Raw genomic sequence first — 57,671 nt, forward strand, 5'->3', positions numbered from 1 at the left:
GTACCGCTTCGTGTACTTGCTTCCCACCTGGTGCTACTTCCTCTGGAACCTCAGGTTCCAGTCTCCAGGTGTCCACGATCAAGGGGAAGCTTCAGTCTCCCAAACCCCGGGCTCGAAGCCCGGAACCAGCTCCGGAGATGAAGACACAGCGAGCACGAACAATGGCCCGTCCAAGACGAGCGAGATCATCAGTTTCAAGGTAGTGAGTTCCGGCGCGGGGGAACTGCCGGAACCTGCCGCAGGTGGGGAGACGGAGCCGCCTGGGAACAGCGATGAAGAACCGGGCCCTTCGCAGAATCCCAGCCAGCCTTCGGGGCCTTCCTGGCCGGCCTCGCCGGGGACGAGCCCGAGCGATCCGGGGACGGCCCCCAGCGATCCGGGGCAAATAACGCCTGCTTCTCTCAGCGTCGGGAAGGTGGGCCTCGCTGACACGGACAAGCGATGGTGCGAGGACGTGACCGTGGAGTTCCGCAACACCGGCGGCTCACCGGCGCTGTCCGGCACGGTCACCTTCGGGACGCACATCCTCGATCTGTTCGGCACCAATTGGCACACGGTCACGCAGGCCCGCAGCCTACCCGCGCCAATCCAAGCCGGCGGCGAGGCCGAGCACACCTGGACGCTCTGCGTGGACGACTGGCGGGTGCCGGCCAGCTGGCACATCGACACCCTCGACGTCACCGCCACGCTGAACTGACTGGGCCCAACTTCGAGTGGCCCGCCCTTTCGGGATCCGCCGCGCAGGAGCCCGACGGCAGAACCTCGCCACGCCCGGCCCGAACGCTGACCCGCGAGATCGACAACCCGGGCAACGGGAACGGCACCGAGCGCCACAGCAACAAGCGCCCTGAGCGGCACGCAGCCCGAAACGACAAAGGCCCCGTCACCGGGGCCTTTTTCCTGTCCGCCGACCGCCGGGGGCGATCTTGCGCTTCGAGCGAGCAGCAGGCGAGCAGGTGATCTCGGGCGCGTCAGCGCTGCCCGCTCGGACGGAGGAGCAGAATGCAGGTCAAAACTGTTCTGCGCCATCCTGCTGAGGTGGGGCGGGTGACACGAACTGGCGGACATGCCGGTCATGGAGGCGGAGCAGACCGTGGGGCCCTTCGTAGGAGACGGTCTCGGCGGCGGCCGAAATAGCTGAGACGTCCAGCGTGCGGGCCCGCTCAATGACCGAGGCAAGCAGCAGCACCCCCTCGTAATAGGACTCGCCGAGGCTGCCGGGAGCCAGGGGGCCTCGAATCCCAAGTGGTGGGCATACTGGCCGTGGAAGTCCAAGGTCTTCTGGTTGGCCAGCCAGGCGAAGAAACGTGCCTTGCTGAACAGGTCACCGGTCGCCTCCGGCAGCTGGCCATCAGCACGGCCAGTTGCTGCAGGCGGTCCGCGAGGAGAGCGGTTCACCTCCGCTCGAGCGGAGGTGAACCGCCAACCTGAAGAAGATCGTGCCCGTCCGGGAACTGCTGGACCTCTTCACAAGTGGAGTTTCCGACGGGTTCCCAGAGCGGCCCTTGGCTGATGCCGTTGCATCTCAGCAGCTAGACCCGGACTTCGCGGGTCACCGTTTCAGGTCTTGTGGCCGGGGCGGACCAGCTACGGGGCTGCCTCGCGAAGGAGGGCCAGGAGAGCGTGCGCCTGCGGGGCGGCTGCGTCGAAAAACTGCGTGGACAGTGCGGGTGGCACGGCGGTTCCATGCATGCGGACTTCATGGCAGCTGAAGCAGAACGCCACCTCGAACAGCACCAGGTCGAGAGTGTCCGCGTACGCCCGGACGCTCCAGCCCGGCGAGAAGCCGCAACGGTGCTGCTCGCTGGCGGGCAAACTCTCGATCAAGGCCAGGGCTTCGGCTGCCTCGCTCCCTATCCAGTGGGCGCCCGCCCTGCCGGGACACGGGGCGCTCCGCGTTGTCGGGAGTTCGGAGATTCTTACGACCTCCAGCAACACAGCGGCGGCTACGGCGTCGGCGGGGAGCTGCATGTACGTAGTCTGCCCGCACCCAGTACCGGGGCGGTGCACCTGCCGGAAGCCGTGCTCAATAGACGGCTGCCTCACAGGCCGGCTGAAGCGCTCAAGTACGTCAGAGCAGCCCACCCACACCGATTCGGGCCAGAGCCCACCCAAGCCTGATCGGCGGTCCCCGGCCCGACGACCTCCTTGCCTTGCCCGCCTTTCACCACTCCACTTCGACCACAGCAACTTCCTCGGCCGCTACGCGTCCTTCCGCCCTCAGGAGGCCGGCCGCAGGCCGCTGCGCGAACCCTCGACCCACGAGGAGGACAACGGCCAGCGGTAGAAGCGCCGATCACGCGACGGAAGGGCTACGCGCGCGGGTGGCCGCCCTTGCGAAGGCCACATCCGGGCGGGTACGGCGTTTTCCGGCGGGCCCTGGTTGGACCGCGCACCACGCGGTCCAACGCTTCACTGGATGAACTTCACCTCTGGGAAAGCCGGGCTCGGGCCGTCGAGGAGGTGCCCTCTGCGGCGCCGCAGGTGCTGGTCGAAGAACGCGAGCGGGTAGGCCTGTTGGATCCGTACCGCCCGAGCCGGATCGAGGGTGCCGATCATGTCCTGGATCTGCTGGTCGGTCATGCCGAGGATCTTGCCCGCTTGCGGGATCAGCGTCGCGTCGTCGCCGTACGACTTGTGGACGGCCCCGTCGGCCTGGACGTTCAGCCGCCAACCGCGCAGATGCATCCAGAACTTGGCGACGTCCGGCATACCGGCCCGGGTGAAGTGGGCGGTCATCATCATGAACGGCCGGTCCAGATCGGCGGTGATGGTCGGCTGCATCGGGCCGTCGATGCTGAGTCCGGCGCGCACGCGCTGGTCGGCGAGCATGGTGAGCGCGGTCGCGGTGGCGCCCTTCGACCAGCCGAACGCGCCGATGCGCTGCGGGTCGAGGGCACCGAGCAGGCCCTGGGGCAGGGTCTTGCCGTCGACGTCGGGGCTGCGCCCGGCGGCGAGCTGCTCCACGCAGTCGAGCAGGAACCGGAGGTCCGCGGCGAAGTCCCTCGGGAACATCGGGGGGAAGTCTGCTGGGATGAGCACCCGGCCGTCGGGGAACTTGGTGAACGTGTCGTAGGTGTGGTCGACGGTGACCACGGCGTAGCCGTGGCTGGCGAGTTCCTGGACCATGGTGGTGTGGTCGCCGCGGTGGCTGCCCGCGCCGTGCGAGTACACGATGACGGGCAGACGGTGGCTCGTACGGTGCACGGGCGCGCCGACGTGCCCGGCGGTGAGCGGGCCGAGGGCGGGGTCGAGGGGGAAGCCGACGTCCGTCAGGAACGCCCGCAGTGCGCCGTCCGTCATCCAGGGAGCCCGCGGCAGGTTCTCCGTCTTGCAAGCGGGGTACCAGACGCCGGCCATCAGCTCGCGGTGGTGCCCTGGACCGGCCGCGGGGTCCGGACGTGAGGTGTCGATGAGGTGGAGTGGCACCGTGCCCACCGGGTACGGTCCGGTGGGCGCAGGCAGGGTGAGTCGTGCCGGGTCGGAGGCGGTAGGAGCCGCCCACGCGCGGGATGCGGCGCCGAGCGGCACGGTAGCCCCGAGGCCGGTGATGAGCGCTGCCGCGAGTATGCGACGGCGCGTCATGTCCGTTCGGGTGGTCACCGATGTCGTGGTCACAGGTCTTCCCCAGTCTCTTGGATGGTGTTGGGCATGCTGCACGCGTGCGCCGCGACCAGCGCGAGCCGGTGGCGGCGCACGGAGGAGCCCCGGGCGATGTCGGCTAGGGCTGTGGGTCTGAGCTGCCCTGTTCGATCTGTTGGATGAGCCGCTTGAGTTGGATGACTTCGTCGCGGAGAGCCTGGGCGCCTGCGGGGGTGAGGGAGAGCCAGGTGCGGGCGCGTTTGCCCTCGTAGCCCTTCTCGATGTCGATCAGTCCGGCCTTCTCCAGGGTGGCCAGGTGCTGGCTGAGGTTTCCGGCGGTGAGGCCGAGCGTTGTCCGCAGGAAGCCGAACTCCACACGGCGGGCCTGGTGGGCGACGGTGAGAATGCCGAGGCGGACGCGCTGGTGGACAACGTCGTCCAGGCCGTTGACGGGGTGCTGGTCGGTCTGTTCGCTCATGAGCGGGCGCGCTTAGCGGGCAGCTCGGCCAGGCCGAAGCCGAGGGCGCCGAGCAGGAGGAGGACGCCTTGGACGCCGTAGTGGGGCAGGGATGACCAGGGCGAGGTGAAGGGGATCCCGGCCCAGCCGTCGGTGAGCGGCACCAGATTGATGGCCAGGTACACGGCGGTGAGCAGCAGCAGGGCGCGGCTGCGTTCCACCCAGCACAGCACCAGCAGCGGTAGCCCGATGGTTGTGGCGTTCCCGATGAGACGGTGGAGGAGCACCGCCGCCCTTGAGGCGGGGTCGAGGTGCAGGCCCCAGAGGTCGAGCGGCTGGCCGGGCTTCGGCATCCCGTGGCGGATGGCCCAGAGCGTGGTGGCGGTCACCAGGCCGCCGAGGACGATCCCGGTGAGGATGTAGGGCCGGACCGGGGTTCCTACGCCGCGGTTGCGGGAGCGGCGGATGTAGAAGAACGCCGTCGCGGCGTAGGCCAGGGCTAGCCCGACGGGCCAGTAGACCGGCGAGCCCTGCGTGACCGCAGTGCATCCGGTGCCTGCCGTGGGGTCGCCGGCGGGGCAGGGAACGGATTCGATCCTGAAAGTGAGACGACTCGCCACGATTGCGCCCAGCGTGAGCACGCCGAACAGCAGGAGGGGGAACCAGGCGCCGCGCTGGGCGGCACGGACCCGCCGGGTCAGGTCACCGAGGCCGGCGAGGACTTCATGAGGCGTGCCTTGCGAGGGCATCGATGCGTCTGCCACGCAGTCAGCTTTGCATTACAAACTAGTTATTGCAAGAAGCGTCCGTGCAGTCGCTTCGACCCCTGTCTGCTGACCCTGGAGGCCAACGAGGGCGCCGTCGAGGTGAGCGTGTGGGACAGCAGCAGCACCCTGCCCGCGATCGGGGCGATGGATCCCGGCCGCGTCGGGCAGCACGGCTTGGAGATCGTCTTGGCCGTATGCCAGACCTTCTGTGTCCACCGCGAACCGGCGGGCAGGCGCGTCACCGCGGCGATCGAGCTGGCCGACGACCCGGTCGGCAGCCCACCTGACCACACCCGACCGGACGAACGCTCTCCCGACGTTGGTCCCGAACCCGTCGGCTACTCCGCCAGCGCGCGCCAAGTCTCCCTCCGGTTCCCTGCGATTCCACCTCGAGAATCCGCGAACCCGTCGGCTTGCTCTCGCGACAGCCCGCACTAACCAGTGCCCGTCCGCTGGCAGGGGCAGGCTGAGTTCGTCCAAGGCTGTCTCCGGAGCCGGAACGACGAAGGCCCCGGTCACCGGGGCCTTTTTCGTGTCCGCCGACCACCGGGGGCGATCTTGCGCTTCGAGCGAGCAGCGGGCGAGCAGGTGATCTTGAGCGCCTCAGCGCGCTGCCCGCTCGAACGGAGACGACAGAGTTAATGCAGGTCAGAACGGCTTTGCTTCGCCCTGCGGTGGTGGGGCGGGTGGGACTCGAACCCACGGCCGACGGATTATGAGTCCGCTGCTCTAACCGGCTGAGCTACCGCCCCATAGCGGCGTGTCGCGTACATGCGTGCGCGCCGTCTGCCGCAGCATAGCCGCTCATACGATCTCCTGCTTCGCAGGGGCGACTTCGCATGCCCGTGAGGACTCCGCTGTGACCTGCACGGTTGCGGTCGACATGAAAAAGGACCCCATCGGGGTCCCTCTTCCTCCTGCTCTCCCGACTGGACTCGAACCAGTAACCTGCCGGTTAACAGCCGGCTGCTCTGCCAATTGAGCTACGGAAGATCGAAGCTCCCCCGACTGGACTCGAACCAGTAACCTGCCGGTTAACAGCCGGCTGCTCTGCCAATTGAGCTACGGAGGATCGCCTCGTTTGCATCGAACCTAGCTCCCTGGGTATTCGCCAGGGGGCGGGCGCTCGCTGCGACACATACATTAGCGCAAGCAGGGGGGTGCTCCGCCAATCGGTTCCCCGGACACCGAGACCGACACCGATACCGAGACCGCTGCCGACACCGATACCGACACCGACGTCGCACCGGATACCTACGCAAGGAAGGGTGGCCGCCATGCGCTACAAGCTCACGTTCGTGGTCGGACTGACTCTGGGGTACGTGCTGGGCACCCGTGCCGGGCGCGAGCGCTACGAGCAGTTGAAGAAATCCGCCCGCCAGGTCGCCCAGAACCCCGCCGTCCGCAACACCGCGGAGACCGCCGCCCAGCAGGGCCGCCAGTTCGCCGGCAAGGCGTACCACGTGGTCAGCGACAAGGTGGGCGACCGGGTGCCCGAGTCCGTGACCCAGCGGGTGCGCTCGCTCAAGGACCGCAACACGAACGGCACCGCGCAGGACGACTGGGGCACGAGCTCCACTTGAATCCGCGGTGACGCAACCCACCCCACGGGCGCGGGACCGGCGATGCCGGTCCCGCGCCCGTGCGACCGCGCGCACCATTGCGACGCTACGCCCATAGAATTTGCGCCATGGGGATAGTCGCCGGGTTGGACAGCTCGCCCGAATTCACTCGCATCGTCGTCTGCGACGCGGACACGGGCGCCGTGCTCAAACAGGGGTACGCGCCGCACCCGGTCGAGGGCCGGCCGTCCGACGTCGACCCCCAGGCCTGGCTCCTCTCCCTCGGTGAAGCCGCCGGCGGCGGTCTCCTCGAGGGCGTGCAGGCCATCGGCGTGTCGTCCCAGCAGAACGCCGTCGTGCCCCTCGACGCCCAGGGCAACACCGTGCGCCCCGCCATGGTCGGCGGCGACAAGCGCGCGCAGGTCGCCGCGGCCGACCTCGTCGACGCGCTCGGCGGACGCGAGGCGTGGGCCCAGGCGGTGGGGTGTGTGCCGCAGGCCGCCCAGCCCGTCACCAAGCTGCGCTGGCTGAACAAGACCGAACCCGACGCCGCCCTGCGCACCGCCGTTCTCCTCCAGGCGCACGACTGGCTGGTGTGGCAGCTGCTCGGCCGTCCGGTGAGACGGACCACCGACCGCGGTGGCGCCTCCAGCACCGGCTACTGGTCCGCCGCCGCCGGCGCCTACCGCTCCGACCTCGTGGAGCTCGCCCTCGGCCACCCGGCGATGCTGCCCGAGGTGATCGGCCCTTCGGACGCGGCCGGTACGACCCCGGAGGGGCTGCTGATCTCCGCCGGGACCGGGGAGACCATGGCCGCCGCCTTCGGCCTCGGGATCGGGCTCGGGGACGCCGTCGTCTCGCTGGGCGCGTCCGGGTCCGTGATGGCCGTGCACCCCGAGGCGCTCGTCGACAACACCGGGATGATCACCTCCCTGGCCGACGCGACCGGCATGCACCTGCCCGTCGTCACCACCCTGAACGCCGTACGGACCCTGCGCGGGGCCGCCGAGATGCTTGGGCTCGGCGATCTGGAGAGCCTGTCCGACCTGGCGATGAAGTCGACGCCGGGCGCCCACGGCCTCGTACTGCTGCCCTATCTGGAAGGTGAGCGGACGCCGAACCTGCCGCACACCGCGGGGACGCTGACCGGGCTCAGGCGGGAGTCGATGAAGCCGGAGCACCTGGCGCGGGCCGCGTTCGAGGGCATGCTGTGCGGGCTCGCGGACGCGCTCGACGTGCTGCGCGGCCGGGGGGTCGAGGTGCGGCGGGTGTTCCTGCTGGGGGCCGCCGCCGAGCTGTCCGCCGTACAGGCCGCCGCGCCCGCGCTGTTCGGTGCGCAGGTCGTCGTGCCGCAGCCGGCGGACTACGCGGCGATCGGTGCCGCCCGGCAGGCGGCCTGGGCGCTCGGGGTGTCGCAGGGCACGCTGGACCCGCGTACCCCGCCGATGTGGCAGGGGCCGGCCGCGCAGGTCCTGGAGCCGGGCGAGGAGCTGGCGGTGGGACAGGCGGTGCGGCAGCAGTACGTGTCGGTGCGGGAGCAGACCTACCCGGGAGCGTTCCGGTAGGCAAGCCGCGGAAGGTAAGAGTCCGGTAGGAGTGCGGGCCCGCGCATACCAGCAAAGCCGTACGAGGCACTGCTGTCGGCTTAATCGGTTGAGGTAACACGGGTGGAGTGTCCGACGATAGGGGCCAGGGGCAACCACTCGCCCCGTCGCCGACTCCGAGAGACGTAGCGTGCTCATACGACTTCTGCGGACCTATCTCAGGCCCTACAAGAAACCCATCACCATCCTGGTGCTGCTGCAGTTCCTCCAGACCTGCGCCACCCTCTACCTGCCCACGCTGAACGCGGACATCATCGACAACGGTGTCGTGAACGGAGACACCGGCTACATCCTGAGCTTCGGCGCTCTGATGATCGGCATCTCGCTGGCGCAGGTGGTGTGCAACATCGGGGCCGTGTTCTACGGCGCCCGCACCGCCGCCGCGCTCGGCCGGGACCTGCGGGCGTCGGTCTTCGACCGGGTGCAGTCGTTCTCGGCGCGCGAGGTGGGCCAGTTCGGCGCGCCCACGTTGATCACCCGTACGACCAACGACGTGCAGCAGGTCCAGATGCTGGCCCTGATGACGTTCACCCTGCTGGTGTCGGCGCCCATCATGTGCGTGGGCGGCATCGTGCTGGCGCTCGGCCTGGACGTGCCGCTGTCCGCGGTGCTGGTGGCCGTGGTGCCGACGCTGGGCATCTGCGTGACGTTGATCGTACGGCGGCTGCGGCCGCTGTTCCGGGCCATGCAGGTGCGGCTCGACACCGTGAACCGGGTGCTGCGCGAGCAGATCACCGGCAACCGGGTCATCCGGGCGTTCGTGCGGGACCAGTACGAGGAGGACCGCTTCCGGAAGGCGAACACCGACCTGACGGAGATGTCCCTCAAGACCGGCAACCTGCTCGCGCTGATGTTCCCGGTCGTGATGACGACGGTGAACCTGTCGTCGATCGCCGTGGTGTGGTTCGGCGCCCATCGCATCGACAGCGGCGGAATGCAGATCGGTGACCTGACCGCGTTCCTCGCCTATCTGATGCAGATCGTCATGTCCGTGATGATGGCCACCTTCATGTTCATGATGGTGCCGCGCGCGGAGGTGTGCGCCGAGCGCATCCAGGAGGTTCTCGACACCTCCTCCAGCGTGGTTCCGCCGGTGGCACCCGTCGTCGAACTGCGGCGGCACGGACATCTGGAGATCCGGGGCGCCGGCTTCCGCTATCCGGGGGCCGAGGAGCCGGTGCTCAGGGCGATCGACCTGGTGGCCCGGCCCGGCGAGGTGACCGCCGTGATCGGCTCGACCGGCAGCGGCAAGTCCACCCTGCTCGGGCTCGTCCCCCGGCTGTTCGACGCGACCGACGGCGAGGTGCTCGTCGACGGCACCGAGGTGTCGACCATCGATCCGAAGCTGCTGGCCAGGACCGTCGGACTGGTGCCGCAGAAGCCGTACCTCTTCGCGGGCACGGTCGCCACGAACCTTCGCTACGGCAATCCCGACGCCACGGACGAGGAGCTGTGGCACGCGCTGGAAGTGGCTCAGGCCAAGGGGTTCGTCGAGGGGCTGGAGAACGGCCTGGACTCCCCCATCGCACAGGGCGGCACCAACGTCTCCGGTGGCCAGCGGCAGCGGCTCGCCATCGCGCGCACCCTCGTGCAGCGGCCGGAGATCTACCTCTTCGACGACTCCTTCTCCGCCCTCGACTACGCGACCGACGCGGCCCTGCGCGCGGCGCTCGCCGAGGAGACCTCGGAGGCGACCGTCGTGATCGTCGCCCAGCGGGTGGCCACCATCCGTGACGCCGACCGGATCGTCGTCCTCGACGAGGGCCGGGTCGTCGGCACCGGCACGCACCACGAACTGATGGCGGACAACGAGACCTACCGGGAGATCGTGCTCTCCCAGCTCACGGAAGCGGAGGCTGCCTGATGGCCGGGCCCATGGGGCGCATGATGGCGGGCGGCGGTCCCGAGACCCGATCGATCGACTTCAAGGTGTCCGGCAGGCGGCTGCTCGCCCAGTTCAAGCCGGAGCGGCTCACCCTCTACGCGATGCTGGCCTGTGTCGTGGTGAGCGTGGGTCTCAACGTGGTCGGGCCGAAGATCCTCGGTCAGGCCACCGACCTGGTCTTCGCGGGCATCGTCGGACGGCAGATGCCCGCCGGTGCGAGCAAGGAGGAGGTCCTCGCCCGGATGCGGGAGCGCGGCGAGGGTCAGGTCGCCGACATGCTCCGCAGCACCGACTTCACGCCCGGCGAGGGCATCGACTTCACCGCCGTGGGACATGTCCTGCTGTTCGCGGTCGGGGTGTTCCTGATCGCCGGGCTGCTGATGGCGGTGGCGACCCGGCTGGTGAACCGGACCGTCAACCGCACGATGTTCCGGATGCGCGAGGACGTGCAGACGAAGATGTCGCGGCTGCCGCTGTCGTACTTCGACAAGCGCCAGCGCGGCGAGGTCCTGTCCCGCGCGACGAACGACATCGACAACATCGGCCAGACCCTCCAGCAGTCGATGGGACAGCTGATCAACTCGCTGCTCACCATCATCGGTGTGCTCGCGATGATGTTCTGGGTGTCCTGGCTGCTGGCCCTGGTCGCGCTGGTCACCGTGCCGCTGTCGTTCGTCGTCGCCACACGCGTGGGCAAGCGCTCGCAGCCGCACTTCGTGCAGCAGTGGCGCACCACCGGCAAACTCAACGCCCACATCGAGGAGATGTACACCGGGCACACCCTGGTGAAGGTGTTCGGCCGTCAGGACGAGTCGGCCGCGCAGTTCGCGGAGCAGAACGAGGCGCTGTACGAGGCCGGGTTCAAGGCACAGTTCAACAGCGGGGTCATGCAGCCGCTGATGATGTTCGTCTCGAACATCAACTACGTGCTGGTGGCGGTCGTGGGCGGCCTGCGGGTGGCGACCGGCTCGCTGTCGATCGGTGACGTGCAGGCCTTCATCCAGTACTCCCGGCAGTTCTCGATGCCGCTGACGCAGGTCGCGTCGATGGCGAACCTCGTGCAGTCGGGTGTCGCCTCGGCCGAGCGGATCTTCGAACTCCTGGACGCCGAGGAGCAGGAGGCGGACCCGGTACCGAGCGTGAGGCCGGAGGAACTGCGCGGGCGGGTCGCCCTGGAGCACGTCTCCTTCCGCTACGACCCCGAGAAGCCGCTCATCGACGACCTCTCGCTGAAGGTCGAGCCCGGACACACGGTCGCGATCGTCGGCCCGACGGGAGCCGGAAAGACCACCCTGGTCAACCTCCTCATGAGGTTCTACGACGTCTCGGGCGGCCGGATCACCCTCGACGGCGTGGACATCGCCACGATGTCCCGGGACGACCTGCGTGCCGGGATCGGCATGGTCCTCCAGGACACCTGGCTGTTCGGCGGCACGATCGCGGAGAACATCGCGTACGGCGCCTCGCGCGAGGTCACCCGGGGCGAGATCGAGGAGGCGGCACGGGCAGCCCACGCGGACCGGTTCATCCGGACCCTGCCCGACGGCTACGACACCGTGATCGACGACGAGGGCAGCGGGGTCAGCGCGGGCGAGAAGCAGCTCATCACCATCGCCCGGGCGTTCCTGTCGGACCCGGTGATCCTGGTCCTCGACGAGGCGACGTCCTCGGTGGACACCCGCACCGAGGTCCTGATTCAGAAGGCGATGGCCAAACTGGCGCACGGGCGCACGTCGTTCGTCATCGCCCACCGCCTCTCGACGATCCGCGACGCGGACACCATCCTCGTCATGGAGGACGGCTCGATCGTCGAACAGGGCACGCACACGGACCTGTTGGAGGCGAACGGGGCGTACGCACGCCTGTACAAGGCACAGTTCGCGCAGGCTGTGGCCGAGGTGGACTAGCTCGGAAGGGGCCGTCGGGAAACGGCCCCTTCTCAGTCCAGGTAACCCCGCAGCTGATCCGCGAAGGCGTGATCCCGCAGCTTGTTGAGGGTCTTCGACTCGATCTGGCGTATCCGCTCCCGGGTCACCCCGAAGATCCGCCCGATCTCCTCCAGCGTGCGCGCCCGGCCGTCGGCGAGCCCGTACCGCAGCTGCACGACCTTGCGCTCGCGCTCACCCAACGTCGACAGCACCGCTTCCAGGTGCTGCCTGAGGAGCAGGAACGCCGCCGACTCGACCGGTGAGGCCGCGTCGCCGTCCTCGATGAGGTCGCCGAGGGCGACGTCGTCCTCCTCGCCCACCGGGGCGTGCAGGGACACCGGTTCCTGGGCCAGGCGCAGGACCTCGCTGACGCGTTCCGGGGCGAGGTCGAGGTGGGCCGCGACCTCTTCCGGGGTGGGTTCGTAGCCGCGCTCCTGGAGCATGCGGCGCTGGACACGGACGACCCGGTTGATCAGCTCGACGACGTGGACCGGGACCCGGATCGTGCGGGCCTGGTCGGCGAGGGCCCGGGACATGGCCTGGCGGATCCACCAGGTGGCATAGGTCGAGAACTTGTAGCCGCGGGCGTAGTCGAACTTCTCGACTGCCCGGATCAGGCCCAGATTTCCTTCCTGCACCAGGTCGAGCATGGTCAGGCCGCGGCCGACGTACCGTTTCGCGACGGACACGACGAGCCGCAGGTTCGCCTCGATGAGGCGGCGCTTGGCCATGCGGCCCAGCACGACCAGGCGGTCCAGGTCGAGCGCCAGCTGGCTGTCCAGATCCGGGGTGTTGCTCAGTTTCTCCTCGGCGAACAGGCCGGCCTCGACCCGGCGGGCGAGGTCGACCTCCTCGGCCGCGGTGAGCAGCGGGATACGGCCGATCTCCCGCAGGTACTGGCGGAACAGGTCCGAGGACGGGCCGCCGGTGTCGACGCGGCCACGGGGCGGCTCCGGCGGTTCGGCCGGCTCGGTCTCCACGTTCTCGAGGGCTTCCGCGGGCGGGGCGTCCGGCTCCGCCTCGGGGTGGTGCGCGACACGGTTCTGCGGGGGCACCGCGACGAGAACGTCGGCCTCGGCGTCCTGCGCTGTCGTGTCGTCGGTACTGTTCTCGGTCTGTGCGAGGGTCTGGGTCTGCACGGGGGCGACCTCCAGGATGATCGCTGCCAAGGAGGGCGGCAGCGGTACTTCGGGGGCGGAGTCGGCGGCCTCGCCGCTGTCCGTCCCGTACGCGATGAGCGGAACCGCGGGGGTCTGGGACCCGCTGGGGACGGATCGGCCGCGCTCCGAGGACTCAGGCACCGGAACCCAGTGTGGAGTACGACACATCGCCGCCACGAGGGGCGTGCGGTGACTTTTTGAGTCCGGTCCGTGACCGGGTGGTTACCGGGCGGTTCACGGGGTGCCCCGCCCCACGGCCATCAGGCCGCTCAGAGCGCGGCGGCGCCCTGCTCCCGCAGTGCCTGGCCGTACTGCTGGAGGACCCACAACTCGTTCTGCACGGCGGCCAGATGGGCCGGGTCGTCGCCGGAGCCGAGGCGGATCAGGGTGCCCTGGACCTCCTGGATGCGGCGGTCGACGGCACGGCGGCGGACGGTGACGAGCTGATCGCCGGCGTAGTTCTCGTCGACCGTCTTGCGCATGATCGCCTCGACGGCCAGCTCCGTGACCATCGCGCGGACCGCGTCGTCGGGGGCGGCCTCGCGGACGCGGACGAGGTAGTCCTGGGAGTCCTGGACGCCGTACTCCGCGCCGCCCGCGTCCATGATGGCCTGGCGGACGGCGGCGTAGGGCGGGGCGGTGAACTCGTCGATGCCGTACGCGTCGAAGGCCGGGGAGACCAGGTCGGGGCGCTGGAGGGCGAGTTTGAGGAGTTCGCGCTCGGTGGCGTAGACGGGGTTGCGCAGGGTGAGGGCGGGGCCGGACACGGCGGGGCGGTGGGTTCCGTCGTACGACGGCTGCTGCTGGCCGCGTCCCGACGGGGCCGGGCCCTTGCCGCCGCGGTCCCGGGCCCAACGGGCCAGCTGCGCCACCCGCTTGACGACGAACTGGGTGTCGAGGATGCCGAGCATGCCGGCGAGCTGGACGGCCACCTCGTGCTGCGCGCCGCTGTTCTTGATGCGGGCGACGATCGGGGCGGCCTCGTCGAGGGCGGCGGCGCGGCCGGCCGGCGTGTCGAGGTCGTAGCGCACGACGATCTGGCGCAGCGCGAACTCGAAGAGCGGGGTGCGGGGTTCGACGAGGTCGGCCACCGCGTCGTCGCCCTTGGCGAGCCGCAGGTCGCAGGGGTCCATGCCGTCGGGGGCGATCGCGATGTAGGTCTCGGCGGCGAACTTCTGGTCGTCCTCGAAAGCACGCAGGGCCGCCTTCTGGCCGGCCGCGTCGCCGTCGAAGGTGAAGATCACGCGGGCCGATCCGTTGTCCATCAGCAGCCGGCGGAGGATCTTGATGTGGTCGCTGCCGAAGGCCGTGCCGCAGGTCGCGATGGCGGTCGTGACGCCGGCGAGGTGGCAGGCCATGACGTCGGTGTAACCCTCGACGACGACCGCGCGGGACGCCTTGGCGATGTCCTTCTTCGCGAGGTCGATGCCGTAGAGGACCTGGGACTTCCGGTAGATCGCCGTGTCGGGCGTGTTGAGGTACTTGGGGCCGTTGTCCGCCTCGTAGAGCTTGCGCGCGCCGAAGCCGACGACGTCTCCGCCGATGTCGCGGATGGGCCACATCAGGCGGCCGCGGAAGCGGTCGATGGGGCCGCGGCGGCCCTCCTGGGCAAGACCGGAGAGCAGGATCTCCTTGTCGCTGAAGCCCTTGCCGCGCAGGAACCGGGTGAGGTGGTCCCAGCCCTGGGGGCTGTAGCCGACGGAGAAGTGCGCGGCGGCGGCCTGGTCGAAGCCGCGCTCGGCGAGGAACTGGCGGCCGGTGTCGGCCTCCGGGCTGGTGGCCAGCTGCTCCATGTACCAGTCGGCGGCGATCTTGTGGGCCTCGACCAGGCGGATGCGCTCGCCGCGCTGGTGGGAGGGGTTGTAGCCGCCCTCCTCGTAGCGCAGGGTGATGCCGGCCTGGGCGGCGAGGCGCTCGACCGACTCGGAGAAGGTGAGGTGGTCGACCTTCATCACGAACGTGATGGTGTCGCCGCCCTCCTGGCAGCCGAAGCAGTGGAAGAGACCCTTGCTCGGACTGACCTGGAAGGACGGCGACTTCTCGTCGTGGAAGGGGCACAGGCCCTTGAGGTTGCCACCGCCCGCGTTGCGCAGCTGGAGGTACTCGGAGACGACGGCGTCGATCGGGACCGCGTCCCGTACCGCCTTCACGTCCTCGTCGTTGATCCGTCCTGCCACGCGTGAAGTCTACGGGGAGGTACTGACACCTACGGGACGAGGTTGACGAGGGGAACGTGCGGGTCCGCGAGCGCCTCGGTGTCCACCTGAGCCCTGGACCGGATCAGTTCCTGGATGGGCTCTGTGACGTCCCACACGTTGACGTTCATCCCGGCCAGCACCCGGCCCTGCTTCACCCAGAAGGCGATGAACTCCCGCTTCCCGGCGTCTCCCCGGATCACCACTTCGTCGTACGACCCGGGGGGCGCCCAGCCGCTGTACTCCATCCCCAGGTCGTACTGGTCGGAGAAGAAGTAGGGCACCCGGTCGTACGTCACCTGGCGGCCCAGCATCGCTCGCGCCGCCGCCGGGCCGCCGTTGAGCGCGTTGGCCCAGTGCTCGACCCGCAGCCGGTTGCCGAAGAGCGCGTGGTGGAAGGAGGCCACGTCGCCCGCCGCGTAGATGTCCGGGTCGGAGGTGCGCAGTTGTTCGTCCACGGCGACACCGCCGCCGTGCGCCCGGTCAGCGAGTTCGAGACCGGCCGCCTCCGCGAGCGCCACGCGCGGGGCCGCGCCGACCGCCGCGAGGACGTCGTGCGCGGGATGCTCCTCGCCGTCGTCGGTCCGGGCCGCGAGGACCATGCCGTCCTGGCCGACGATCTCCGTGAGTCTCACCCCGAAGTGGAAGCGGACGCCGTGCTCGCGGTGCAGTTCGGCGAAGATGTTGCCGAGCTCGGGGCCGAGGACCGAGTGCAGCGGGGTCGACAGCGGCTCGACGACGGTGACCTCGGCGCCGTACTCCCGGGCCGCCGCAGCGACCTCCAGGCCGATCCAGCCGGCACCGGCGATCACGAGGTGGCCGTTGTCCCTGCCCAGGGCGGACAGGACACCCTTGAGGCGCTCGGCGTGGGCGAGGCGGCGCAGGTGGTGGACGCCCGCGAGGTCGGTGCCCGGGATGTCCAGACGGCGCGGCTCCGCGCCCGTCGCCAGCAGCAGCTTGTCGTAGCGGACGGCGGTGCCGTCCTCGCCGAAGCGGACCGTCTTCGCCGTGCGGTCGATGGCGTCCACGGTCTCGCCGAGGTGCAGCTCGATGTCGTTGCGCGCGTACCAGGCGGGCTCGTGCACGAAGACGCTGTCGCGCTCCTCCTTGCCGAGGAGGTAGCCCTTGGAGAGGGGCGGGCGCTCGTAGGGGTGGTCGCGTTCGTCGCAGATCAGTATCACGCGGCCGGTGAAGCCCTCCGTCCGGAGCGTCTCGGCCGCTTTCGCGCCGGCGAGACCTCCGCCCACGATGACAAAAGTCTGATCCGCGTCGACCACTTGATTCCTCCTAGTAAGGGTGCCGCCACATGGGAGCGTCCCGCACGGAGCGTGATGGGGGAAGAGGGAGTGGCCCGATCAGGCCACGGAGGGTCACATTCGGGCACGATTCATGTCACTCCGGTCTTCTCCGCATTACTTCTGCCCCGCCAGCATCACAGGTGGCCGGTGAGACGGGCGTGAAGCGAACGGGCGGACGCGTCCGTCAGGGACCCGATCTGGTCGACGATCACCCGCTTGCGCGCGCGGTCGTCGGCCACCCGGTCGAACAGCGCGCGGAACTGGGGGTCCAGGCCGTCCGGGGCGCGGACGGTGAGCGCCTCGGCGAGTTCGGCGACCACGATCCGCTGGTCGGCCCGCAGCCGCTCCTGCTCGGCGCGCTGCATGACGTACCGGTCGGCGACGGCCTTGAGGACCGCGCACTCCAGGCGGGTCTCGTGCGGTACGACGAGTTCGGCGTCGTATCTCGTAAGTCTCCCGGTGCCGTACCGCTCGCGGGTGGCGGCCTCGGCGGACAGGCAGAAGCGGCCGATGAGCTGGCTGGTGGCGTCCTTGAGGCGGGCCTGCGCCACGGCCGAGCCGTCGTAGCCGTGCGGCCACCACTCCTGGTCCTGGAGGCGGTCGAGGGCCGCGGCGAGTTCCGCCGGGTCGGTGTCCTCGGAGACATACCTCCCGAGAGCGACCTCGAAGACCGCCCGGCGTTCCGGTTCGGCGCGCAGGCGGTCGGGGTCGATGTGGCCCGCGTGCAGGCCGTCCTCGACGTCGTGGACCGAGTAGGCCACGTCGTCGGACCAGTCCATGACCTGGGCCTCGAAGGTGGTGCGGGTGCCGGGGGCGTCCTTGCGGATCCAGTCGAAGACGGGGCGGTCGTCCTCGTAGACGCCGAACTTCTGGGAACCGGGGTCGGCCGGGTGCGCTCCGCGCGGCCAGGGGTACTTGGTGGCGGCGTCCAGGGTGGCCCTGGTGAGGTTGAGGCCCACCGAGCCCTCCTCGGTGAACCGCTTGGGTTCGATGCGGGTGAGGAGCCTCAGGGACTGGGCGTTGCCCTCGAAGCCGCCGCAGTCCTCCGCGAACTCGTTCAGGGCCTGTTCGCCGTTGTGGCCGAACGGGGGGTGCCCCAGGTCATGGGCCAGACAGGCGGCTTCCACCAGGTCGGGGTCGCAGCCGAGGGCCGCGCCGAGCTCCCGGCCCACCTGGGCGCATTCCAGGGAGTGGGTGAGCCGGGTGCGGGGGCTGGCGTCCCACATCTCGTTGCGGGTGCCTGGCGTGACGACCTGCGTTTTGCCGGCGAGCCTTCTGAGCGCGGCCGAGTGGAGGATGCGGGCGCGATCGCGTTGGAAGGCGGTGCGGCCGGGGCGCTTGTCCGGTTCCGGGGCCCAGCGTTCGGTTGACTGCGGGTCGTACGGCATGTCTTGACAGTACGGGCAGTGACTGACAATTCGCCGGTGGGACTGCCGGGATCTGTCTCATGGCGGGTGCGGCGCCATAGTGGCTTGTCGCGCAGTTCCGCGCGCCCCTGACTAGGCCGCCGTGGCCTGCGATGCCCATGCCTGGTGGTAGCGGTGGACGACCAGGTCGGCCATCGCCGGGTGGGTGCCCAAGGGTGCTGACGCGATCCACGGGGCCTTCTGCGCGCACTGCGTCGCGAACAGGCCCGGAGCCGTGAAGTAGGACGCCACCGCCACCCTGTCGCGACCTCGCGCCGCCAGTGCGCGGATCGCCGTGTCGACCGTCGGAGTCGCCGCGGAGGCGTACGCCGGGACCACCGGGACTCCCAGGCGGGCCGCGAGGAGCTGCGCCGTGCGGCGGGTGTCGAGGGCGGACTCCGGGTCGCGGGAGCCGGCCGCCGCGAGGACCACGGCGCTCGTACGGCGGGTCTCCTCGTCCGTCTCCGTGGGCCAGCCCGCCTCCACCAGACGGGCGTGCAGGGTCTCCACGAGAAGGGGGTGCGGGCCCAGCGGAGCCGCCACGCGTGTGCGTGCCGGGGAGGCCGCCGCCATCTCCGGGATGTCGCGCTTCACGTGGTAGCCGCGGGAGAGGAGGAGCGGGACCAGGACGGCCTCCGCCGTGCCCAGGGACGCCAGCGTGTCCGGCAGCAGGGGCTCGTTGAGCTCGATGTGGCCGAGGTGGACCGGCAGGTCGGGGCGCTGTTCGCGGACCTGGTCCAGGAGCCTGTGGACCGTGTTCAGGGTGCGCGGGTCGCGGCTGCCGTGGGCCACGACGACGAGCGCCGGCGCTTCGGAGTGCCGCCTGCCGTCGAGCGGTACGAGGCCGAGGTGGCTGCTGATCCGGTTCATGCACCGATGGTGACGGCCTGAGGTTGCCTCCCCGTTTCACGGCAATAACGCGTGCTTTCCAGCGGTTCACCGAGCCGGTCCCGGGGATGTGAGGAGGCGTGACCTGCGTCTTCGCGCGGGGAAGTGAGTCTGGTCACGCGCCGGCGGACGAACCGATCGGCCGGACGGCACGTCTCTGTCTGTCGAACGACCGGGGAGGGACCGTCCGATGCGACTGCCGAGGGTACGCAGACCGCGCCTGCCACGCACGCGTGCCGGGCGGCGCAGGCTCGTGCAGGCGGTGATGGCGGGGTGTGTGCTGGCGCTGCTGCCGTCGACCTGGATGTACGTGGTGACGGGCGACCGGCTGCGGACGACGGCCGACGTGCCGCGCACCGAGGTCGCCGTGGTCTTCGGGGCCGGTCTGTGGGACGGCGAGCCGTCGCCGTATCTCGCCCACCGGCTCGACGCGGCGGCCAAGCTGTACCGGGAGAACCGGATCGAGGTCGTCCTGGTCACCGGCGACAACAGCCGCAAGGACTACGACGAGCCCGATGCCATGCGCGCGTACCTGACCCGGCACGGCGTCCCGGCCACACGGATCGTCAGCGACTACGCCGGCTTCGACACCTGGGACTCCTGCGTCCGCGCGCGGAAGATCTTCGGCGTGGACAGGGCGGTGCTGATCAGCCAGGGCTTCCACATCCGGCGTGCGGTCGCCCTCTGTCAGGCGGCGGGGGTCACCTCGTACGGCATCGGCGTCGACGCCAGGCACGACGCCACCTGGTACTACGGCGGCACCCGGGAGATCTTCGCGGCGGCGAAAGCGGCCCTGGACGTGGTGCTGCGGCCGGACCCGCGGTTCCTGGGACCGAAGGAGACCGGAGTGACGGACGCGCTGGCCTCGGCCCGCTGACCGCGGGGGCGCGGCGCGTTCCTCACCGCTGCGGGGGGGTCGCGGGGGAGGTCGCCGTCTTGGGCGCGTAACACGGAGCCGTCCCCGGCGTAACACGGCCGAAGCACGCTGAAAGGCATGCAGAACTCCGCGACGCCCACGCACTGCCCGTACTGCGCCCTGCAGTGCGGCATGAACCTGACCCCCGCTCCCGACGGGACCGTCGAGGTGAGCGAGCGCGCGGACTTCCCGGTGAACCGGGGGGCGCTGTGCGGCAAGGGCCGTACGGCGCCCGCGGTGCTCTCGTCCCGGGTGCGCCTGACCTCCCCGTTGGTCCGCTCCGGGGGCACGCTGGTGCCCGCCACCTGGGACGAGGCGCTGGACCGGATCGCCGAGGGGCTGTCCCGCACGCGCACGGAGCATGGCCCGGACGCGTGCGGGGTCTTCGGCGGGGGCGGCCTGACCAACGAGAAGGCGTACACGCTCGGCAAGTTCGCGCGGGTCGTCCTCGGCACCTCGCAGATCGACTACAACGGGCGCTTCTGCATGTCGTCCGCCGCGGCGGGCGGGATGAAGGCCTTCGGCCTGGACCGCGGGCTGCCCTTCCCGCTGGAGGACGTCCCGAAGTCCGGCTGTGTCATCCTCGTCGGCTCGAACCTCGCCGAGACCATGCCGCCGTCCCTGCGGTTCTTCACCGAACTGAAGGAGAACGGCGGCACGTTGATCGTCATCGACCCGCGCCGCACCAGGACCGCCGAGCAGGCCGACCTGCATCTGATGCCTCGGCCCGGCACGGACCTCGCTCTCGCGCTCGGGCTGCTGCACCTGATCGTCGCCGACGGGCTCGTCGACGAGGAGTACGTCCGTGAGCGCACGGTCGGCTGGGAGGACGCGCGGGCCGCCGCGATGGCCCACTGGCCGGAGTACGTGGAGCGGATCACCGGGGTGCCGGTACCTCAACTCCGGGAGACCGTACGGATGTTCTGCGAGCCGGAGTCCGCGATGGTGCTCACCGCGCGCGGGCCCGAGCAGCAGTCCAAGGGCACCGACACCGTCAGCGCGTGGATCAACCTGTGCCTGGCGACCGGGCGTGCGGGGCGGCCGTTCAGCGGTTACGGCTGTCTGACCGGGCAGGGCAACGGACAGGGCGGGCGCGAACACGGCCAGAAGGCCGACCAGTTGCCCGGCTACCGCAAGCTGGACGACCCGGCGGCGCGGGCGCATGTCGCCGAGGTGTGGGGCGTGGACCCCGACTCGCTGCCCGGACCGGGGCGCAGCGCCTACGAGTTGCTGGACGCGCTCGGCACCGACATCAAGTCGCTGTTGCTGATGGGCTCCAACCCGGTGGTGTCGGCGCCGCGCGCCGCGCACATCGAGGAGCGCATCAAGTCCCTCGACTTCCTTGCCGTCTGCGACGTCGTGCTGTCGGAGACCGCCGCCCTCGCGGACGTGGTCCTGCCGGTCACGCAGTGGGCCGAGGAGACCGGCACGACGACCAACCTGGAGGGGCGGGTGCTGCTGCGCCGGCAGGCGATCACCCCGCCGGACGGCATCCGCAGCGACCTGGAGGTCATGCACGAACTCGCCGACCGACTCGGGGTGGAGAAGGGCTTCCCGACCGACCCCGAGGAGGTCTTCGAGGAGTTGCGCCGGGCGAGCGCGGGCGGCCCGGCCGACTACTCCGGGATCACCTACGGGCGGCTGAGGGAGGAGGACGGGGTGTTCTGGCCGTGTCCGACGGAGGACACGGTGGTGCACCCCGGCACCCCGCGGCTCTTCCTGGACCGCTTCGCCCACCCGGACGGCCGGGCCCGCTTCGTCCCCGTCTCGCACCGGGCGATCGCGGAGGAGCCCGACGAGGAGTACCCGGTGCTGCTGACGACCGGCCGGGTCGTGGCCCAGTACCAGTCCGGTGCGCAGACCCGCCGCGTGGACGAGCTGAACGCCGCCGCGCCCGGGCCGTTCGTGGAGCTGCACCCGCGGCTCGCGGAGCGGCTGGGGGCGGCCGAGGGCGACCCGGTGGCCGTGGTCTCGCGACGCGGGCGGGCCGTGGCACCGGCCCGCATCACACTCGGCATCCGCCCCGACACCGTCTTCATGCCCTTCCACTGGTACGGCGAGGGCCGCGCCAACACCCTCACCAACCCGGCGCTGGACCCGACGTCACGGATGCCGGAGTTCAAGGCGTGCGCGGTGCGGGTGGAGGCGGTGGAGCGATAGGGCCTGCCTGTCGTTCGGATCGGGCCGGAGGAGAGCTGCGGCGGTGTCGGCCGATCCGGGCGGGGCCATGGGAGTCCCCCGCTCGGGCGCAGCCGGGAGTGGGGGAGCGTGCGTGCGGCCGCGAGGCGGAGGCGGGAGTCGACGCGGGTGCCCTTCGCGCGAGGTCGTCCGTCGTAGGGAGTCGGCGGTCGGCGGCAACCGGGCGGGGGACGGCCCCCGCGCCTTTGACGCCTTGGCGAAGTGCGTGCCTGGCCCCTCCATGCCGGGAAGATCCGGTCGGCAGGCCCCGGCTCACCGAAGCAGCCAGTCGCCGCCCTCGATGGGCTTGCCGCCCGTGCGCAGGCGGGCGGCGACGGAGGGGGCGGGCACGGACGTGCCGTCGGCCGTGCGGATCACCTCGCGGGCGACCCGTTCGTACAGGTTGCGCGGGTCTCCTGGGCGGTACTCCTCCAACTCGTCGAGGACGGCGAGCAGTTCGGCGTAGGCGTCGGCCCGCGGGGTGACGAGTTCCCCCATGACCACTCCCCCGGCCTCCTCGACGGCGTACGGATAGCCGGGGCCGTCGTACAGCAGCGCGCCGGTGAGCCGGCCCGGCTCCTCGGAGCGGATACGGCCGCGCAGGAAGAGGTCGTGGTTGACCTCGCCGGGGCGGAGGGTGCCGTAGACGAAGATCGGGAATCTCGCTGGGGTCACAGAAACGATTCTCTCCCCACACATACCTGCACGTGACGCGGTATGGACACGGCTTGTCATGACCTCTTAAATCTTCGTCAACGTCCGCGCCACCCCCACGCGCCCCATTGGCGCCTTTCAGAGGAGACCGATGAGTCGGATACGGCCGTACGTCCGAGGTGCCCGTTCCCGTCGTCTCGCCACCGCCGGAGTGGCCGTCACCGCCGCCACCCTGCTGGCCGCCGCCCTCTCCCCCGCCGCCGGTGCGGCGGACAGACCGACCAGGGCCACCGCACTCGAGCACGCCGCCTCCGTCCTGGCCGACCGGGCCCCGGCGCTGGGGCTCACCCCCGCCCAGGGCACAAAGGTCCGGGACGTGATCGTCGACGCCGACGGCACCCAGCACGTCCGCTACGACCGCACCTACCGCCAACTGCCGGTGCTGGGCGGTGACTTCGTGCTCCACCTGGCGCCGGACGGGGCATACAGGAGCTCCTCGCGCGCCACGAAGAGCGCGATATCCCTCTCCAGCGTCACCCCGGTCCTGTCCGCCCCGAAGGCGGCCGACCTCGCAGCGAACGCCCTCAAGGCGGCCAACCTGGGCGAGACGCTGAAGAAGCTGACCGCCAAGCCGCGGCTGGTCGTCGACGCGCTGCACGGGGCGCCGAAGCTGGCCTGGCAGACCGACGCGGCGGCACAGGACTCGCTCGGCAACCCGGTCGCGCGGACGGTCCTCACGGACGCCCGCACGGGTGCGCAGATCGACGCGTGGGACAGCATCGAGCAGGCGGCCGGCGACGGCAAGTCGCTGTACAGCGGCACGGTTTCGCTGGAGACGACCCAGTCCGGGTCGACGTACCAGCTCAAGGACGCGACCCGCGGGAACACCTACACGGGCGACGCGGCCAACAAGACCGACCTGTGCTTCCTGACCATCTGCTTCAGCCGGGCGCCCGCGACGCTGTTCACCGACGCCGACAACCACTGGGGCACGGGGGCGACTGCGGACCGGGCCACGGCGGCAGTGGACGCGCAGTACGGCACCGACGTCACCTGGGACTACTACAAGAACGTCCACGGGCGGAACGGGATCGGCGGGGACGGCAAGGGCTCCTACAACCGCGTCCACTACGGCAACAACTACAACAACGCCTTCTGGGACGACAGTTGCTTCTGCATGACGTACGGCGACGGTGACGGGACGCAGCTCGGTCCGCTGGTGTCGCTCGACGTGGCCGGACACGAGATGTCGCACGGCGTGACCTCGAAGACGGCTGCGCTGACGTACTCGGGCGAGTCGGGCGGGCTCAACGAGGCGACCTCCGACATCTTCGGCACGCTGGTGGAGTTCTACGCGGGCAACTCCTCGGACACCGGCGACTATCTGATCGGCGAGAAGATCGTCCGCTCCGGCTTCGGACGGGACGCCCTGCGCTACATGGACAAGCCCTCCAAGGACGGTGCCTCCGCCGACTCCTGGAGCAGTTCGGTCGGCAACCTCGACGTCCACTACTCCTCCGGCGTCGCGAACCACTTCGCGTATCTGCTGGCGGAGGGCAGCGGTGCCAAGACCATCAACGGCGTCAGCTACAACTCCCCCACCTCCAACGGCTCCACGGTCACCGGCATCGGCCGCGACAAGCTGGGCGCCATCTGGTACCGGGCGCTGACGGTCTACATGACGTCCTCGACGAACTACGCGGGAGCGCGGACGGCCACACTGAACGCGGCGAAGGACCTGTACGGCGCGGGCAGCACGGAGTACAACGCGGTCGCGGCGGCCTGGAGCGCGGTGAACGTGAACTGACGTCCACCGACCGGACTTCGGACGTGGGAAGCGGCCGCCTCGTGGTTCCGGGGCGGCCGTACCCGTTGCAGTGGGGGCAGTGGGACGAGGACGACCCGCATGTCCACGTCGAGGTGGCGTCGTCGCCACCGGGTGCGGGCCGCGGGTGCCGTACGCCATGACCTCACCGCGTGGCCTGCCGGGAGCACGCCCGGTCCGAGCATCCGCGCTTCGCCGACGAGATCGAGCGGCTCGGCGCCCTGCCGGGCTCGTCCGTCACCCCCGCCGACGCGCGGCGGGCCGCCGAGCGGCATCGCGCGCTCGCCGAGAAGTTCTCCGGCTCAGAGGGCTGACGCGAAGTGATGGCACCCACGGTGGGGCAGAGGGCCTTCGCGTAGGGACCCGCCGCGGTCCAGGGCTGTCGGGCGCGACCAAGGTGATCATCCGCAGCGAGGCGCAGGGGCGGCCCACCTTCTGTTTTCCCGACCCCGCGTCCGGGCCACCTACCCCGCGGGCCAACGGCACGTGTCCCGCCCGGAGATACGGCTGGCGCACGGGGCCGTGCGGCCCCTGCTCGGTGGCCCGGCTGCCGGCCTCGTCGGGCGAGTGGTCCCCGGCGCGCGCTCCCCGGGGGGCGGCGACGACACCGGGGCGCCCCCAGGGCCCTAGCCGAAGTCGGGCAGGGTGATCGTGCCGTCCTCCGCCAGGGGGAAACCCGGGTTGTACGCCACCTCCCAGGCGTGGCCGTCGGGGTCCGTGAAGGCGCTGGAGTAGAAGCCGATCTCGTTCCACGCGGCCGGTTTGGTGATGGTGCCGCCCGCGTGCGCCACGGTCGCGAGGAGGGCGTCGACCTCCGCCTCCGAGCGGACGTTGTGGGCGAGGGCGATACCGCCGAAGCCGTGCGCCGGCCCCGGTTCCAGTCCGCAGTCCTTCGCGAGTTTCTCCCGGCTCCACAGGACCAGGCCCAGGCCGCCCGCCTGGAAGAAGACCGTCTCCGCGACCTCCTGGCCGCGCCAGCCCAGGGCCTCGTAGAAGGCCTTGGAGCGGGCGAGGTCGAGGACGCCCAGCGTGATGAGGGTGACGCGCGGTTCCATGCCCATCGCCTCACGGTAGCGCCGGCACGCCCTCCTGGCAGGAAACCGTCACCCGCCGTACGGCATGGCGGTCCTCCCCTCCCTCAGCACCCTGCCCCACCACGCCAGCTGGTCCAGCATCGTCTTGGCCGCCGCGTCCGGGCCCGACGGATCCTTCAGGCGGCCGTCGGCGAAGGAGCCGCCCGCGTTGTGGAAGCTCACCGTGTCCCTGATCGTCACCGCGTGGAGTTCGGCGAAGACCTGGCGGAGGTGTTCCACGGCTCGCAGGCCGCCCGAGACGCCGCCGTAGGAGACGAGGGCCACGGGCTTGGCCTGCCACTCCGTGAAGTGCCAGTCGATCAGGTTCTTCAGGCCGGCCGGGTAGGAGTGGTTGTACTCGGGGGTGAGGACGACGAAGGCGTCCGCGGACGCGAGCTTGGGGGTCACCGAGGCGAGGGCTGCGGTCGTCTCGGGGGTCGGGGCCATGGACATGGGCAGGTCGGCCTCGGCCACGTCCACGACGTCCGGGACCAGGTCGTCGCGGTCGCCGAGGCGGTCGAGGAGCCAGTCGGCGACAACGGGGCCGAAGCGGCCGTGGCGGTTGCTGCCGATGACCAGGGCGACACGGAGCGGTGCGCTGTCTGTCTGCATGGGAGACAGCCTGATACCTCGACCAAAGGTGAGGTCAAGCGCGGAGCTCGACCGCCGGGTCACCCGTTCACACGCGCGCCCTGCGCCCTTCGGGTTCTCTTCCGCGAGCTGCCCGCCGTACCGCGATGACCTGCTGAAACTCCGGCCGACCCGGCCCGGGGCAGAGCGACCTGACACCCATTCACCACATTTCTGACACTCCCTCAGGAAGCGGACCCGGCCCACTGCCACTTACCTCGAAGGCACAGGGACTGACCCACCCGAGAGCTCGAAGGAGCACCATGCGCCCCACCACCCGCCTGCTGACCGGCAGCGCGCTCGCCGTCGCCGCCGCGGGTCTCGTCTGTGCGCCCGCGTACGCCGGGGACACGGACGGGCTCGAGGTGTTCCCGTCCTCCGTGGTGCCGGGCGGGCAGGTCACCGTGAACACGGCGGCGTGCGGCGACGGCGGTACGGCGGCGGGGGACGCCAGCGCGGTGGGCGCGGGCGCCTTCACGCTGGCGCCCAGCACGCACGAGGGTGACGCGATCGGGCAGTTCCGGGTGCCGCCGAGCGCGCAGCCGGGGACGTACGAGATCGTCGCGACCTGCGCGGAGGGCGACCAGCAGGTGACCGGTGACCTGGTGGTCACGCTGACGTCCCAGCGTCAGCCGGTGCTTCCCAGAGGAAGCGTGAAGACGGGGGTCGGCGGCGCTCTGGGCCCCGACCCCGTGCAGACCGCGGCCGGCGTGGCGGCTCTCGCCGTCGCCGCCGCGGGCGGTACCTGGCTCCTGCATCGCCGGGCGAGAGGCGACGGGATCTGACGGACACCCTCCGCTGTCCGTCCGCCGGTACCGCATGTCCCCTCCCCCTCCGGGTCCGACGCCCCTCGCGGCCCGGAGGGGGACGGGCAGGCCAGCCGTAGAGGAGGCTCCTGTGCGCAACCGCAGCATCGGCAACACCGCCATAGCGGGCCTCACCGTGGTGGCCCTGTGCACCGGCGCGTGGCTGCTGCGCAACGGCACCGAGACGCACCCCCCGCCGCAGCCGTCCGCCGCCCAGGCACACGCAGGCGGGGACAGCGGGCGGGCCGCCGCGCCCGCCCTGCCGCCGTCCCCGCCCGACCGCGTCCGTATCCCCGCGATCCGTGTGGACGCGCCGCTGATGGGCCTGGCCCTCACGGCGAGCGGCAGCCTCGACGTGCCTCCGGCCCCCAAGAAGAACCTCGCCGGCTGGTACGACGCCGGCACCACCCCCGGTGAGACGGGCACCGCGATCGTCGCCGGGCACGTCGACAACGCCGAAGGACCCGCCGTCTTCTACGACCTCGGCGCGCTCCGCAAGGGCAGCGCGATCGAGGTGGACCGGCGCGACGGAAGCGTCGCGGTGTTCACGGTGGACGCGGTCGAGGTGTACGACGCGAAGAACTTCCCCGACGAGAAGGTGTACGGGGCCGCGAGGAGGCCCGAGTTGCGGGTGATCACCTGCGGCGGGGGCTACTCGCGCTCGACCGGTTACCGGGGGAACGTGGTGGTGTTCGCGCACCTCACGGGGAGCCGCTGACGACCGCCTCGGCGATGGCGCGCGCGCAGTCCAGGGACTCGGTGCGGGTGGTGTCCACCTCGATGTCGTACACCACGCCCTGGTGGACGATCTCCGCCTGCTTCTCGGCCATCCCCCGGGTCCGGTCGCCCCGCACGATCTCGCGGCCCGCGGCGACGGCTGCCTCGCAGCGCACGCCGACCCACAGGACGTCGAGTCCGGTCAGCGACTCGCGCCACCGTTCCTGCGAGTGCGCGCCACCCAGGAAGACGTCGTCGATGATCACCGGGGCGCCCGCCCAGGCCGTCGCGGCGACCCCTGCCCGCCAGGCCGCCTCCAGGCGCGTGAACTCCTCCCCGACGCTCACCCCGCCGTCGGCCGCGAACTCGATGCCCCCCGCGTCGGAGGCCTGGAGCGAGGCGGGCAGCGACTCGACGAACCCGTCGATGCCGAAGGCCAGCCACGGGTCGGGCAGGACCTCCTGGAGACACCGCGCGATCCCGGACTTGCCGGAGCTGGAGCCACCGTTGAGCACGATCACCTGAGTCGTCACGGCGTCACCGTAACGTCAGGCGAGCCACTGTTCGTACGCGATATTCGCGACCAGCGCGAAGACGACCGTCAGCAGCACGATCCGCACGAACCCGCTGCCCCTCTTCAGCGCGGTGTGCGCGCCCAGCAGGCCGCCCGCGAGGTTGAAGACGGCCATCACGGCGGCGAGCTGCCACAGGACGGTGCCCTGCCAGGCGAACATCGCCAGGGCACCCGCGTTGGTGCAGCAGTTGACGATCTTGGCCGTGGCGGAGGCGGTCACGAGGTCGAGGTGGAGGACGGCGGTGAGGGCGAGGACGAGGAACGTGCCGGTGCCGGGGCCGACCAGACCGTCGTAGAAGCCGATGCCGAGGCCCGCGAGGCCGATCGCGGCGAGGATCCGGCGGCGGCCGGCCGGGCCGGTCGCGGGGGCGGTGCCGAACGCGGGGCGCAGGATGACGAAGGCGGCGACACCCAGCAGTACGACCATGATCAGCGGCTTGAGCACGTCCGTGCTCATCCCCGCCGCGAGGAAGGCACCGGCCGAGGACCCGGTGACGGCCGCGATCCCGATGCGGACCGCGAGTCGTACGTCGACGGGGGCCTTGCGGGCGTAGGTCACCGCGGCGCCCGAGGTGCCGACGATGGCGACCGCCTTGTTGGTGCCGAGCGCGTACGCGGCCGGGGTGCTCGCGGGCAGGCCGAGCAGCAGGACCGGCAGCAGGAGGAGCCCTCCGCCGCCGACCACGGCGTCGATCCAGCCGGCCGCGAGGGCGGTGAGGCACAGGACGACGGTCATGGTCAGCGATATGTCGGGCATGATCGCGACCCTAAGGGACCGAGGTGACCTCACCGGAGCGGTGTTCCGGGCGTACGGTCTCCTCACAGCGCGTCCCCGGCGTCCTCCCTCAACCCTCACACCCACCCCCGGCCCCTGCTGAGGGCAGCGTTCCTCGCGGGAAACAGAGGTGATGCGGTCGGGTAACACCCGCAACGCACGCTCCTAGACATGACCTCGAATACGCGTGTGGTGGTGATCGGCGCCGGGCTCGCGGGCGTCCGGCTCGCCCGGCGGCTCGGAGAGCTCGGCACGCCCGTGACGCTGATCGGCGAGGAGGAGCACCGCCCGTACAACCGGGTGCTCCTCGCCGAGGTGCTGGCCGGGCGCTACACCCCCGACGTGATCGCGCTCCCGGCGCCGGCCGCGCTGACCCGTACGCGGGTCACCGGCATCGACCGCGGGGCACGGACCGTCGAGTGCGCCGACGGCTCGGAGATCGCATACGACACGCTGGTCCTGGCCACCGGCTCCAACCCCGTACTCCCGCCGCTGCGCGGCCTGTTCACCCCCGACCACGAGCTGCCCGAGGGCGTGCACGCGTTCCGGACGATGGACGACTGCCTGGGGCTGTCCAAGGCGGTGCGGCCGGGCGTGAAAGCCGTCGTCATCGGCGGTGGGCTGCTCGGGGTCTCCGCGGCCCGCGCGCTCGCCCAGCGCGGCGCCCAGGTCGTCCTCGCCCAGCAGTCCGAACGGCTGATGGAGCGCCAGCTCGACCCGAGCGCGTCCAAGCTCGTGCGGCGCCACCTCGGGGACCTCGGCGTCGAGGTCCACACCGATCTGCGCGTACGGGACGTGCGCTGTGTCGGCGGCGCGGTCCGCTCGGTCGAGATGGCCGACGGATACGCCCTCGACGCCCAGATCGTGGTCCTGGCCTGCGGGGTCCACCCCCGCGTCGGCCTCGCGCAGACCGCGGGCCTGGACGTGCGCAAGGGCATCGTCGTGGACGACGAACTGCGCACGTCCGACCCGCACATCCACGCCATCGGCGACTGCGCCCAGCACGACGGCAACGTCTACGGACTCGCCACCCCGGCCCTCGAACAGGCCGACGTGCTCGCCGAGTTGCTGGCGGCCGGCTCCGGAAACCAAGGCGCCCGGTACACCGGCACCCGTTCGCTGACCCGGCTCACGCTGCCCGGACAGACCGCCTTCGACCTGGCCGCGTTCGGCGAGACCGAGGCGCTCCCGGGCGACGACGTCGTCCAGCTCGCGGACGCCACCCGCGGCACCTACCGCAAGGTCGTCGTCCGCGACGACCGCCTGGTCGGCGGGGTCCTCGTCGGCGAACTCGGCACCGTCGGCGCGCTCGCCCGCGCCTGGGAGGGAGCAGAGCCGCTCCCCTCCGACGGCGGCCCGCTGCTCCACCTGCTCACCAACGATGGAGGCTCCTGATGACCGCCACCCCGGAGGCCACGGAGGCCACCCCCACGATCGTGCTCGTCGGCCACGGCATGGTCGGCCAGCGCTTCCTGGAGGCGCTCGCCGAGCGCGGCCTGACCGCCACCCACCGCGTGGTCGTGCTCTGCGAGGAGCCGCGTCCCGCGTACGACCGCGTCGCGCTCACCTCGTACTTCTCCGGCAAGACGCCCGAGGACCTGTCCGTCACGGACATGGAGTTCATCGACACGCACGGCATCGAGCTGTACGTCGGCGACCCGGCCGTCGCTGTGGACCGCGACGCGAAGAAGGTCACCGCGAAGTCCGGGCAGGTCTTCGACTACGAGACCCTCGTCCTCGCCACCGGCTCCTTCCCGTTCGTGCCGCCGGTCCCCAACAAGGACGCCCAGGGCTGCTTCGTCTACCGCACGATCGAGGACCTCCTCGCCATCGAGGAGTACGCGAAGACCCGCACCACGGGTGCCGTGGTCGGCGGCGGTCTGCTCGGGCTGGAGGCGGCCGGTGCGCTGAAGGGGCTCGGACTCACCTCCCACATCGTGGAGTTCGCGCCGCGGCTGATGCCGGTGCAGGTCGACGAGGGCGGTGGCGCGGCGCTGCTGCGCACCATCGAGGAGATGGGGCTCTCCGTCCACACGGGCGTCGGCACGCAGGAGATCGTGGTCGACGAGGCGGGTGCCGTCACCGGCATGAAGCTCTCCGACGGTTCCGAACTCGCCACCGACCTCGTGGTGTTCAGCGCCGGTGTCCGCCCCCGCGACCAGCTGGCCCGCGACTGCGGACTGACGGTCGGCGAGCGCGGCGGCATCGCGGTCGACGAGCAGTGCCGTACGGTCTCCGACCCGCACGTGTTCGCGATCGGCGAGTGCGCGCTGGCCGCCGACGGCCGGGTGTACGGCCTGGTCGCGCCCGGTTACGAGCAGGCCGAGACCGCGGCGGCGACCATCGCCTCCGACGAGGCGGCCTTCCTGGGCGCCGACCTGTCCACCAAGCTGAAGCTGCTCGGCGTGGACGTCGCCTCCTTCGGTGACGCGCACGGCGCGACCGCCGACTGCCTGGACGTCGTCTACTCCGACTCCCGCGCGGGCCTGTACAAGAAGCTGGTCATCGGCCGCGACGGCACGCTGCTCGGCGGCATCCTGGTCGGCGACGCGGAGGCGTACGGCACGCTGAAGGCGTTCACCGGTTCGGTCCCGCCGGTCAAGCCCGAGTCGCTGGTGCTGCCGGCCGGTGCCGGGGAGTCGGTCCAGCTCGGCCCGACCGCGCTGCCGGACGACGCGATCATCTGCTCCTGCAACAACGTCCGCAAGGGCACGATCCGCGGAGCGGTCACCGAGCACAACTGCACGACCGTGCCCGAGGTCAAGAAGTGCACCAAGGCCGGTACGACGTGCGGCAGTTGCGTCAAGGTGCTCGGCCAGCTGGTCACCGCCGAGCTGGAGGCGTCCGGCGTCGAGGTCGACAAGGGCCTGTGCGGCTGCTTCTCGCAGACCCGCGAGGAGCTCTACGAGATCGTCCTCGCCCTGCGCATCAACACCTACCAGGACCTGCTGGACCGCTACGGCCGCGACAGCGCCAAGGGCGGCGACGGCTGCGAGATCTGCAAGCCGGCGGTCGGCTCGATCATCGCCTCCCTCGCCCCGACGATCGGCGCTAGCGGCTATGTCCTGGACGGCGAGCAGGCCTCCCTCCAGGACTCCAACGACCACTTCCTCGCCAACATCCAGAAGAACGGCTCCTACTCGGTCGTGCCGCGCATCCCCGGCGGTGAGATCACCCCCGAGGGCCTCATCGTGATCGGTGAGATCGCCCGCGACTTCGGCCTCTACACGAAGATCACCGGCGGCCAGCGGATCGACATGTTCGGCGCCCGCGTCGAGCAACTGCCCCTCATCTGGACCCGTCTGGTGGACGCCGGCTTCGAGTCCGGGCACGCCTACGGCAAGTCCCTGCGCACGGTGAAGTCCTGCGTCGGCCAGACCTGGTGCCGCTACGGCGTCCAGGACTCGGTCCGCATGGCGATCGACCTGGAACTGCGCTACCGGGGGCTCAGGTCGCCCCACAAGCTCAAGTCGGCGGTCTCCGGCTGCGCCCGCGAGTGCGCCGAGGCCCAGTCGAAGGACTTCGGCGTGATCGCCACCTCCAACGGCTGGAACCTCTACGTCGGCGGCAACGGCGGTGCCACCCCGCGCCACGCGGACCTGCTCGCCCAGGACCTCACCGACGCCGAACTGGTCAAGCTCATCGACCGGTTCCTGATGTTCTACATCCGCACCGCGGACCGCCTGGAGCGCACCTCCACCTGGCTGGAGCGCATCCCCGGCGGCCTGGACCACGTCCGTGACGTGGTCGTGGAGGACTCCCTCGGCATCTGCGAGGAGCTGGAGTCCCTGATGACGGCCCACGTGGCGCACTACGCCGACGAGTGGGCGACCACCATCAACGACCCCGAGAAGCTCGCCCGTTTCGTGTCCTTCGTGAACGCCCCCGACACCCCCGACCCGGTCGTCGGCTTCGTCCCCGAGCGCGAGCAGATCAAGCCCGACCTGCCGCTGCTGACCATCGGCCACCGTCCCCTGGAAGGAAGCGCCCAGCGATGACCCTGGCACCCGAGACCACCGACCTGAAGGTCCAACTCCAGCTGAACGGCGACTGGTTCGCGGTCTGCGAACTGGCCCGGCTGCTCCCCGGCCGGGGAGTGGCGGCCCTGCTGCCCGACGGGCGCCAGGCGGCCCTGTTCCGCGACCGCGCGGGCAACCTGTACGCCGTCGACAACCGCGACCCCTTCGGCGGCGCGGCGGTCCTCTCCCGCGGCCTGACCGGCACTCACCAGGGCCGCCCGTTCGTGGCCTCGCCGCTGCTCAAGCAGCGGTTCGACCTGGAGACCGGGCAGTGCCTGGACGACGAGTCGGTGCGGATCACGACGTACGAGGTGCGGGCGGCGTAAGGGCACGCGGGAAGGGGCGGCCACCATCGGGTGACCGCCCCTTCCGAGGTCCGCCGCGGCGGATCCGTCCGTGGAAATCCGCTGGAGGGCGCGGGTCCCCCGTGCTTGCATGGGCGGCATGGTGCCCACCGACCGTCTCCTCGCCTTCGCGGCCATGTCGTTCCTGCTGATCGTGGTCCCCGGACCCAGCGTGCTGTTCGTGATCGGCCGGGCGCTCGCGCAGGGCCGGCGGGCCGCCCTGACCACGGTGGCGGGGAACACGGTCGGCGCCTACGTCCTGGTCCTCGCCGTGGCGTTCGGGGTCGGCTCGATCGTGGAGCGCTCCGTCCTGGTCTTCACCACGCTCAAGCTCGCCGGTGCCGCCTACCTCCTGTATCTGGGCGTCAAGGCGTGGCGCGGGCGCGGGTCGCTGCGCGCGGCGTTCGCCGAGGACGTGACGGCGGCCACGGCGGGACACGGCGGTCTGCGCACGTTCTGGGAGGGGTTCGCGGTCGGTGTGACCAACCCCAAGACCATCGTGTTCTTCGCCGCCGTACTGCCGCAGTTCGTGGACCGCGGCCACGGTCGTGTGGCCGCGCAGATGCTGCTGCTCGGGCTGGTGTTCAACGTCATCGCGCTGGTCTCCGACGCCGTGTGGGGACTGGTCGCGGCCACCGCGCGGGGCTGGTTCGCCCGCTCACCGCGCCGCCTCTCCGCGGTGGGCGGCGTCGGCGGCCTGACCATGATCGGGCTGGGCGTGACGGTGGCGGTGACCGGCCGGAAGGACTGAGGGGACCGAGGAGTCAAGCCTTCAGGGCGTCGTATGCCACCCCCGTGAGTTCTTGCGAGGCGATCCAAAGGCGCCCGGCCGCCTGGTCGTTGCGGGTCCAGGGGGCTCGCCGGGAGGGGGCAGGGGAACCGCGCCAGCCCCCGAGCGACGGTCCGGTGAAGGAGTCGGGGAGTACGTCGGGAGCGGTGGCCGCGTAGAGGGTGGGGAGGGCGCCGGCGTCCGCGGACTGCGCGAAGAGGCGGTTGCCGATCCCCATGAAGCGTTCCGCCGCCCTGCGGCCGGCCATCTTCGGGCCCGCCGCTTGGAGGTTGGTGGCCGCGTACCCGGGATGCGCCGCCGCCGCGATCACGTCCGAGCCGTGGGCCGCCAGTCTGCGGGCCAGTTCGTGGACGAAGAGCAGGTTGGCGGTCTTGGAGCGGGCGTAGGCGATCCAACGCCGGTAGCGGCGCTCGCTGTTGAGGTCGTCGATGTCGATGTCGGCCAGCGCGTGCGCCATGCTGGAGACGGTCACGACGCGCGCGGCGGGGGTTGCGAGCAGTACGGGAAGCAGCAGGCCGGTCAGCGCGAAGTGGCCCAGGTGGTTGGTGCCGAACTGGGTCTCGAAACCGTCCGCGGTCGTGCCGTACGGCAGCGCCATCACACCCGCGTTGTTGACCAGCAGGTCGAGGCGATCGTAGGGATACGCCGTCGCGAACTCCCGTACGGAGGACAGGTCCCCGAGGTCCAGCCGGGCGAACTCCGCCTCCGCGCCCGGGGTCTCGCCGACCAGCCGGTTCCGGGCCTGGACACCGCGCGCCTCACTGCGGCAGGCGAGCATCACACGGGCTCCCCGGCGGGCGAGTTCCCGCGCGGTGACGTACCCGATGCCGCTGTTGGCCCCCGTGACGACGGCCACGCGTCCGCTCTGATCGGGGACATCCTTGGCACTCCACCCTGACATGACCGGGCTCCCTCCGCGGCTGGGCCCACCCTAGGGCGGGGCACGCATGACATGTAATGGTCACGGAATGAACACTTCACCTCCACAACCACGGCGTCGGCAATACGGTCATCTCCTCACGTAACACCTTCAGGGGGACGACATGGCCAACCCGTACAACAACCAGCCCGCACCTCAGTGGCCGCCGACGCCGCCGTCCGCCACCCGGCCCGCCCCCAGGTGGGCCCGCAAGCGCTACGTTCTGCCCGCCCTCGCTCTCGCCCTCTTCGTGGGCGTCGGTATAGGCGCCGGTGACCAGGACAAGACGACGAACGACGCCAAGCCGGCCGCCGCCAAGGCACAGCCGACGGTGACCGTGACGGCGACCGCCACCGCGACGGCCACGGCGACCCCGGAGCCGGAACCCGCGGCCACCGTGACCGCCACGAAGACGGTCAAGGTCACCAGGACGGTCACGGCCCAGGCCGAGGTGGACACGGACTCCGGGTCCGACCCGGGTTCCGCCAGCGTGTACTACGCCAACTGCTCCGAGGCCCGCGCCGCCGGTGCCGCCCCGATCCATCGCGGTGAGCCGGGGTACGCCTCCCACCTGGACCGGGACGACGACGGGGTGGCCTGCGACAGTTGAGCCGGTGGAGCCGGGCTTGCGGAGAGCTACCTTCCGGTCACGTCACGTTCGCATCACGGGTTTCTCATGTCGCCGACACGGCATCGGCGCCTCACTAGGTTCGTCACCTCATATCCGGCCGATCGTCACTTCTTGATCATGCGCACGGATATCACCATGACCCCGGAGGAACCTGCTGTGAACCTGCTCCGCAAGCCCGGCGCCATCGTCGTCGCCGCGCTGGCGCTGGCCGTGCTGCCGGGCGCCGCCTCGGCACACGACGGTGACCACCCGTTCGAGAACTGCCCCGAGGCGTACGCCGCCGGCTACGCGAACATCCCCGAGGGCGACGAGCACTACGGCAGCCACCTCGACCGGGACGGCGACGGCATCGCCTGCGACCGGCCGCCCGCGGACTTCAAGGCCCACGACGGCGAAGCGGCGGCAGCGGCCGAGGACACCGGCAAGAAGGGTCCGGACCTCGCCGAGACCGGCGGCGGTGGCGACACCACCGTGTACCTCGCCGCCGCGGGTTCGGCCGTCCTGCTCACCGGCGGTGCGCTGGTGGCGTCCACACGCAGGCGCCGCGCCACGCGCTGAGGTACGGACACGGGAGAGGGGGCGGCACCCCCGCACAAGGGTGCCGCCCCCTCTCTTCGTGAACCGGAACCGCCGCCCATCGGATGAGGGTCGGGGACGGGCGACGGTTCCGGGGCCCAGTGCCCCGGAAGGGACCTACCGGTGGTCGCTGCCGTTCGCCGTGATCGCCGCGCGCCCCGCCTCCAGGCGGGCCACCGGGATGCGGAACGGGCTGCAGGAGACGTAGTCCAGACCCACCTCGTGGAAGAAGTGGACCGACTCCGGGTCGCCGCCGTGCTCGCCGCAGACGCCGAGCTTGAGGTCGGGGCGGGTCCTGCGGCCCGCCTCGGCGGCCAGCTTCACCAGGGAGCCCACGCCGTCCTTGTCGATCGTCTCGAAGGGGCTGACTCCGAAGATGCCCTTCTCCAGGTACGCCGTGAAGAAGGAGGCCTCCACGTCGTCGCGGCTGAAGCCCCACACCGTCTGGGTGAGGTCGTTGGTGCCGAAGGAGAAGAACTCCGCCGCCTCCGCGATCTGGCCGGCGGTCAGCGCGGCCCGCGGAAGCTCGATCATGGTGCCGATCGACAGCTTCAGCTCCACACCGGTGGCCGCCTCGACCTCCGCGACCACCCGGTCCGCCTCCTCGCGGACGATCTCCAGCTCCTGGACGGTGCCCACGAGCGGGATCATGATCTCCGCGCGCGGGTCGCCCTTGGCGTTCTTGCGTTCGGCCGCCGCCTCGGCGATCGCCCGCACCTGCATCGTGAACAGGCCGGGGATCACCAGGCCGAGGCGTACGCCGCGCAGGCCCAGCATCGGGTTCTGCTCGTGCAGGCGGTGCACGGCCTGGAGGAGGCGCAGTTCGTTCTCGTGCGGCTCCTGGCGGGACTCCGCCAGCGCCACGCGGACCGACAGCTCGGTGATGTCGGGCAGGAACTCGTGCAGCGGCGGGTCCAGCAGCCGGACCGTCACCGGCAGCCCGTCCATCGCCGAGAACAGCTCCACGAAGTCCTTCTTCTGGAGCGGCAGCAGCGCCTTCAGCGACTCCTCGCGCTCGGCCTCCGTGTCGGCCAGGATCAGCCGCTCGACCAGCTCACGGCGGTCGCCGAGGAACATGTGCTCGGTACGGCACAGTCCGATGCCCTGGGCGCCGAAGCGACGGGCGCGCAGCGCGTCCTCGGCGTTGTCCGCGTTGGCCCGCACCCGCAGCCGGCGCTTGCGGTCCGCGAACGCCATGATCCGGTGCACGGCCTCGACCAGCTCGTCGGCGTCGTTGGCGCCCGCGTGCATGCGGCCCTCGAAGTACTCCACGACGGGAGACGGGACGACCGGGACCTCACCGAGGTACACCTTGCCGCTGGACCCGTCGATGGAGATGAGGTCGCCCTCCTCCACCACATGCCCGCCCGGGACCGTCATCCGGCGCCGCTTGGTGTCGACCTCCAGCTCCTCCGCGCCGCAGACACAGGTCTTGCCCATGCCGCGCGCGACCACGGCCGCGTGCGAGGTCTTGCCGCCGCGGGAGGTCAGGATGCCCTCGGCCGCGATCATGCCGTCGAGGTCGTCGGGGTTGGTCTCCCGGCGGACCAGGATGACCTTCTCGCCCGAACGCGACCACTTCACCGCGGTGTACGAGTCGAAGACCGCCTTGCCGACGGCCGCGCCCGGCGAGGCCGCGATGCCCCGGCCGACCTGCGCGACCTTGGTGTTCTCGTCGAAGCGCGGGAACATCAGCTGGGCGAGCTGGGCGCCGGTGACCCGCTGGAGCGCCTCGGCCTCGTCGATCAGGCCCTGGTCCACCAGCTGGGTGGCGATCCGGAAGGCCGCTCCCGCGGTGCGCTTGCCGACCCGGGTCTGGAGCATCCACAGCTGACCGCGCTCGATGGTGAACTCGATGTCGCAGAGGTCCTTGTAGTGGTTCTCCAGCGTCTCCATGATCTGCATCAGCTGGTCGTACGACTTCTTGTCGATCTGCTCCAGCTCCGCGAGCGGGACGGTGTTGCGGATGCCCGCGACGACGTCCTCGCCCTGGGCGTTCTGCAGGTAGTCGCCGTAGACGCCCTGGTGGCCGGAGGCGGGGTCGCGCGTGAAGGCGACACCGGTGCCGGAGTCGGGGCCGAGGTTGCCGAACACCATCGAGCAGACGTTGACGGCGGTGCCGAGGTCGCCGGGGATGCGCTCCTGGCGGCGGTAGAGCTTGGCGCGGTCGGTGTTCCAGGAGTCGAAGACCGCGTGGATGGCGAGGTCCATCTGCTCGCGCGGGTCCTGCGGGAAGTCCCGGCCCGCCTCCTTCTTGACGATCTTCTTGAAGGCGGTGACGAGCTTCTTGAGGTCGGCGGCCTCCAGGTCGGTGTCGACCGTGACCTTCTTGGCCTCCTTGGCCTTGTCGAGGGCCTCCTCGAAGAGGTCGCCCTCGACGCCGAGGACGGTCTTGCCGAACATCTGGATGAGCCGTCGGTAGGAGTCCCAGGCGAAGCGGTCGTCGCCGGCCTGCTGGGCGAGACCCTGGACCGACTTGTCGGAGAGGCCGATGTTCAGAACCGTGTCCATCATCCCGGGCATGGAGAACTTCGCGCCGGAGCGGACCGAGACGAGCAGCGGGTCGTCCGCCTGGCCCAGCTTCTTGCCCATGCGCTGCTCCAGCGCGTCGAGGTGCGCACTCACCTCGTCACGCAGTGCCGCCGGCTCCTCACCGCTGTCCAGGTAGACCTTGCAGGCTTCGGTCGTGATGGTGAAGCCGGGGGGAACGGGGAGTCCCAGGTTGGTCATCTCGGCGAGGTTCGCGCCCTTGCCACCCAGGAGGTCCTTGAGGTCCTTGTTTCCCTCGGTGAAGTCGTAGACGAACTTCGCTACGTGGGGTTCTTTGTTTTCCGACACGGGTCTCGACTCCCTCGAGGACGCGGTGGCTGCCCTGACGTCGAGGAACATACCCAGATCGAAGGCGCCTGGGTACGTCTACTCGGGCGTCATACGCCCGTAACCAGTCGTCCGCCAACGGATCGAAAGTCAAAGCTTGGCAAGCGATACGGGCCCGATGTTTTCAGTTCTTGAACGCAACAATCCCCACAGGCCGCCAGAATCGCTCATCTGAGCGGTGTGAAGCACGTCTGATTTCGATCGATGAACGATCAAGGGGTGGCACTGAGTGCCACCCCTTGGAGAAGTGCAGTCGGTCAAGATCCGCTCATCTGAGCCCGACCCTTATCAAGCGTGGCGAGAATCACGCTGCCACAGGCCGTCGGATTTCACCATGCGGACGTGCGTCCGGACAGGCGTTCCGGCAGAAACGCGGACGTCATACGCCCATGGCAAGCAACCGCTCCTCCGCCCGCTCGGGCGCGTACAGGTGCTCCACGACCAGCGCGCCCGCCCCCACCAGCCCGGCCCGCTCCCCCAGCCGTGAGGTCACCACCTCCAGTCGTGCGGTGGAGCGCGGCAGGGCCCGCTGGTACAGCAGCTCCCGGACCCCCGTGAGGAAGGGAGTTCCGGCCAGATCCCCGGCGATCATCAGGACGCCGGGGTTCAGCAGGGTCACCACCGTCGCCAGGACGTCCCCGACCTGCCGCCCCGCGTCACGTGCGAGCGCCGCCGCCTCGGGATGCCCGGACGCCAGCAGATCGCGCACATCCGAACCCGAGGCCGCGGGCACCCCGGCCGCCGCCAGCCGACGGGCCACGGCACCGCCGCTCGCGACGGCGGCGAGACAGCCGTAGGAACCGCACCGGCACAGCGCCTCCGCGCCCGCCGGCACCCGGATGTGGCCCAGGTCGCCCGCGCCGCCGTCGATGCCCCGGTAGAGCGAGCCGTCGACCACGACTCCGGCGCCGATGCCCGTCGAGACCTTGACCAGCACGAACGCCGAGCAGTCGGGATACGCCGTGCGCTGTTCGCCGTACGCCATGAGGTTCGCGTCGTTGTCGACGAGCACGGGGACCGGGCCGGCGCCGGTGTGCTCGACGAAGGACCGGGCGAGGCGGCCTCTTATGTCGTAGCCGTCCCAGCCGGGCATGATCGGCGGCTGGACCACCCGGCCGCTCTCCAGGTCGACCGGGCCCGGCACGGCGAGCCCGATCCCGCAGACCTCCTGGGCCCGGTGTCCCGCCTTCTCCAGCAGTTCGGCGAACCAGTGGCCCAGTTCGCCGAGCACGGCGTCGGGGCCGTCCTCGATCGCCAGGGTGCCGCTGTGCTCGGCCAGGATCTCGCCGGTCAGGGACAGTACGGCCGCGCGCGCGTGCCGGGTCTCCAGGTCGGCGGCGAGGACGACGGCGTGGGCGTCGTCGAACTCCAGGGTGATGGAGGGGCGGCCGCCCAGCGGGGAGTCGACCGGACCCCCGGCGCCCTCGCGCAGCCAGCCCGCGCGGAAGAGGCGGTCCAGGCGCTGGCCGACGGTCGCCCGGGACAGTCCGGTGGCCTGCTGGAGCGCCCCGCGCGTGACGGCTCGCCCGCTGCGGACCAGTTCGAGCAGATCTCCGGCGCCGGTCTGACTCCGTCCAGCCATGCGCACCCCCTTGTGTTTCTCAACTCTGCATTACATATTGGGTTTTGCGTGTTAAATAGACGTAACTCTACGGTAGCCCTGACCGAACCGGTCAGGCACACGTCTTCGGGGAGCCCCGAGTGGATCGCCTTGCCCAGGTCATCACCCCTTCAACGGAGCGTTCGATCGCATACGATCCGCCGGGTTCGTCACATCCCCTGCACGTCGGGGCGGCGAGGGTGCTGGAGGACAACTGGACCGGCGCCTCCACGGTGCCCTCGCGCGGCCTGTACCCGCACCAGTGGTCCTGGGACTCCGCGTTCATCGCGATCGGCCTGCGCCATCTCTCCCCGCTGCGCGCGCAGACGGAGCTGGAGACCCTGCTGGCGGCCCAGTGGGGCGACGGGCGCATCCCGCACATCGTCTTCAACCCCTCCGTACCGCTCGACGCGTACTTCCCGAGCCCCGACTTCTGGCGCTCCTCGACCGCGGGGCACGGCGCGGGTGCCCCGCGCACCGTACAGACGTCCGGCATCGTGCAGCCACCGGTGCACGCCCTGGCCGCGTGGCTGGTCCACCGCGCCGACCCCGGCCTGTCCCGCGCGCGCGGCTTCCTCCCCCGCGTGTACCCGCGCCTCGCCGCCTGGCACCGCTACCTCCTGCACCGCCGGGACCTGGGCGGCGGCGGTCTGGCGTCCGTGGTGCACCCCTGGGAACAGGGTATGGACAACAGCCCCGCCTGGGACCTCCCGCTCTCCCGCGTCACCCCGGCCCCGGCCCGCTCCTTCCGCCGCGCCGACCTCGACCACGGCGCCGCCGAGGACCGGCCGACGGACCTGGACTACGGACGGTACGTGCGGCTGGCGACGGAGTACCGGGACGCCGGTTACGCCGACGGCGCCGGCGAGTTCGCCGTCGAGGACCCCGCCTTCAACGCCCTGCTCATCGCCTCCGAGCACGCCCTCGCCCGGATCGCCGCCGAGCTGGGGGCGCCCGGCACGGCCCGCCACGCGCGCGCGGAGCGGCTCACGGCCGCCCTGGTGGAGCGGCTGTGGGACCCGGCGAGCGGGATGTTCCTTTGCCGGGACCTGCGCGGGACCGCTGCGGGCGGCCGCGACCCGCTCGGCGCGGGCCCGGACCGCGGGGACCTGCGCAGGACCTCTTCAGACGGCCGGGACCTGTTCGGGACCAAGGGGGAGCTCCGGGACCTGCGCAGGGCCGCCTCGGACCACCAGGACCTGCGCGCCGCCACTTCGGACGGCCAGGACCCGTTCGGGACCGAGGCGAACCGCCGGGACCTGCGCAGGAGCGCCTCGGACCACCAGGACCCGCACGGCACCTCTCGGGACGACCGGAACCCGCGCGGCACCTCTTCGGACGGCCAGGACCCGCTCGGCACCGAGGCGGACCGCCAGGACCCGCTCGGGACCGCTCCGGGCCTGCGCGGCTCCCTCATCCCCGAGCGCACCGTGTCCGGTCTGATTCCGCTCCTGCTCCCCGGTCTCCCGCGGGACATCGCCTCGGCGCTGGTGCGTACCCTCTCCGGCCCCCACTTCGGGCTCGGCACCACCACCCGCCTCCCCCCGAGCCACGACCTCCTCGGCGAGGCCTTCGACCCGCACCGCTACTGGCGCGGCCCGGCCTGGTTCAACACCGCCTGGCTGCTGGAGCGCGGGCTGCGCACCCACGGCGAGCACCGGCGGGCGGACGCGCTGCGGGAGTCGGTCCTCGAACTCGCCGGGGCCACCGACTTCGCGGAGTACGTCGACCCGTACACCGGAGAGGCCTGCGGGACGACCGGCTTCAGCTGGACCGCCGCGCTCGCGCTCGACCTGCTGCACAGCGAGACCACGGTCACGAACCACACCACAGGCACGGCGGACATGGGACTCAAGGGAGGGAACCGGCGATGACGGACCGGCATCATCTGCTCGTGTACGGCGAGACGTTCGCTGCCGTGGGTGACGGCGGGGACATCAGCGGCGTCCGGGGCGGCGGCAGCACCCCGGACGGGCTGTTCGTCCGCGACGCGCGGCATCTGAGCCGCTGGCAGCTCACGGTCGACGGCGCGGTGCCGGAAGCCCTGTCGCCGGTGGCCGACGGGGACACCGCGCGCTGTGTCCTCGTCCCGCGCGGCGGCCGCCAGGAGCCGCCCGCCTGCACGCTCTTCCGCGAACAGGCGGTGGGGGACGGCTCGTTCGTGGAGTCCCTCCGGGTCACCAGCAACCGTCCGGTGCCGACGACGGTCCGGCTCGGGGTCACCGCGGACGCCGACTTCGCCGACCAGTTCGAACTCCGCTCCGACCACCGCACCTACACCAAGACCGGCGCCACCCGTTTCCGCGAAGTCCGCGAGGACGGCGTGGAGTTCGGCTACCAGCGCCGCGAGTGGCGGTCCTGTACGACGGTGACGGCCGATCCCGCCCCGGACGGCGTCGAGGAGACGGGCACCGGAGCCAGGCGCCTGGTCTGGACGCTCGACCTGGAGCCGCACGGCACGGCCGAGCTGATCCTGCGCGTGATGGCCCGCCCGCACGGCGACAGGCGGGCCCGAAGGGTACCGAGCTCACCTGCCGCCCTGAACCGTCGACTCCTCGCGATGGAGGGCGAGTTCGTGGAGGGCGTCGCCTTCCCGACCGGCTGGCCGGAGCTGGCCGCCGCCTGCGCCCGCGGTCTCGCCGACCTCGCCTCGCTCCAGGTCCCGGCGACCGGCCCGGACGGTGAGGAACTGCGCGTCCCGGCCGCCGGAGCCCCCTGGTTCCTGACCCTGCTCGGCCGGGACGCCCTCCTCACCTCGCTCTTCGCCCTCCCCTACCGCCCCCAGCTGGCCGCCGCCACCCTCCCCGCGCTCGCCGCCACCCAGGCCACCGAGACCGGCGCGGCCTCCGTGGCCCAGCCCGGCAAGATCGTGCACGAGGTACGGCAGGGGGAGCTGGCGCACTTCGAGCAGGTGCCGTACGGCCGCTACTACGGCTCGGTCGACGCGACGCCGCTGTTCCTCGTCCTGCTCGGCGCGTACGTGGAACACACCGGGGACGTCGCGCTCGCCCGGCGTCTGGAGTCCCACGCCCGCGCCGCGATCGGCTGGATGCTCGACCACGGCGGCCTCACCTCGCGCGGCTACCTCGTCTACCGCGCCGACCAGGGCGGCCTCGCCAACCAGAACTGGAAGGACTCCCCCGGCGCAATCTGCGGCGCCGACGGAACGCGGGCGAGCGGGCCGGTGACGGCCGCGGGCGCCCAGGGCTACGCGTACGACGCGCTGCGCAGGACCGCATGGGTCGCGCGCACGGCGTGGGAGGACGAGACCTACGCGGCGCTCCTCGAACAGGCCGCGGCGGATCTGCGGGACCGGTTCCAGCGGGACTTCTGGATGCCGGACCGCGCCTTCCCCGCGCTCGCACTGGACGGGCACGGGCGGCAGGTCGACGCGCTGGCCTCCGACGCCGGGCATCTGCTGTGGTCCGGGCTGCTCGACAAGGAGTACGGCGAACTGGTGGGGCGGCGGCTGCTGGAGCCGGACTTCTTCTCCGGCTGGGGGGTCCGGACCCTGGCGGCCGGACAGGGGGCGTACCACCCGCTGTCGTATCACCGGGGATCGGTGTGGCCGCACGACAACGCGCTGATCACCCTCGGTCTCGCCCGGTACGGGCTGCACGACGAGGCGCGGGCGGTGGCGCACGGGCTGGTGGACGCGGCGACGGCGACCGGGCACCGGCTGCCGGAGGTGCTGGCGGGGTACGGGCGGGAGTCCCACGGCGAGCCGGTGCCGTATCCGCACGCGTGTGTACGGGAGGCGCGGTCCGCCGCGGCGCCGCTCGCGTTGTTGACGGCGGTGGGCGGTGCGTGAGCCAAGGGCCGGAACCTGACCGTTGACCAAGCGTTGGGCCGGTGTTTGCCCTGGGATGTGAACTGACGGGCTGAGCCCTCCGTACGGGACGGTGGCGGATCCGAGACCCCATATCGGGTCCGCCTTCCACCAGGACCATATGGAAGGACCCTCGGGTGTCCGAGACCCTTGCAGAGAGCACGTCACCCGAGGCCGAGGCGACGGGTGGGGACAGTCCGCCGGCCGGGAAGCAGTCCTGGCGGGACGCGCACCCCGTCGCCGTACGCAACACGCGGTGGGCTCTCAACGTCCTCGCCGCACTTCTCGTCCTCGGGGCCCTGCTCCTGCCGAACAAGGTCCCCTATCTGCACCCGCGGGCGTTCGTGCGGATTCCGGCCGAGGCGATCCTCGGGGCGGCTGTGGCGCTGGCGCTGCCGCGTCGGCCGCGGCTGGTGGTGGCCGTGGTGTCCGGCGCGGCGCTCGGGGTGATGACGATCCTGAACCTGCTCGACATGGGGTTCAACGACTACCTCGGGCGCCCCTTCAACCCCGTCCTGGACTGGGAGCTGCTCGACGACGCGCAGTCGTACCTCGCCGACTCGATGGGCGGGGCCGTGGCGGTCGGCGCCGCGGTCGGCGCGGTCGTCCTCGTGCTCCTGCTGGTGGCCGTCATGACGCTGGCGATGGTCAGGCTGAGCGGTCTCCTGGTCCTGGACCGGCGGACCGCCACCCGTGGCACCCTCCTCGCCGCCACCGCCTGGGTCACCTGCTCCGCGCTCGGTCTCCAGCTCTTCGGCACCCCGCTGGCCTCCGAACACACCGCCGCGCTCACCGCGCGCCAGGCCGAGCAGGTGGTGCAGACCGTGCGGGACGAGGCGGACTTCGAGAAGGTGGCCAAGGTCGACGCCTTCGGGAACACCCCGGGCGCCCAGCTGGTGCCGGATCTGCGCGGCAAGGACATGATCTTCACGTTCATCGAGAGCTACGGCAGGAGCGCCGTCGAGGACAAGGGCATCGCTCCCGGGGTCGACAAGACCCTCGCCACGAGCACCGCGGCCCTCGCGAAGGCGGGCTTCCACGCGAAGAGCGGCTGGCTGACCTCGGCGACGTACGGCGGCAGCAGCTGGCTCGGCCACTCGACGACCCTGTCCGGCCTGTGGATCGACAACCAGCAGCGCTACCGCACGGTCATGGCCAGCGACCACCTCAGCCTCACCAAGGCCTTCAAGAAGACCGGCGACTGGGACACGGTCGGGGTGATGCCGGGCGTCCAGAAGGGCTGGCCGGAACAGAAGTACTACGACCTCGACAAGGTCTACAACGCCTTCCAACTCGGCTACCGGGGACCCAAGTTCAGCTGGTCGACGATGCCCGACCAGTACGCCCTCGAGGCCTACCAGCGCCAGGTCCACGGCAAGAAGCACGACAAGCCGCTGATGTCCGAGATCATCCTGACCTCCAGCCACCAGCCCTGGGCACCCATCCCGAAGATGGTCGACTGGGACGACCTGGGCGACGGCTCGGTCTTCAAGCCCATCCAGAAGGCCGGCAACAAAGCCTCCGACATCATCGCCGACCCCACCCGCTCCAAGCAGGAGTACGGCAAGTCCATCTCGTACTCGGTGACGTCACTGACCCAGTGGCTGGAGCGCTACGGCAGCAAGGACACGGTCCTCGTCTTCCTCGGCGACCACCAGCCGATCGCCCGGGTCAGCGGGGAGAACGCCAGCCGTGACGTACCGATCTCGATCGTCGCCAAGGACCCCAAGGTGCTCGACAAGATCGCGTCCTGGAACTGGACGGACGGCCTGAAGCCGGCCCACAACGCCCCGGTCTGGAAGATGAGCTCCTTCCGGGACCGCTTCCTGACGGCGTACGGCTCGACTCCGCATCCGTCCAAGGGGTAACGCTTCGCGGGGGGCCGGGTCGGGTTGCGGGTCGGTCGGGGCCGGCCGCGCAGTTCCCCCGGGCACTCGCGCCGGGCTCGGGCGGGGCACCCGGCCCGGCGAGGTCCGCGGTCACGCCTCAACGACGCCGGCCTGGCACCGGCAGCCCCCTGAACCCCGGCATCGCCGCGGGAGCGCCGGCCTCCAACGGCCCACCCGTGAGCGCGGCCTCCTTGCGCGTCCGTGCGCCCCGCCGAGCGGTTTCAGCCTCGCCTCCCCGGCGTGACGGGGAGCGTGCCCACTCCCGGCGGGAAGGCCGCCGGACGTCGGTCACTTGGCCAAAAAGGCCAGGAGGGCCTCGGTGACTTCCCGGGCGTGGGTCCACAGCAGGCCGTGGGGCGCGCCGTCGATGACGACGTAGTCGGCCTGCGGCAGCGCCTGGTGGAAGAGGGCGCCGGTGGCCTCGATGGGCAGGATGCGGTCGGCAGTGCCGTGCAGGATCAGCGCCGGGACGTCGATCTTGGGCAGGTCGGCACGGAAATCGGTGGACCAGGTCGCCACGCAGGCCAAGGAGGCGTACGCGGAGGCGCCTGCGGCGACGTTCCAGCTGTTGCGGACGGCTTCCTCGCTGATGCGGGTGCCGAGGTTCTCGTCGAAGTTGTAGAAGTCCTCGTAGAACGCGGTGAAGTAGGCGTAGCGATCGGCGGTGACGGCCCTTTCGATGTCCTTGAAGACGGCGCCGTCGACACCGCCGGGGTTGTCGTCGGTCTTGAGGAGGAAGGGTTCGAGGGAGGCGAGGAAGGCGGCCTTGGCTGTCCGGGCGGAACCGTAGGTGCCCAGGTAGCGGCCGACCTCGCCGGTTCCCATGGAGAAGCCGACCAGGACGACGTCGTGGAGGTCGAGGGTTTCGAGGACCGTGTTGAGGTCGGCGGCGAAGGTGTCGTAGTCGTAGCCGGTGGTGGGCCGGCTGGAGCGGCCGAACCCGCGCCGGTCGTACGTGATCACGCGATAGCCGGCCGACAGCAGAGCGGCGGTCTGCTTCTCCCAGGAGTGGCCGTCGAGCGGGTAGCCGTGGATCAGCACGACCGGCTGCCCGGTGCCGTGGTCCTCGTAGTACAACTCGATGCTGGTCGAGTTCTCCTGGCCGACGGTGATGAACGCCATGGTGGTACTGCCTTTCATTGAGGAATGCGGTGGGTGGTGAAGTGCCCGGCCGGGCATGTCGCTCAGCGGACCGTGCGGGCCGCGCGCTCCACGATGCGGGCGACGGCGTCGGGGTGGGAGACCGGCACCGCGTGCGACGCGGCGATGACGGTGGTGCGGGCCCCGGCACGCGCCGACATGTAACGCTGGGCGGCCTCAGGGATGTTGAGGTCCTCCGTGGTCACCAGGGACCAGGAGGGGATCGTCTTCCAGGCGGCCTTCGTCGACTTCTCCTCCAGCGCGGCGGCGGCGATCGGACGCTGTCCCGCCGCCATGAGCCTGGCCTTGTCCGCCGGCACGTCCGCGGCGAACTGGCCGCGGAACTTCTCCGCCTTGATGTACACGTCCGCGCCCTGACCGCCGTCGGGCAGGGTGTAGTTGACGGACTCGATCGCCTGGCCGAGGGTGCTGCCGGGGAACTCGTTCGTCAGCCCGAGGGAGCTCTCGCCGGTGTCGGGCAGGAACGCGGCGATGTAGACCAGCGCCTTCACCTTGCCCTCCAGGCCCGCGGCGGCCTGGCTGATGACGGTACCGCCGTAGGAATGGCCGACCAGGACCACGGGCCCGTCGATGTGGTCGACGACGCTGCGCAGGTAGGCGGCATCGGTCGCCGGACCGCGCAGCGGGTTGGCGGCGGACACCACGGGGTAGCCCGCACGCTGCAGCCGAGTGACCACGCCGTCCCAGCTCGCGGCGTCGGCGAACGCCCCGTGCTCCAGCACGATCGTCGGTCGTTCCGGGCGGAGGGGCGCCGCACTGGTCGTACCGGGCAGGGTGACGGCGGCCACGGACAGCCCGGCGGCCGCTGTGACACCGAGCAGGGCGGATCTGCGGCTGAGAAGGGTGGTGCGCATGCGTGAACGTCCTCTTTCCTTGGCCGTCGGTCCTGACCGGACCCGGCGAAATGGGGCGGTGCGTTCGAGAGACGAAGCACCGGGTTCCTCTGTCGGCGACTGAGTTGGTGTGTTCGGTCCACGCCGAGTGGCCGGCGCGGATCGGAGAGGGGTGGGCGACGCGTCGCAGCGGCAAGAAGGGCGGCTGTCCGGCTACGGCCCCACCTGGGCCTGGAGCACCACCGACCCCGGCTGCCCGGGGTGGAATGCCCTGCGTCCTGTCCTACGACGGCGGGACCGGTTCGGTTCACCCCGGGAACGGCGCGGATGTGATCGAGCCTCCGGTCGCGGGCAGGACGCGGTTTTCGCAAGCGGCCTCCCGGGCGGACCGGGCGGGCCTCGGTCCGTGCTCAGGCCGTGCTCAGGCCGTGGAGTCCAGGACTTCGTAGACCTGCCTCATGTAGCTGTGGGTGCGCTCCGAGCCGAGGATGCCGTCGCCCAGCCGGTTCATCGTGTACGAGAACGTGACGCGCCGGTCGAGGTCCATCATCACGATCGATCCACCCCGGCCGACCCAGAAGCAGACCCTCCCGGTGGGCATGTGCGGCATCGTCCTCGCGTCGGCGAGCGCGAAGCCGATGCCCCAGCGCACGGGAACACCCAGGAACAGGTCGACTCCGTCGGCCTGCACGTCGAGGACCCTGTCCACGGTGTCCGCGGAGAGGAGCCGGCGGCCGTTCACCTGGCCGCGTCGTGAGATCACGGAGAGAGCGCGGGCCATACCCCGTGCGTTGCCGTGTCCGTTGACGGCCCCGAGTTCGGCACGACGCCACCGCGGGGTGTCGACGTGCTCGTCCCGGGCGGGGCTGCCGAGCAGCGTCTTGGTGAAGATCCCCTCGGGATCCAGGCCGGCGGGTATCCCGGAGAGCTGCGAGGGGGCCACCAGTTCGGCGATACGCGGCCAGTCGGCCTGCCGCGCACCGATCTGGACGTCGGCCCGTGACGGCTCGGCGATCTCGGTGTCGACGAACTCGGTCAGGGTCCGGCCGCTGACCCGCCGGACAAGCTCTCCTATCAGCTGCCCCTGCGTCTGCACGTGGTAGCCCGAGGCACTGCCCGGCTCCCACCAGGGCGCCTGCGCGGCCAGCCGGGCGCTCGCGGTCGGCCAGTCGTACAGGTCGTCCATGGTGAAGGGCTGCTGCCAGCCGGAGAGCCCCGAGGTGTGGGCCAGGACATGGCGCACCTCGATGTCCTGCTTGCCCTGGGCGGCGAATTCGGGCCAGTAGTGGGCGACCGGGCGGTGCAGATCGAGTGCGCCCCGGTCGACGAGGACGAGGGCCGCCAGAGCGGTGAGGGTCTTGGTGGTCGACCACAGGCCGACCACCGTGTCCTGGCGCCACGGCACGGTCCGCGCCGCGTCGGTGTGTCCACCCCACAGATCGACTTCCATGACTCCGTCGACGTCGACGGCGATCGACGCCCCCAGCTCCTCTCCGGACTCCAGGTGCGCGGCCAGCGCCGCTCGGACGGGTTCGAACCGTGCGGTGCTCGTTCCTTCGACGGTGACCATGACTTTTCCCCACTCGTGACGACGACCGTTCGGTCACACAACGGCAGGGACCCCACGCCGGTTCACATCGCGTCGCGGATGGGCAGACCGCCGCTTCGCTCCATGGCAGGCCGAAGTCGTGGCAACGGGTGAGCTGCCCCTACCGGCAGGCCCGGCAGCCCCTCGGTGCGTGGCTGCTAATGTCCTGTCCGGTATGCGGGCAGCGGACGACGGAGTCCTCGCCGCTCCGGACACCCGCACCGGCCGCCCCCGTCTCGACGGACAGCTCACGCGACGAAGGTCGCGCGCCTGTCCCGCGGGCCATGGTCATGGGTGCCCCCGGTGGTGGCGCCGCCGAGGGGGATGTGCGGGGGATGCGATGACAGCTGTGGAGCAGGGGCTCGGCTTCGGGCTGCTGGGTCCGCTGGTGGTACGGCGGGCGGGCGCGGTACTCGATCCGGGCCGGCTCAGGCAGCGGCTGCTGCTGATCCGCCTGCTGCTCGCCGACGGCCGGGCGGTCGCGCCCCAGACGCTGTGCGAGGAACTGTGGCCGCAGCAGCCGGGACGGACCCCGGGCGGAGCGATGAACTCCCTGCACGCCCACGTCAGCAAGCTGCGCGCGGTCCTGGAACCCCAGCATTTGCGTAGGCACGGCACCTTCGAACTGCTGGTCACCGAGCCTCTGGGCTACGCCCTGCGGGTGCCGCCCGAGAGCCGTGACACCGTGCGCTTCGAGCGGTCCCTCACCCGGGCGCGCCTGTTCATGGACCAGGGCCGGCCCGAACGCGTCGTCGAAGAGGCCCGGAACGCCCTGGAGTTGTGGCGTGGCACCGCGTTCGCCGACGCGGCGCACCACCTGTTCGCCGCCCAGGAGACAGCTCGCCTGGAAGAACTGCGGCAGACCGCACGCGAGATCCGCACCACCGCACTGCTCATGCAAGGACGGATCACCGAAGCCCTGGACGCGGCACAGGAGTTGACCGCGGCACACCCCCTGCGGGAAACCGGCTGGGCCCTGCTGCTGCGCGCCCTGTACCTCGCCGGCCGGCACCCAGAAGCGCTTCAGCGCTACACCGAACTGCGCCGGCACCTCGCCGACGAACTCGGCCTCGAACCCGGCCCGCCCCTGCGCGCCCTGCACCAGGGCATCCTCCACCACGACCTGCCACCCCTTCACTCAGCAGGTGAGTTGAACGGATTCGGCGCGGCGTCCGTCCCCGGCGTGGGCACCGAGCAGGGCCGCGATCCGGTCGGGCCGGCCAGATTCGGGGGGCCGCACGAGGGCGAGGGGCTGGACGAGGGCGAGGGGCTGGACGAGGGCGAGGCAGCGCCCGCCGGCCCGGCCGCCGGCGACACGGCCGACGCTGCCGACGCTGCCGACCCCTGCGACGCACGTCGCGCCCCGGCCGCGGAGGAGGAAGCCACGCCGTCGCCCCTGGCACGGCCGGCTCAACTGCCGGGTGCCCTCCCGGTGTTCGCGGGACGGGCCGCCGAGGGTGCGTGGCTGTCGGCCGTGCGCGGTGCACCGGACCGGACCGGGCCGACGGCTGCCTCCGTCGTCGTCATCAGCGGTACTCCCGGTGTCGGCAAGACCACCTTCGCCGTCCACCACGCCCACCGCATCGCCTCGTCCTTCCCCGACGGACAGCTTTTCGTCAACCTGTGCGGATTCCACCCGCACGCACCCGCCGTGGACCCCGGCACCGTTCTGCACGGCTTCCTCACCGCCCTCGGTGTTCCCGCTCAGCGCATCCCGGAAGACACCCCGGCCCGCAGCACGCTCTTCCGCAGCCTCCTCGCCGACCGGCGGATCCTCCTGGTCCTCGACAACGCCCGTGACGAGCAGCAGGTACGCCCCCTGCTCCCGGCGGGAGCGGGCTGCCTCACCCTGATCACCAGCCGCAATCAGCTTCCCGGCCTGATCACCACCGACGGCGCCAGGCCCCTCACGCTTCCGCTGCCCTCCCAGGCCGAGGCCCACCAAGCCCTCGAACGACGTCTGGGAAGGGAGAGACTGGCCGCCGAGCCCACCGCCACAGCCGAGATCATCCGCCTGTGCGGACGACTCCCCCTGGCCATGGCCGTGGTCGCCGCCCGCGCCGAACTCGACCCGTCCTTCCCCCTTGAGGCCATGGTCGACGACCTGCGGCACGCCGAGGGCGACCTCGACGCGTTCACCGGCTTCGACAGCAGCACCGATGTGCGCACCGTCTTCTCCTGGTCCTACCGGTCCCTGGACGAGCACGCCGCCCGGCTCTTCCGCTTCCTGGCCCTGCACCCCGGCCCCCACATCACGGCCCCCGCCGCCGCCGGTCTCGTCGGCCTCTCCCTCGCCCGGACCCGCCGCGCACTCGCTGCCCTGACCGGTTCCTGCCTCGTGGAACAACCGCTGCCCGGCCGCTACGGCGTGCACGACCTCCTCCGCTCCTACGCCGGCGAACTCAACCAGATCCACGACACCGCCCAGGAACGCCGGCACGCCACCCTGCGGGTCCTGGACCACTACATGTTCACCGCCTACGGGGCCAACCAACTCCTCAAGCAGGACACGACGGCCGAACTCGACCTCGGGGCGCCCGCCCCGGGCGTCGCCCCGGAGAAGTTCACCGGCGTCAGGCAGGCAACCCGGTGGTTCACCGCCGAGCACCGGGTACTGACCGGCCTGCTCCACTACGCCGTGAGCCAAAAGCTCGACCACCACACCACCGGGCTGGCCTGGTCGCTCAAGGAACATCTCCAACGCCAGGAGTTCTGGCCCGAAGCCATCACCGCCCTGACCCCCGCCCTCGAAGTGGCCCAGCGCCAGGGCGACCGGCTCGAAGAGGGCCGTTGCCTGCGCCATCTCGGCAGCATCCACGGCTACCTCGGCCACCAGGAAGAGGCCCTTCAGCACCTGCGACGCGCCACGACGATCTTCGAGCAGCTCGACGCGACCGGCGAACAGGCGCGAGCCCACTACGTCATGGCGTGCGCGCTGTTCCTGTTCGGCCGGATCCAGGAAGCCGTGCGGTTCTCCGAGCGGGGACTGGAGCTGTCCCGGGCGACCGGCGAGGAGTTGTGGCTGGCCGAATGCCTTCTCGAACTCGCCTGGTTCCACTCCAACCTGGGGCAGCTGGAGAAGAGCCTTCAGTACAGCGAGGAGGGCATCGCCCTGTTCCAGCGCCTGGACGCGCCGTGGCAGCTGGCCCAGGGGTGGGACATCGTGGGCTACACCCTCCGCGCGCTCGGCCGTTACGAGGAATCGGTGGCCACCTACCAGCGGGCGACGCGGGCGTTCGAGGAACTGGACGACCACAGGAACGCCATCGGCACCCTGATGCGACTCGGGGACACCCGGCTGTCCCAGGGCGACCGGGACGGCGCGCGGGCGGACTGGGTCAAGGCCCTCGAGAACGCCGACGCGCGAGCCATGCGTCACAGCGCCCAGCAGGTCCGCGACCGGCTCACCGCCCTGGACATGGATGCGGACCCCACGCCCCCCGTGCCGGAGAGGGCGGCCGGAAGCCATCGCCTCCCGGTTCCGCGCAGCGGTGGTCCTGCACGCTAGACACCGAGAGGCACGACAAGAAGACGACAAGGTTCGGTTAAGGGCGCCCCACGAGTGTTGAGTCACTCGACCGCGCATGCGGGAGAGCAGGCCACAGAACACTTGAACAGGAACGGGCACCACCCATGAACGGGATCATGGAAGCGGGGACCACCCCCCTCGCTCCGCCTCGGGCGCACACCCGGCGGGTCACCTCGGACACCGACTGCGATGCCTTCGTGCGAGACGTCTACGACCGGTACGGGCCCCTGCTCGTCCGGTACGCCACGCGGCTGCTCGACGGCGACTGGCACAAGGCGGAGGACATCCTCCAGGAGACCGCGGCCCGCGCCTGGAAGCACGGCGGGTTCCTAAACACCCGCGCCGACCACGTTCGGCCCTGGTTGTTCACCGTGGCGAGGAACCTCGTCATCGACCACCATCGGGCCCGGCGGAACCGGCCGCTGGAGCTCATGCCCGTCGAGGACCTGGACGCGTCCTGGGACAGCACGGAATCCACGATCACCACCCATGCGGTGCTGAAGGCCCTGCGGGAACTGAACGAGCAGCAGCGCACCGTCATCCGTCTCATGTACTACCTGGAATGCAGCGTGGCCCAGGCGGCCGAGCACCTCGGCGTCCCGCCCGGCACCGTGAAGAGCCGCGCCTTCTACGCCGTGCGGGCACTGCGCAAGGCGCTGGAGAAGCAAGGTGTTCTCGCGGGGTAGCCACGGCGCGGCGCCGAACCGTCCGTCCACTCCGGCCGCCGCAGGCGTTCAGGGGCGCAGGGAACTGCGCACAACGCCCGCCCCCACCGAACCCGCACGGCACCAGCCCACCTCAGCCCCCGGACGTGTCCAGTTCCGCGTCCTCCCCGACCCCCGCCGCGCAGTCGTACGGGTCCTTCAGCCAGCCGTCCGGCAACACCACCCGGTTGTTGCCGGACGTACGGCCCCGCGGCCCGTCCGCACCCACCGGCCACGGCTGGTCCAGGTCCAACTCGTCCAGGCCCGACCGGAGTTCCGACAGCGACGACGTGATCGCGAGCCGCTTGCGCATCTCGCTCCCGACGGCGAAGCCCTTCAGGTACCAGGCCACGTGCTTGCGGAAGTCGATGACCCCACGGGACTCGTCGCCGATCCACTCACCCAGCAGCGTGGCGTGCCGGACCATGACGTCGGCCACCTCGCGCAACGAAGGCCGCGCGACGGCCTCCGTACGCCCCTCGAAAGCCGCCACCAGATCGGCGAACAGCCACGGCCGCCCCAGGCACCCCCGCCCGACGACCACCCCGTCGCACCCGGTCTCCCGCACCATCCGCAGCGCGTCCTCCGCCGACCAGATGTCGCCGTTGCCGAGCACGGGGATCTCCGGCACATGCTCCTTGAGCCGCGCGATGGCGTCCCAGTCCGCGGTGCCGCCGTAGTGCTGGGCGGCCGTACGACCGTGCAGCGCGATGGACGTGACCCCCTCCTCGACCGCGATCCGCCCCGCGTCCAGATACGTGAGGTGATCGTCGTCGATCCCCTTGCGCATCTTCATCGTGACCGGCAGGTCCCCCGCCCCGCTCACGGCCTCGCGCAGGATCGCCCGGAGCAGCGGACGCTTGAAGGGCAGTGCGGATCCGCCGCCCTTGCGCGTCACCTTCGGCACCGGGCACCCGAAGTTCAGGTCGATGTGGTCGGCGAGATCCTCCTCCGCGATCATGCGGACGGCCTTGCCGACGGTGGCGGGGTCGACGCCGTACAGCTGGATCGAACGCGGCTTCTCACTCGCGTCGAAGCGGATCAGCTGCATGGTCTTCTCGTTGCGCTCGACCAGCGCCCGGGTCGTGATCATCTCGCTGACGAACAGCCCCTTGCCCCCGCTGAACTCCCGGCACAGGGTGCGGAAGGGCGCGTTGGTGATCCCGGCCATCGGAGCCAGGACGACAGGCGGCTGAACGGTGTGCGGGCCGATCCGCAGGGGCGTGTTCTCGGTGAGCGCGGTCGTGGACATTCCCCCATTGTCACGTACGGCGCGGGGTACCCGTGCATCGACCAGGCAGCGACCATGTGGCGATCATGTAGTGACCATTAGTTAGACGCACTATCGATATCAGCGTACGATGAAACGCATGCCCGAGCTCAGTCATCGCCGACGCATGCTGGTGCTCGCGATCTGCTGCATGAGCCTCCTGATCGTGAGCCTCGACACCACCGCCCTCAACGTCGCCCTGCCCGCCATGCAGCGGGGTCTGGACGCGAGCACGGCGGGCCTCCAGTGGACGATCGACGCGTACACCCTCGTCCTCGCCTCGCTGCTGATGCTGGCCGGCTCCACCGCCGACCGGATCGGCCGCAAGCGCGTCTTCATGGCGGGCCTGATCGTCTTCACGATCGGCTCCGCGCTGTGCTCCGCCGCGCCGAACCTGGAGGCGCTGATCGCGTTCCGGATGGTGCAGGCGGTCGGCGGTTCGATGCTCAACCCGGTCGCGATGTCGATCATCACCAACACCTTCACCGACCCGCGCGAGCGGGCGCGGGCGATCGGGGTGTGGGGCGCGGTCGTCGGCATCTCCATGGCCGCGGGGCCGCTGGTCGGCGGGGTGCTCGTGGACTCGGTCGGCTGGCGCTCGATCTTCTGGGTCAACCTGCCGGTGGGGCTCGCCGCCCTGCTGCTCACCCTGCGGTACGTCCCCGAGTCCCGGGCGCCGAAGGCCCGCCGCCCCGACCCGGTCGGACAGCTCCTGGTGATCGCGCTGTTCGGCTCGCTGACGTACGCCATCATCGAGGCGCCGGCCTCGGGCCTCTCGTACGTCCTGCCCTTCGCCGTCGTGGCCGTCGTCGCGCTGGCGGGCCTCCTCTGGTACGAGCCCCGGCGCGACGAGCCCCTCATCGACCTGCGGTTCTTCCGGTCCGCGCCGTTCAGCGGGGCGACGGTGATCGCGATCAGCGCGTTCGCGGGTCTGGGCGGGTTCCTGTTCCTGTCGACGCTGTACCTGCAGAACGTACGCGGCCTTGACGCGCTGCACGCGGGCCTGTGGATGCTGCCGATGGCGGTGCCGATGTTCCTGTTCGCACCGCTCGCCGGGCGGCTGGTGGGCAGTCGCGGACCGCGGCTGCCGCTCGTGATCGCGGGGGTCATGATGACGGCGAGCGGAGTGCTGTTCGCCGCGTTCGACGCCGAGACGTCGAACGTGACACTGTTCCTCGGATACGTGCTGTTCGGCATCGGGTTCGGGCTGGTGAACGCGCCGATCACGAACACGGCGGTCTCGGGGATGCCGCGGGCTCAGGCGGGGGTGGCGGCCGCCGTTGCCTCCACGAGCCGTCAGCTGGGGCAGACGCTGGGGGTCGCGGTGATCGGGGCTGTGCTGGCCTCCGGGGTCGGATCGTCGTCGTACCGGGAGGGTTTCGTGTCTGCCGCCGTGCCGGGGTGGTGGATTCTGGCCGGGTGCGGGGTCGCGGTGCTGGTTCTTGGTGCGGTGACGAGTGGGGCCTGGGCTCGACGGACTGCTGAGCGTACGGCTGAGCGGCTGGAGTCCGTGGAGGTTCGCGAGGCGGCGGGGGTCAGCGCGTAGTTTTTCGGCAGACCGCCGGTGGGGGCTTGTCGCGCCCCGCGGCGAAGCCGCATGTCGACACAGCCCCGCGCCCCTGAGTCAGTCAACCCGACCCCAATCGATCTTGTACCGTTCGCTCCACATCAGGTAGAAACCTCTGGCCCGCCACCGCCAACACGATCGCCGCCCCCACCCCCGCCCACGCCACCGGCCCGAGCGGCGTGCAGCCGAACACCCGGCTCACGCCCGGCGTCTCCACCAGCGCGAACAGAACCGCCGCCGAACCCAGCGAGGTCACGCGGACCAGTGGGCTCTCCTTCCTGTCAGCCCAGGTCTGGGCCAGCTGTGTGCCGACCACCGCGCACAGCGCCATCGTCGTCGAGCGGCGGGCCGTGCCCGGGGTGAAGCGGCCGATGAGCCAGGCCGCCGTGGCGCCCAGGCAGGTGGTGATGGCGCGGTCGCGGATCTGGTGGGTCAGGGAGGTGCCGAGGACGGTGTCGACCGAGGGCTCGTCCTCCGTGGGTTTCTCCGTCGGCGTCACCGCCACGGCCATGGCCGGGAACAGGTCGGTGAAGAGGTTCACCAGGAGCATCTGACGGGTGGACAGGGGGGCCGCACCCGACAGGAGGGTGCCGAGGATGCCGAAGCCCACCTCGCCCGCGTTGCCGCCGATCAGGATGGCGATGGCGTCGGCGACGCTGTGCCAC

The 57,671-nt window shown here is 70.9% G+C and carries 45 protein-coding genes, 3 tRNA genes and 2 pseudogenes (1 of these 50 running past the window's edge); 24 read left to right on the forward strand and 26 right to left on the reverse strand.

All coding sequences use genetic code 11. The features are described from left to right. Positions 1-415: 415 nt before the first annotated feature. Entirely contained in the window at positions 416-697 is a 282-nt protein-coding gene (locus ABZT06_RS11310) for a hypothetical protein (RefSeq protein WP_355738318.1), read from the forward strand. Positions 698-1,009: 312 nt separating this feature from the next. On the opposite strand, the pseudogene ABZT06_RS11315 reads toward ABZT06_RS11310, so the two are convergent. The 5 genes and pseudogenes from ABZT06_RS11315 to ABZT06_RS11335 form a co-directional block, all read right to left on the reverse strand. Continuing rightward, positions 1,010-1,341: pseudogene (locus ABZT06_RS11315) on the reverse strand (ABC transporter substrate-binding protein); the annotation flags it as partial. A gap of 246 nt (positions 1,342-1,587) precedes the next feature. Further along, positions 1,588-1,827, reverse strand: a complete 240-nt coding sequence (locus ABZT06_RS11320; protein WP_355738321.1) for a hypothetical protein — start codon at positions 1,825-1,827, stop codon at positions 1,588-1,590. A gap of 585 nt (positions 1,828-2,412) precedes the next feature. After that, positions 2,413-3,603 carry an acetylhydrolase gene (locus ABZT06_RS11325; RefSeq protein WP_355738324.1) on the reverse strand — a complete coding sequence of 397 codons (1,191 nt, stop codon included), beginning with the start codon at positions 3,601-3,603 and terminating at the stop codon, positions 2,413-2,415. 118 nt (positions 3,604-3,721) lie between these two features. Next, entirely contained in the window at positions 3,722-4,060 is a 339-nt protein-coding gene (locus tag ABZT06_RS11330; protein ID WP_355738326.1) for a transcriptional regulator, read from the reverse strand. Then, complete coding sequence (locus tag ABZT06_RS11335; protein WP_355738329.1) at positions 4,057-4,803, reverse strand: hypothetical protein; 747 nt, start codon at positions 4,801-4,803, stop codon at positions 4,057-4,059. The genes ABZT06_RS11330 and ABZT06_RS11335 overlap by 4 nt, the downstream gene beginning before the upstream one ends. Positions 4,804-4,863: 60 nt before the next feature. On the opposite strand from ABZT06_RS11335, the pseudogene ABZT06_RS11340 reads away from it, so the two are divergent. Then, positions 4,864-5,082 (forward strand): annotated as a pseudogene (locus ABZT06_RS11340) (ATP-binding protein); the annotation flags it as partial. Between the two features lie 399 nt (positions 5,083-5,481). On the opposite strand, the gene ABZT06_RS11345 reads toward ABZT06_RS11340, so the two are convergent. The 3 genes from ABZT06_RS11345 to ABZT06_RS11355 all read right to left on the reverse strand — a co-directional run bounded on the left by ABZT06_RS11345 (position 5,482) and on the right by ABZT06_RS11355 (position 5,878). Next, a tRNA-Ile gene (locus ABZT06_RS11345) sits at positions 5,482-5,558 on the reverse strand. A 168-nt stretch (positions 5,559-5,726) separates the two neighbouring features. Further along, a tRNA-Asn gene (locus tag ABZT06_RS11350) sits at positions 5,727-5,799 on the reverse strand. Positions 5,800-5,805: 6 nt separating this feature from the next. Next, positions 5,806-5,878, reverse strand: a tRNA-Asn gene (locus tag ABZT06_RS11355). 205 nt (positions 5,879-6,083) lie between these two features. Between ABZT06_RS11355 and ABZT06_RS11360 the strand changes: the two genes are divergently transcribed. The 4 genes from ABZT06_RS11360 to ABZT06_RS11375 all read left to right on the forward strand — a co-directional run bounded on the left by ABZT06_RS11360 (position 6,084) and on the right by ABZT06_RS11375 (position 11,764). Further along, positions 6,084-6,389: a YtxH domain-containing protein gene (locus ABZT06_RS11360; RefSeq protein WP_355738332.1), complete on the forward strand. Its 306-nt coding sequence runs from the start codon at positions 6,084-6,086 to the stop codon at positions 6,387-6,389. Between the two features lie 107 nt (positions 6,390-6,496). After that, entirely contained in the window at positions 6,497-7,933 is a 1,437-nt protein-coding gene (locus tag ABZT06_RS11365) for an FGGY family carbohydrate kinase (RefSeq protein WP_355738334.1), read from the forward strand. 169 nt (positions 7,934-8,102) lie between these two features. Next, the gene (locus tag ABZT06_RS11370) at positions 8,103-9,836 is read left to right on the forward strand and encodes an ABC transporter ATP-binding protein (RefSeq protein WP_355738336.1); all 1,734 of its coding nucleotides are present in this window, start codon (positions 8,103-8,105) and stop codon (positions 9,834-9,836) included. After that, the gene (locus ABZT06_RS11375; RefSeq protein WP_355738338.1) at positions 9,836-11,764 is read left to right on the forward strand and encodes an ABC transporter ATP-binding protein; all 1,929 of its coding nucleotides are present in this window, start codon (positions 9,836-9,838) and stop codon (positions 11,762-11,764) included. Before ABZT06_RS11370 ends, ABZT06_RS11375 begins: the two co-directional genes overlap by 1 nt. A 32-nt stretch (positions 11,765-11,796) precedes the next feature. On the opposite strand, the gene ABZT06_RS11380 is transcribed toward ABZT06_RS11375, so the two are convergent. From ABZT06_RS11380 to ABZT06_RS11400, 5 genes are all read right to left on the reverse strand, one after another. Then, complete coding sequence (locus tag ABZT06_RS11380) at positions 11,797-13,086, reverse strand: RNA polymerase sigma factor (protein WP_355738341.1); 1,290 nt, start codon at positions 13,084-13,086, stop codon at positions 11,797-11,799. A gap of 128 nt (positions 13,087-13,214) precedes the next feature. Further along, positions 13,215-15,122 (reverse strand): DNA primase, encoded by a 1,908-nt coding sequence (dnaG, locus tag ABZT06_RS11385; protein WP_355738344.1) that lies wholly within the window; start codon positions 15,120-15,122, stop codon positions 13,215-13,217. Positions 15,123-15,151: 29 nt separating this feature from the next. Further along, a complete protein-coding gene (locus ABZT06_RS11390) occupies positions 15,152-16,417 on the reverse strand; it encodes an FAD-dependent oxidoreductase (protein WP_355738347.1) in 1,266 nt (421 codons plus the stop codon). Positions 16,418-16,572: 155 nt separating this feature from the next. Beyond that, entirely contained in the window at positions 16,573-17,826 is a 1,254-nt protein-coding gene (locus tag ABZT06_RS11395) for a deoxyguanosinetriphosphate triphosphohydrolase (RefSeq protein ID WP_355738350.1), read from the reverse strand. A gap of 111 nt (positions 17,827-17,937) precedes the next feature. After that, complete coding sequence (locus ABZT06_RS11400) at positions 17,938-18,714, reverse strand: sirohydrochlorin chelatase (protein ID WP_355738353.1); 777 nt, start codon at positions 18,712-18,714, stop codon at positions 17,938-17,940. A 208-nt stretch (positions 18,715-18,922) separates the two neighbouring features. Between ABZT06_RS11400 and ABZT06_RS11405 the strand changes: the two genes are divergently transcribed. Next, positions 18,923-19,609, forward strand: coding sequence for an ElyC/SanA/YdcF family protein (locus ABZT06_RS11405; RefSeq protein WP_355738356.1), 687 nt, complete (start codon positions 18,923-18,925; stop codon positions 19,607-19,609). Positions 19,610-19,726: 117 nt separating this feature from the next. Beyond that, positions 19,727-21,808 carry a molybdopterin oxidoreductase family protein gene (locus ABZT06_RS11410; RefSeq protein ID WP_355738359.1) on the forward strand — a complete coding sequence of 694 codons (2,082 nt, stop codon included), beginning with the start codon at positions 19,727-19,729 and terminating at the stop codon, positions 21,806-21,808. 291 nt (positions 21,809-22,099) lie between these two features. Here ABZT06_RS11410 and ABZT06_RS11415 read toward each other — a convergent pair whose 3' ends face one another. Further along, on the reverse strand, positions 22,100-22,525 hold the full coding sequence (locus tag ABZT06_RS11415) for a gamma-glutamylcyclotransferase family protein (protein ID WP_355738361.1): 426 nt from the start codon (positions 22,523-22,525) through the stop codon (positions 22,100-22,102). Between the two features lie 106 nt (positions 22,526-22,631). Between ABZT06_RS11415 and ABZT06_RS11420 the strand changes: the two genes are divergently transcribed. Both ABZT06_RS11420 and ABZT06_RS11425 read left to right on the forward strand, forming a co-directional pair. Then, positions 22,632-24,287 (forward strand): M4 family metallopeptidase, encoded by a 1,656-nt coding sequence (locus ABZT06_RS11420; protein ID WP_355738364.1) that lies wholly within the window; start codon positions 22,632-22,634, stop codon positions 24,285-24,287. A gap of 170 nt (positions 24,288-24,457) precedes the next feature. After that, positions 24,458-24,619 (forward strand): hypothetical protein, encoded by a 162-nt coding sequence (locus ABZT06_RS11425; RefSeq protein WP_355738367.1) that lies wholly within the window; start codon positions 24,458-24,460, stop codon positions 24,617-24,619. 312 nt (positions 24,620-24,931) lie between these two features. Here ABZT06_RS11425 and ABZT06_RS11430 read toward each other — a convergent pair whose 3' ends face one another. Next, the gene (locus tag ABZT06_RS11430) at positions 24,932-25,360 is read right to left on the reverse strand and encodes a VOC family protein (RefSeq protein WP_355739303.1); all 429 of its coding nucleotides are present in this window, start codon (positions 25,358-25,360) and stop codon (positions 24,932-24,934) included. Positions 25,361-25,408: 48 nt separating this feature from the next. Further along, complete coding sequence (locus ABZT06_RS11435) at positions 25,409-25,990, reverse strand: NAD(P)H-dependent oxidoreductase (RefSeq protein ID WP_355738370.1); 582 nt, start codon at positions 25,988-25,990, stop codon at positions 25,409-25,411. Between the two features lie 281 nt (positions 25,991-26,271). Between ABZT06_RS11435 and ABZT06_RS11440 the strand changes: the two genes are divergently transcribed. After that, positions 26,272-26,793 (forward strand): hypothetical protein, encoded by a 522-nt coding sequence (locus ABZT06_RS11440; RefSeq protein ID WP_355738373.1) that lies wholly within the window; start codon positions 26,272-26,274, stop codon positions 26,791-26,793. Positions 26,794-26,905: 112 nt separating this feature from the next. Beyond that, positions 26,906-27,532, forward strand: a complete 627-nt coding sequence (locus tag ABZT06_RS11445) for a class F sortase (protein ID WP_355738376.1) — start codon at positions 26,906-26,908, stop codon at positions 27,530-27,532. Here the strand turns inward: ABZT06_RS11445 and cpt are convergent. Beyond that, positions 27,516-28,064 carry a chloramphenicol phosphotransferase CPT gene (gene cpt / locus ABZT06_RS11450; protein WP_355738379.1) on the reverse strand — a complete coding sequence of 183 codons (549 nt, stop codon included), beginning with the start codon at positions 28,062-28,064 and terminating at the stop codon, positions 27,516-27,518. The genes ABZT06_RS11445 and cpt overlap by 17 nt on opposite strands. 15 nt (positions 28,065-28,079) lie before the next feature. Further along, complete coding sequence (locus ABZT06_RS11455; RefSeq protein ID WP_355738381.1) at positions 28,080-28,862, reverse strand: TSUP family transporter; 783 nt, start codon at positions 28,860-28,862, stop codon at positions 28,080-28,082. A gap of 189 nt (positions 28,863-29,051) precedes the next feature. Between ABZT06_RS11455 and ABZT06_RS11460 the strand changes: the two genes are divergently transcribed. The 4 genes from ABZT06_RS11460 (at position 29,052) to ABZT06_RS11475 (ending at position 33,994) form a co-directional block, all read left to right on the forward strand. Then, positions 29,052-30,275, forward strand: coding sequence for an FAD-dependent oxidoreductase (locus ABZT06_RS11460; RefSeq protein ID WP_355738383.1), 1,224 nt, complete (start codon positions 29,052-29,054; stop codon positions 30,273-30,275). Beyond that, positions 30,275-32,878 carry a nitrite reductase large subunit NirB gene (gene nirB / locus ABZT06_RS11465; protein WP_355738385.1) on the forward strand — a complete coding sequence of 868 codons (2,604 nt, stop codon included), beginning with the start codon at positions 30,275-30,277 and terminating at the stop codon, positions 32,876-32,878. The genes ABZT06_RS11460 and nirB overlap by 1 nt, the downstream gene beginning before the upstream one ends. After that, positions 32,875-33,225: a nitrite reductase small subunit NirD gene (nirD, locus tag ABZT06_RS11470; protein ID WP_355738388.1), complete on the forward strand. Its 351-nt coding sequence runs from the start codon at positions 32,875-32,877 to the stop codon at positions 33,223-33,225. The genes nirB and nirD overlap by 4 nt, the downstream gene beginning before the upstream one ends. Positions 33,226-33,343: 118 nt before the next feature. Further along, positions 33,344-33,994 carry a LysE family translocator gene (locus ABZT06_RS11475; protein WP_355738391.1) on the forward strand — a complete coding sequence of 217 codons (651 nt, stop codon included), beginning with the start codon at positions 33,344-33,346 and terminating at the stop codon, positions 33,992-33,994. A 13-nt stretch (positions 33,995-34,007) separates the two neighbouring features. Here the strand turns inward: ABZT06_RS11475 and ABZT06_RS11480 are convergent, their stop codons facing one another. Beyond that, positions 34,008-34,934 (reverse strand): oxidoreductase, encoded by a 927-nt coding sequence (locus ABZT06_RS11480; protein WP_355738393.1) that lies wholly within the window; start codon positions 34,932-34,934, stop codon positions 34,008-34,010. Between the two features lie 142 nt (positions 34,935-35,076). On the opposite strand from ABZT06_RS11480, the gene ABZT06_RS11485 reads away from it, so the two are divergent. Together ABZT06_RS11485 and ABZT06_RS11490 are read left to right on the forward strand one after the other, a co-directional pair. After that, on the forward strand, positions 35,077-35,562 hold the full coding sequence (locus ABZT06_RS11485) for an excalibur calcium-binding domain-containing protein (protein ID WP_355738396.1): 486 nt from the start codon (positions 35,077-35,079) through the stop codon (positions 35,560-35,562). A gap of 177 nt (positions 35,563-35,739) precedes the next feature. Beyond that, complete coding sequence (locus tag ABZT06_RS11490; RefSeq protein ID WP_355739304.1) at positions 35,740-36,141, forward strand: excalibur calcium-binding domain-containing protein; 402 nt, start codon at positions 35,740-35,742, stop codon at positions 36,139-36,141. A gap of 135 nt (positions 36,142-36,276) precedes the next feature. Here ABZT06_RS11490 and ppdK read toward each other — a convergent pair whose 3' ends face one another. After that, a complete protein-coding gene (gene ppdK, locus ABZT06_RS11495; RefSeq protein ID WP_355738399.1) occupies positions 36,277-38,997 on the reverse strand; it encodes a pyruvate, phosphate dikinase in 2,721 nt (906 codons plus the stop codon). 418 nt (positions 38,998-39,415) lie between these two features. Beyond that, complete coding sequence (locus ABZT06_RS11500; protein ID WP_355738401.1) at positions 39,416-40,618, reverse strand: ROK family protein; 1,203 nt, start codon at positions 40,616-40,618, stop codon at positions 39,416-39,418. A 164-nt stretch (positions 40,619-40,782) separates the two neighbouring features. Between ABZT06_RS11500 and ABZT06_RS11505 the strand changes: the two genes are divergently transcribed. The 3 genes from ABZT06_RS11505 (at position 40,783) to ABZT06_RS11515 (ending at position 46,333) form a co-directional block, all read left to right on the forward strand. Next, the gene (locus ABZT06_RS11505) at positions 40,783-42,510 is read left to right on the forward strand and encodes a hypothetical protein (protein ID WP_355739306.1); all 1,728 of its coding nucleotides are present in this window, start codon (positions 40,783-40,785) and stop codon (positions 42,508-42,510) included. Further along, positions 42,507-44,447 carry a glycogen debranching N-terminal domain-containing protein gene (locus ABZT06_RS11510; RefSeq protein ID WP_355738404.1) on the forward strand — a complete coding sequence of 647 codons (1,941 nt, stop codon included), beginning with the start codon at positions 42,507-42,509 and terminating at the stop codon, positions 44,445-44,447. Before ABZT06_RS11505 ends, ABZT06_RS11510 begins: the two co-directional genes overlap by 4 nt. A 155-nt stretch (positions 44,448-44,602) precedes the next feature. Then, positions 44,603-46,333: a CDP-alcohol phosphatidyltransferase gene (locus ABZT06_RS11515; RefSeq protein WP_355738407.1), complete on the forward strand. Its 1,731-nt coding sequence runs from the start codon at positions 44,603-44,605 to the stop codon at positions 46,331-46,333. Positions 46,334-46,642: 309 nt separating this feature from the next. Here ABZT06_RS11515 and ABZT06_RS11520 read toward each other — a convergent pair whose 3' ends face one another. From ABZT06_RS11520 to ABZT06_RS11530, 3 genes are all read right to left on the reverse strand, one after another. Further along, positions 46,643-47,476, reverse strand: coding sequence for an alpha/beta hydrolase (locus ABZT06_RS11520; protein WP_355739309.1), 834 nt, complete (start codon positions 47,474-47,476; stop codon positions 46,643-46,645). 62 nt (positions 47,477-47,538) lie between these two features. Then, entirely contained in the window at positions 47,539-48,369 is an 831-nt protein-coding gene (locus ABZT06_RS11525) for an alpha/beta hydrolase (RefSeq protein WP_355738410.1), read from the reverse strand. A 400-nt stretch (positions 48,370-48,769) separates the two neighbouring features. Then, a complete protein-coding gene (locus tag ABZT06_RS11530; RefSeq protein ID WP_355738413.1) occupies positions 48,770-49,918 on the reverse strand; it encodes a serine hydrolase domain-containing protein in 1,149 nt (382 codons plus the stop codon). Positions 49,919-50,276: 358 nt separating this feature from the next. Between ABZT06_RS11530 and ABZT06_RS11535 the strand changes: the two genes are divergently transcribed. Together ABZT06_RS11535 and ABZT06_RS11540 are read left to right on the forward strand one after the other, a co-directional pair. Then, positions 50,277-53,444 (forward strand): BTAD domain-containing putative transcriptional regulator, encoded by a 3,168-nt coding sequence (locus ABZT06_RS11535; protein ID WP_355738416.1) that lies wholly within the window; start codon positions 50,277-50,279, stop codon positions 53,442-53,444. 125 nt (positions 53,445-53,569) lie between these two features. Further along, complete coding sequence (locus ABZT06_RS11540; RefSeq protein ID WP_355738418.1) at positions 53,570-54,151, forward strand: sigma-70 family RNA polymerase sigma factor; 582 nt, start codon at positions 53,570-53,572, stop codon at positions 54,149-54,151. A gap of 112 nt (positions 54,152-54,263) precedes the next feature. Here the strand turns inward: ABZT06_RS11540 and dusB are convergent, their stop codons facing one another. Beyond that, entirely contained in the window at positions 54,264-55,421 is a 1,158-nt protein-coding gene (gene dusB / locus ABZT06_RS11545; protein WP_355738421.1) for a tRNA dihydrouridine synthase DusB, read from the reverse strand. A 118-nt stretch (positions 55,422-55,539) separates the two neighbouring features. On the opposite strand from dusB, the gene ABZT06_RS11550 reads away from it, so the two are divergent. Continuing rightward, complete coding sequence (locus ABZT06_RS11550) at positions 55,540-56,985, forward strand: MFS transporter (RefSeq protein WP_355738424.1); 1,446 nt, start codon at positions 55,540-55,542, stop codon at positions 56,983-56,985. An 82-nt stretch (positions 56,986-57,067) separates the two neighbouring features. Here the strand turns inward: ABZT06_RS11550 and ABZT06_RS11555 are convergent, their stop codons facing one another. Continuing rightward, positions 57,068-57,671 carry the 3' end of a cation-translocating P-type ATPase gene (locus ABZT06_RS11555; RefSeq protein WP_355738427.1) on the reverse strand. 3,755 nt of this gene lie beyond the right edge of the window, so 604 of the gene's 4,359 nt are visible here — the last part of the coding sequence; its start codon lies beyond the right edge, outside the window; its stop codon occupies positions 57,068-57,070.

The organism is Streptomyces sp. NPDC005483 (genome assembly GCF_040606035.1).
GTDB lineage: Bacteria > Actinomycetota > Actinomycetes > Streptomycetales > Streptomycetaceae > Streptomyces.

Bases quoted from the DNA above. Each gene is read 5' to 3' on its own strand.
- ABZT06_RS11475 (WP_355738391.1), top strand. From the start codon at position 33,344: ATGGTGCCCACCGACCGTCTCCTCGCCTTCGCGGCCATGTCGTTCCTG.
- ABZT06_RS11405 (WP_355738356.1), top strand. From the start codon at position 18,923: ATGCGACTGCCGAGGGTACGCAGACCGCGCCTGCCACGCACGCGTGCC.
- ABZT06_RS11375 (WP_355738338.1), top strand. From the start codon at position 9,836: ATGGCCGGGCCCATGGGGCGCATGATGGCGGGCGGCGGTCCCGAGACC.
- ABZT06_RS11440 (WP_355738373.1), top strand. From the start codon at position 26,272: ATGCGCCCCACCACCCGCCTGCTGACCGGCAGCGCGCTCGCCGTCGCC.
- ABZT06_RS11435 (WP_355738370.1), bottom strand. From the start codon at position 25,990: ATGCAGACAGACAGCGCACCGCTCCGTGTCGCCCTGGTCATCGGCAGC.
- ABZT06_RS11500 (WP_355738401.1), bottom strand. From the start codon at position 40,618: ATGGCTGGACGGAGTCAGACCGGCGCCGGAGATCTGCTCGAACTGGTC.
- ABZT06_RS11540 (WP_355738418.1), top strand. From the start codon at position 53,570: ATGAACGGGATCATGGAAGCGGGGACCACCCCCCTCGCTCCGCCTCGG.
- ABZT06_RS11415 (WP_355738361.1), bottom strand. From the start codon at position 22,525: ATGTGTGGGGAGAGAATCGTTTCTGTGACCCCAGCGAGATTCCCGATC.
- ABZT06_RS11365 (WP_355738334.1), top strand. From the start codon at position 6,497: ATGGGGATAGTCGCCGGGTTGGACAGCTCGCCCGAATTCACTCGCATC.
- ABZT06_RS11520 (WP_355739309.1), bottom strand. From the start codon at position 47,476: ATGGCGTTCATCACCGTCGGCCAGGAGAACTCGACCAGCATCGAGTTG.
- ABZT06_RS11535 (WP_355738416.1), top strand. From the start codon at position 50,277: ATGACAGCTGTGGAGCAGGGGCTCGGCTTCGGGCTGCTGGGTCCGCTG.
- nirB (WP_355738385.1), top strand. From the start codon at position 30,275: ATGACCGCCACCCCGGAGGCCACGGAGGCCACCCCCACGATCGTGCTC.
- ABZT06_RS11330 (WP_355738326.1), bottom strand. From the start codon at position 4,060: ATGAGCGAACAGACCGACCAGCACCCCGTCAACGGCCTGGACGACGTT.
- ABZT06_RS11420 (WP_355738364.1), top strand. From the start codon at position 22,632: ATGAGTCGGATACGGCCGTACGTCCGAGGTGCCCGTTCCCGTCGTCTC.
- ABZT06_RS11510 (WP_355738404.1), top strand. From the start codon at position 42,507: ATGACGGACCGGCATCATCTGCTCGTGTACGGCGAGACGTTCGCTGCC.
- ABZT06_RS11530 (WP_355738413.1), bottom strand. From the start codon at position 49,918: ATGGTCACCGTCGAAGGAACGAGCACCGCACGGTTCGAACCCGTCCGA.
- ABZT06_RS11525 (WP_355738410.1), bottom strand. From the start codon at position 48,369: ATGCGCACCACCCTTCTCAGCCGCAGATCCGCCCTGCTCGGTGTCACA.
- ABZT06_RS11480 (WP_355738393.1), bottom strand. From the start codon at position 34,934: ATGTCAGGGTGGAGTGCCAAGGATGTCCCCGATCAGAGCGGACGCGTG.
- ABZT06_RS11455 (WP_355738381.1), bottom strand. From the start codon at position 28,862: ATGCCCGACATATCGCTGACCATGACCGTCGTCCTGTGCCTCACCGCC.
- nirD (WP_355738388.1), top strand. From the start codon at position 32,875: ATGACCCTGGCACCCGAGACCACCGACCTGAAGGTCCAACTCCAGCTG.
- ABZT06_RS11410 (WP_355738359.1), top strand. From the start codon at position 19,727: ATGCAGAACTCCGCGACGCCCACGCACTGCCCGTACTGCGCCCTGCAG.
- dusB (WP_355738421.1), bottom strand. From the start codon at position 55,421: ATGTCCACGACCGCGCTCACCGAGAACACGCCCCTGCGGATCGGCCCG.
- ABZT06_RS11395 (WP_355738350.1), bottom strand. From the start codon at position 17,826: ATGCCGTACGACCCGCAGTCAACCGAACGCTGGGCCCCGGAACCGGAC.
- ABZT06_RS11550 (WP_355738424.1), top strand. From the start codon at position 55,540: ATGCCCGAGCTCAGTCATCGCCGACGCATGCTGGTGCTCGCGATCTGC.
- ABZT06_RS11485 (WP_355738396.1), top strand. From the start codon at position 35,077: ATGGCCAACCCGTACAACAACCAGCCCGCACCTCAGTGGCCGCCGACG.
- ABZT06_RS11360 (WP_355738332.1), top strand. From the start codon at position 6,084: ATGCGCTACAAGCTCACGTTCGTGGTCGGACTGACTCTGGGGTACGTG.
- ABZT06_RS11460 (WP_355738383.1), top strand. From the start codon at position 29,052: ATGACCTCGAATACGCGTGTGGTGGTGATCGGCGCCGGGCTCGCGGGC.
- ABZT06_RS11400 (WP_355738353.1), bottom strand. From the start codon at position 18,714: ATGAACCGGATCAGCAGCCACCTCGGCCTCGTACCGCTCGACGGCAGG.
- ABZT06_RS11430 (WP_355739303.1), bottom strand. From the start codon at position 25,360: ATGGAACCGCGCGTCACCCTCATCACGCTGGGCGTCCTCGACCTCGCC.